General features: G+C 44.6%; 55 protein-coding genes, 1 tRNA gene and 1 pseudogene (1 of these 57 running past the window's edge). 28 read left to right on the top strand and 29 right to left on the bottom strand.

Features of this window, described 5'->3' with window-relative positions:
- The 4 genes from QQ041_RS01950 to ybaK form a co-directional block, all read left to right on the top strand.
- Positions 1 to 638 carry the 3' portion of a SirB1 family protein gene (locus QQ041_RS01950; RefSeq protein WP_285952997.1) on the top strand. 172 nt of this gene lie to the left of the window's left edge, so 638 of the gene's 810 nt are visible here — the last part of the coding sequence; its start codon lies off the left edge, out of view; the stop codon is at positions 636 to 638.
- 22 nt (positions 639 to 660) lie between these two features.
- On the top strand, positions 661 to 1,515 hold the full coding sequence (kdsA, locus tag QQ041_RS01945) for a 3-deoxy-8-phosphooctulonate synthase (protein WP_017069619.1): 855 nt from the start codon (positions 661 to 663) through the stop codon (positions 1,513 to 1,515).
- A 504-nt stretch (positions 1,516 to 2,019) separates the two neighbouring features.
- A complete protein-coding gene (gene ushA, locus QQ041_RS01940) occupies positions 2,020 to 3,681 on the top strand; it encodes a bifunctional UDP-sugar hydrolase/5'-nucleotidase UshA (protein WP_123322811.1) in 1,662 nt (553 codons plus the stop codon).
- A 118-nt stretch (positions 3,682 to 3,799) separates the two neighbouring features.
- On the top strand, positions 3,800 to 4,285 hold the full coding sequence (ybaK, locus tag QQ041_RS01935; protein ID WP_146492349.1) for a Cys-tRNA(Pro) deacylase: 486 nt from the start codon (positions 3,800 to 3,802) through the stop codon (positions 4,283 to 4,285).
- A 78-nt stretch (positions 4,286 to 4,363) separates the two neighbouring features.
- Here ybaK and rluF read toward each other — a convergent pair whose 3' ends face one another.
- The 3 genes from rluF to QQ041_RS01920 form a co-directional block, all read right to left on the bottom strand.
- A complete protein-coding gene (rluF, locus tag QQ041_RS01930) occupies positions 4,364 to 5,497 on the bottom strand; it encodes a 23S rRNA pseudouridine(2604) synthase RluF (protein ID WP_285952996.1) in 1,134 nt (377 codons plus the stop codon).
- A gap of 176 nt (positions 5,498 to 5,673) precedes the next feature.
- Positions 5,674 to 6,255: a DNA endonuclease SmrA gene (gene smrA, locus QQ041_RS01925; protein WP_285952995.1), complete on the bottom strand. Its 582-nt coding sequence runs from the start codon at positions 6,253 to 6,255 to the stop codon at positions 5,674 to 5,676.
- Between the two features lie 168 nt (positions 6,256 to 6,423).
- The gene (locus tag QQ041_RS01920) at positions 6,424 to 6,564 is read right to left on the bottom strand and encodes a DUF3149 domain-containing protein (protein ID WP_017062321.1); all 141 of its coding nucleotides are present in this window, start codon (positions 6,562 to 6,564) and stop codon (positions 6,424 to 6,426) included.
- A 255-nt stretch (positions 6,565 to 6,819) separates the two neighbouring features.
- On the opposite strand from QQ041_RS01920, the gene QQ041_RS01915 reads away from it, so the two are divergent.
- Positions 6,820 to 6,896 (top strand) — tRNA-Pro (locus tag QQ041_RS01915).
- A 277-nt stretch (positions 6,897 to 7,173) separates the two neighbouring features.
- On the opposite strand, the gene QQ041_RS01910 is transcribed toward QQ041_RS01915, so the two are convergent.
- Together QQ041_RS01910 and QQ041_RS01905 are read right to left on the bottom strand one after the other, a co-directional pair.
- The gene (locus tag QQ041_RS01910; protein WP_285952994.1) at positions 7,174 to 7,596 is read right to left on the bottom strand and encodes a hypothetical protein; all 423 of its coding nucleotides are present in this window, start codon (positions 7,594 to 7,596) and stop codon (positions 7,174 to 7,176) included.
- Between the two features lie 121 nt (positions 7,597 to 7,717).
- The gene (locus tag QQ041_RS01905) at positions 7,718 to 8,605 is read right to left on the bottom strand and encodes a TraB/GumN family protein (protein WP_285952993.1); all 888 of its coding nucleotides are present in this window, start codon (positions 8,603 to 8,605) and stop codon (positions 7,718 to 7,720) included.
- A gap of 405 nt (positions 8,606 to 9,010) precedes the next feature.
- Here QQ041_RS01905 and QQ041_RS01900 point away from each other — a divergent pair, with 405 nt between their 5' ends.
- Complete coding sequence (locus QQ041_RS01900) at positions 9,011 to 11,662, top strand: beta-N-acetylhexosaminidase (protein WP_285952992.1); 2,652 nt, start codon at positions 9,011 to 9,013, stop codon at positions 11,660 to 11,662.
- A 536-nt stretch (positions 11,663 to 12,198) separates the two neighbouring features.
- Positions 12,199 to 12,855, top strand: coding sequence for an oligogalacturonate-specific porin KdgM family protein (locus QQ041_RS01895; RefSeq protein ID WP_019824160.1), 657 nt, complete (start codon positions 12,199 to 12,201; stop codon positions 12,853 to 12,855).
- A gap of 247 nt (positions 12,856 to 13,102) precedes the next feature.
- On the opposite strand, the gene QQ041_RS01890 is transcribed toward QQ041_RS01895, so the two are convergent.
- Together QQ041_RS01890 and QQ041_RS01885 are read right to left on the bottom strand one after the other, a co-directional pair.
- Positions 13,103 to 13,543, bottom strand: coding sequence for a DUF411 domain-containing protein (locus QQ041_RS01890; protein WP_285952991.1), 441 nt, complete (start codon positions 13,541 to 13,543; stop codon positions 13,103 to 13,105).
- Complete coding sequence (locus QQ041_RS01885; protein WP_285952990.1) at positions 13,533 to 16,346, bottom strand: copper-translocating P-type ATPase; 2,814 nt, start codon at positions 16,344 to 16,346, stop codon at positions 13,533 to 13,535. Before QQ041_RS01885 ends, QQ041_RS01890 begins: the two co-directional genes overlap by 11 nt.
- A 302-nt stretch (positions 16,347 to 16,648) precedes the next feature.
- Between QQ041_RS01885 and gltX the strand changes: the two genes are divergently transcribed.
- Positions 16,649 to 18,076 carry a glutamate--tRNA ligase gene (gene gltX / locus QQ041_RS01880; protein WP_017069020.1) on the top strand — a complete coding sequence of 476 codons (1,428 nt, stop codon included), beginning with the start codon at positions 16,649 to 16,651 and terminating at the stop codon, positions 18,074 to 18,076.
- An 86-nt stretch (positions 18,077 to 18,162) separates the two neighbouring features.
- On the opposite strand, the gene QQ041_RS01875 is transcribed toward gltX, so the two are convergent.
- The 17 genes from QQ041_RS01875 to QQ041_RS01795 form a co-directional block, all read right to left on the bottom strand.
- Positions 18,163 to 19,386 carry a beta-ketoacyl-ACP synthase gene (locus tag QQ041_RS01875; RefSeq protein WP_048661920.1) on the bottom strand — a complete coding sequence of 408 codons (1,224 nt, stop codon included), beginning with the start codon at positions 19,384 to 19,386 and terminating at the stop codon, positions 18,163 to 18,165.
- Positions 19,383 to 20,108 (bottom strand): 3-ketoacyl-ACP reductase FabG2, encoded by a 726-nt coding sequence (locus tag QQ041_RS01870; RefSeq protein ID WP_048659793.1) that lies wholly within the window; start codon positions 20,106 to 20,108, stop codon positions 19,383 to 19,385. Before QQ041_RS01870 ends, QQ041_RS01875 begins: the two co-directional genes overlap by 4 nt.
- Positions 20,105 to 20,569: a hotdog family protein gene (locus QQ041_RS01865; RefSeq protein WP_146492341.1), complete on the bottom strand. Its 465-nt coding sequence runs from the start codon at positions 20,567 to 20,569 to the stop codon at positions 20,105 to 20,107. Before QQ041_RS01865 ends, QQ041_RS01870 begins: the two co-directional genes overlap by 4 nt.
- Positions 20,562 to 21,761 carry a beta-ketoacyl-[acyl-carrier-protein] synthase family protein gene (locus QQ041_RS01860; protein ID WP_285952989.1) on the bottom strand — a complete coding sequence of 400 codons (1,200 nt, stop codon included), beginning with the start codon at positions 21,759 to 21,761 and terminating at the stop codon, positions 20,562 to 20,564. The genes QQ041_RS01865 and QQ041_RS01860 overlap by 8 nt, the downstream gene beginning before the upstream one ends.
- Before the next feature lie 5 nt (positions 21,762 to 21,766).
- Positions 21,767 to 22,390 (bottom strand): DUF3261 domain-containing protein, encoded by a 624-nt coding sequence (locus QQ041_RS01855; RefSeq protein ID WP_285952988.1) that lies wholly within the window; start codon positions 22,388 to 22,390, stop codon positions 21,767 to 21,769.
- On the bottom strand, positions 22,387 to 24,759 hold the full coding sequence (locus QQ041_RS01850) for an MMPL family transporter (protein WP_285952987.1): 2,373 nt from the start codon (positions 24,757 to 24,759) through the stop codon (positions 22,387 to 22,389). Before QQ041_RS01850 ends, QQ041_RS01855 begins: the two co-directional genes overlap by 4 nt.
- Positions 24,731 to 25,429: an outer membrane lipoprotein carrier protein LolA gene (locus tag QQ041_RS01845; RefSeq protein WP_285952986.1), complete on the bottom strand. Its 699-nt coding sequence runs from the start codon at positions 25,427 to 25,429 to the stop codon at positions 24,731 to 24,733. The genes QQ041_RS01850 and QQ041_RS01845 overlap by 29 nt, the downstream gene beginning before the upstream one ends.
- Positions 25,416 to 25,919 (bottom strand): thioesterase family protein, encoded by a 504-nt coding sequence (locus tag QQ041_RS01840; protein WP_285952985.1) that lies wholly within the window; start codon positions 25,917 to 25,919, stop codon positions 25,416 to 25,418. Before QQ041_RS01840 ends, QQ041_RS01845 begins: the two co-directional genes overlap by 14 nt.
- Before the next feature lie 38 nt (positions 25,920 to 25,957).
- Positions 25,958 to 27,505, bottom strand: coding sequence for a histidine ammonia-lyase (gene hutH / locus QQ041_RS01835; RefSeq protein WP_285952984.1), 1,548 nt, complete (start codon positions 27,503 to 27,505; stop codon positions 25,958 to 25,960).
- Positions 27,483 to 29,288, bottom strand: a complete 1,806-nt coding sequence (locus QQ041_RS01830) for a glycosyltransferase (protein WP_285952983.1) — start codon at positions 29,286 to 29,288, stop codon at positions 27,483 to 27,485. The genes hutH and QQ041_RS01830 overlap by 23 nt, the downstream gene beginning before the upstream one ends.
- Positions 29,281 to 29,643 carry a 3-hydroxyacyl-ACP dehydratase gene (locus QQ041_RS01825; RefSeq protein ID WP_146492334.1) on the bottom strand — a complete coding sequence of 121 codons (363 nt, stop codon included), beginning with the start codon at positions 29,641 to 29,643 and terminating at the stop codon, positions 29,281 to 29,283. The genes QQ041_RS01830 and QQ041_RS01825 overlap by 8 nt, the downstream gene beginning before the upstream one ends.
- 88 nt (positions 29,644 to 29,731) lie before the next feature.
- On the bottom strand, positions 29,732 to 31,120 hold the full coding sequence (locus tag QQ041_RS01820) for an AMP-binding protein (protein WP_285952982.1): 1,389 nt from the start codon (positions 31,118 to 31,120) through the stop codon (positions 29,732 to 29,734).
- Positions 31,121 to 31,126: 6 nt separating this feature from the next.
- Entirely contained in the window at positions 31,127 to 31,684 is a 558-nt protein-coding gene (locus tag QQ041_RS01815) for a septation protein IspZ (RefSeq protein ID WP_146492332.1), read from the bottom strand.
- Complete coding sequence (locus QQ041_RS01810; protein ID WP_004739745.1) at positions 31,684 to 31,941, bottom strand: acyl carrier protein; 258 nt, start codon at positions 31,939 to 31,941, stop codon at positions 31,684 to 31,686. The genes QQ041_RS01815 and QQ041_RS01810 overlap by 1 nt, the downstream gene beginning before the upstream one ends.
- A 10-nt stretch (positions 31,942 to 31,951) precedes the next feature.
- Positions 31,952 to 32,212, bottom strand: a complete 261-nt coding sequence (locus tag QQ041_RS01805) for a phosphopantetheine-binding protein (protein ID WP_004736154.1) — start codon at positions 32,210 to 32,212, stop codon at positions 31,952 to 31,954.
- A 105-nt stretch (positions 32,213 to 32,317) separates the two neighbouring features.
- Positions 32,318 to 33,088 (bottom strand): 1-acyl-sn-glycerol-3-phosphate acyltransferase, encoded by a 771-nt coding sequence (locus tag QQ041_RS01800; RefSeq protein ID WP_146492331.1) that lies wholly within the window; start codon positions 33,086 to 33,088, stop codon positions 32,318 to 32,320.
- Positions 33,088 to 33,849, bottom strand: a complete 762-nt coding sequence (locus QQ041_RS01795; protein WP_285952981.1) for a beta-ketoacyl synthase chain length factor — start codon at positions 33,847 to 33,849, stop codon at positions 33,088 to 33,090. The genes QQ041_RS01800 and QQ041_RS01795 overlap by 1 nt, the downstream gene beginning before the upstream one ends.
- Positions 33,850 to 33,921: 72 nt before the next feature.
- On the opposite strand from QQ041_RS01795, the gene QQ041_RS01790 reads away from it, so the two are divergent.
- The 3 genes from QQ041_RS01790 to QQ041_RS01780 are packed head-to-tail and all read left to right on the top strand — an operon-like array spanning position 33,922 to position 36,680.
- Positions 33,922 to 34,311: a hypothetical protein gene (locus QQ041_RS01790; protein ID WP_019824137.1), complete on the top strand. Its 390-nt coding sequence runs from the start codon at positions 33,922 to 33,924 to the stop codon at positions 34,309 to 34,311.
- A gap of 29 nt (positions 34,312 to 34,340) precedes the next feature.
- Entirely contained in the window at positions 34,341 to 35,414 is a 1,074-nt protein-coding gene (locus QQ041_RS01785; protein ID WP_285952980.1) for a methyltransferase, read from the top strand.
- A gap of 24 nt (positions 35,415 to 35,438) precedes the next feature.
- Positions 35,439 to 36,680, top strand: coding sequence for an NAD(P)/FAD-dependent oxidoreductase (locus tag QQ041_RS01780; protein ID WP_285952979.1), 1,242 nt, complete (start codon positions 35,439 to 35,441; stop codon positions 36,678 to 36,680).
- Positions 36,681 to 36,808: 128 nt separating this feature from the next.
- Here QQ041_RS01780 and QQ041_RS01775 read toward each other — a convergent pair whose 3' ends face one another.
- Together QQ041_RS01775 and QQ041_RS01770 are read right to left on the bottom strand one after the other, a co-directional pair.
- Positions 36,809 to 37,315 (bottom strand): hypothetical protein, encoded by a 507-nt coding sequence (locus tag QQ041_RS01775; RefSeq protein WP_061019773.1) that lies wholly within the window; start codon positions 37,313 to 37,315, stop codon positions 36,809 to 36,811.
- Positions 37,316 to 37,454: 139 nt separating this feature from the next.
- Positions 37,455 to 38,588 (bottom strand): flagellar assembly protein FlgT, encoded by a 1,134-nt coding sequence (locus QQ041_RS01770; protein WP_146492327.1) that lies wholly within the window; start codon positions 38,586 to 38,588, stop codon positions 37,455 to 37,457.
- 192 nt (positions 38,589 to 38,780) lie between these two features.
- On the opposite strand from QQ041_RS01770, the gene QQ041_RS01765 reads away from it, so the two are divergent.
- Together QQ041_RS01765 and flgP are read left to right on the top strand one after the other, a co-directional pair.
- A complete protein-coding gene (locus QQ041_RS01765) occupies positions 38,781 to 39,416 on the top strand; it encodes a FlgO family outer membrane protein (RefSeq protein ID WP_004736167.1) in 636 nt (211 codons plus the stop codon).
- A gap of 9 nt (positions 39,417 to 39,425) precedes the next feature.
- Positions 39,426 to 39,857: a flagellar assembly lipoprotein FlgP gene (gene flgP / locus QQ041_RS01760; RefSeq protein ID WP_060983616.1), complete on the top strand. Its 432-nt coding sequence runs from the start codon at positions 39,426 to 39,428 to the stop codon at positions 39,855 to 39,857.
- A gap of 294 nt (positions 39,858 to 40,151) precedes the next feature.
- Here flgP and QQ041_RS01755 read toward each other — a convergent pair whose 3' ends face one another.
- The 3 genes from QQ041_RS01755 to flgA form a co-directional block, all read right to left on the bottom strand.
- Positions 40,152 to 40,577, bottom strand: a complete 426-nt coding sequence (locus QQ041_RS01755; protein WP_017064136.1) for a flagella synthesis protein FlgN — start codon at positions 40,575 to 40,577, stop codon at positions 40,152 to 40,154.
- Between the two features lie 62 nt (positions 40,578 to 40,639).
- The gene (gene flgM, locus QQ041_RS01750; RefSeq protein ID WP_285952978.1) at positions 40,640 to 40,957 is read right to left on the bottom strand and encodes a flagellar biosynthesis anti-sigma factor FlgM; all 318 of its coding nucleotides are present in this window, start codon (positions 40,955 to 40,957) and stop codon (positions 40,640 to 40,642) included.
- A 178-nt stretch (positions 40,958 to 41,135) separates the two neighbouring features.
- Positions 41,136 to 41,882, bottom strand: a complete 747-nt coding sequence (gene flgA / locus QQ041_RS01745; RefSeq protein WP_285952977.1) for a flagellar basal body P-ring formation chaperone FlgA — start codon at positions 41,880 to 41,882, stop codon at positions 41,136 to 41,138.
- A 77-nt stretch (positions 41,883 to 41,959) separates the two neighbouring features.
- On the opposite strand from flgA, the gene QQ041_RS01740 reads away from it, so the two are divergent.
- The 15 genes and pseudogenes from QQ041_RS01740 to QQ041_RS01670 all read left to right on the top strand — a co-directional run.
- On the top strand, positions 41,960 to 42,886 hold the full coding sequence (locus tag QQ041_RS01740) for a chemotaxis protein CheV (RefSeq protein WP_048609568.1): 927 nt from the start codon (positions 41,960 to 41,962) through the stop codon (positions 42,884 to 42,886).
- An 11-nt stretch (positions 42,887 to 42,897) separates the two neighbouring features.
- Positions 42,898 to 43,725, top strand: coding sequence for a protein-glutamate O-methyltransferase (locus QQ041_RS01735; protein ID WP_060983619.1), 828 nt, complete (start codon positions 42,898 to 42,900; stop codon positions 43,723 to 43,725).
- Positions 43,726 to 43,980: 255 nt separating this feature from the next.
- Positions 43,981 to 44,376: a flagellar basal body rod protein FlgB gene (gene flgB / locus QQ041_RS01730; RefSeq protein ID WP_285952976.1), complete on the top strand. Its 396-nt coding sequence runs from the start codon at positions 43,981 to 43,983 to the stop codon at positions 44,374 to 44,376.
- A gap of 4 nt (positions 44,377 to 44,380) precedes the next feature.
- Complete coding sequence (flgC, locus tag QQ041_RS01725; RefSeq protein ID WP_004736176.1) at positions 44,381 to 44,794, top strand: flagellar basal body rod protein FlgC; 414 nt, start codon at positions 44,381 to 44,383, stop codon at positions 44,792 to 44,794.
- A gap of 17 nt (positions 44,795 to 44,811) precedes the next feature.
- Complete coding sequence (gene flgD / locus QQ041_RS01720) at positions 44,812 to 45,525, top strand: flagellar hook assembly protein FlgD (protein WP_010439286.1); 714 nt, start codon at positions 44,812 to 44,814, stop codon at positions 45,523 to 45,525.
- Positions 45,526 to 45,574: 49 nt separating this feature from the next.
- On the top strand, positions 45,575 to 46,879 hold the full coding sequence (gene flgE / locus QQ041_RS01715; RefSeq protein ID WP_048609567.1) for a flagellar hook protein FlgE: 1,305 nt from the start codon (positions 45,575 to 45,577) through the stop codon (positions 46,877 to 46,879).
- A gap of 253 nt (positions 46,880 to 47,132) precedes the next feature.
- Positions 47,133 to 47,882, top strand: a complete 750-nt coding sequence (gene flgF, locus QQ041_RS01710; RefSeq protein WP_285952975.1) for a flagellar basal-body rod protein FlgF — start codon at positions 47,133 to 47,135, stop codon at positions 47,880 to 47,882.
- 21 nt (positions 47,883 to 47,903) lie between these two features.
- Complete coding sequence (flgG, locus tag QQ041_RS01705; RefSeq protein WP_004739713.1) at positions 47,904 to 48,692, top strand: flagellar basal-body rod protein FlgG; 789 nt, start codon at positions 47,904 to 47,906, stop codon at positions 48,690 to 48,692.
- An 88-nt stretch (positions 48,693 to 48,780) separates the two neighbouring features.
- A complete protein-coding gene (flgH, locus tag QQ041_RS01700; RefSeq protein ID WP_146492323.1) occupies positions 48,781 to 49,557 on the top strand; it encodes a flagellar basal body L-ring protein FlgH in 777 nt (258 codons plus the stop codon).
- Positions 49,558 to 49,651: 94 nt separating this feature from the next.
- Positions 49,652 to 50,743: a flagellar basal body P-ring protein FlgI gene (locus QQ041_RS01695; protein ID WP_285952974.1), complete on the top strand. Its 1,092-nt coding sequence runs from the start codon at positions 49,652 to 49,654 to the stop codon at positions 50,741 to 50,743.
- A 10-nt stretch (positions 50,744 to 50,753) separates the two neighbouring features.
- Positions 50,754 to 51,671: a flagellar assembly peptidoglycan hydrolase FlgJ gene (flgJ, locus tag QQ041_RS01690; RefSeq protein WP_061019775.1), complete on the top strand. Its 918-nt coding sequence runs from the start codon at positions 50,754 to 50,756 to the stop codon at positions 51,669 to 51,671.
- Between the two features lie 209 nt (positions 51,672 to 51,880).
- Entirely contained in the window at positions 51,881 to 53,761 is a 1,881-nt protein-coding gene (gene flgK / locus QQ041_RS01685; RefSeq protein ID WP_146492322.1) for a flagellar hook-associated protein FlgK, read from the top strand.
- 10 nt (positions 53,762 to 53,771) lie between these two features.
- Complete coding sequence (gene flgL, locus QQ041_RS01680; RefSeq protein ID WP_146492321.1) at positions 53,772 to 54,962, top strand: flagellar hook-associated protein FlgL; 1,191 nt, start codon at positions 53,772 to 53,774, stop codon at positions 54,960 to 54,962.
- 421 nt (positions 54,963 to 55,383) lie between these two features.
- Complete coding sequence (locus QQ041_RS01675) at positions 55,384 to 56,520, top strand: flagellin (protein ID WP_146492320.1); 1,137 nt, start codon at positions 55,384 to 55,386, stop codon at positions 56,518 to 56,520.
- 648 nt (positions 56,521 to 57,168) lie between these two features.
- Positions 57,169 to 57,671: pseudogene (locus QQ041_RS01670) on the top strand (flagellin B); the annotation flags it as partial.

The following is a 57,671-nucleotide window of genomic DNA, read 5'->3' as shown; positions in this document are numbered from 1 at the left end:
AGTTTGAATCTTTTATTCGACTATTCTTTTATGAATGGGGTTTTGCTGGTGATAAAGATGCGTATTTCTCTTCGGAAAACGCGTTCATCGATAAAGTGCTTGAGAGAAAGAAAGGCATTCCTGTGAGTCTGGGAGCGGTCTTTCTTTTTCTAGGTCGCAAGCTAGGCTTTCCTGTAGAGGGTGTATCTTTCCCTACTCAATTCTTACTTAAAGTAAGCTGGTACGGGCAAGCTGCGGCCTATATTAACCCTTATAACGGTGAGTACGTTGGTGAACAAACCTTGCGAGCATGGTTAATTGGACATGACGGTCCATTAGCTAAGGTGAAACCTGAACACTTAGAAGTTGCAGACCACCCAACGATTATTGGTAAGTGGTTAGCACTGCTTAAGAGTGCACTGCTGAGAGAAGAGCGCTATACGCTTGCATTGAAGTGTACTGATCTTGCTTTAACCTTTGTACCGGATGACCCATATGAAATCCGTGACCGCGGTTTTATCTACCAGCAGCTAGACTGTCATCAAGTTGCTGCAATGGATTATCAATACTTTATCGACCAATGCCCAGATGACCCGGCATCTGAGTTACTGAAATCTCAAGTGAATGTCATGAACGAAAAGACCGTGGTTGTTCACTAATTAATAATTATTTAGAGAGAATATGATGGAACAGAAAACAGTTCACATTGGCGATATGCCAATTGCTAACGACAAGCCATTTACGCTATTTGCAGGCATGAACGTTCTTGAATCTCGCGATCTCGCTATGCAGATCTGTGAGCACTATGTGAAAGTAACAGAGAAGCTGGGTATTCCTTACGTATTTAAGGCGTCTTTTGATAAGGCGAACCGCAGCTCAGTTCATTCATACCGTGGTCCAGGCATGGAAGAAGGTCTTAAAATCTTCCAAGAGCTGAAAGACACTTTCGGCGTGAAGATCATTACTGATATTCACACAGAAGCTCAAGCTCAACCTGTTGCAGATGTGGTTGATGTAATCCAACTACCTGCATTCCTAGCTCGTCAAACTGATCTTGTTGAAGCAATGGCTAAGACTGGCGCAGTAATCAACGTGAAGAAGCCTCAGTTCATGAGCCCGAACCAAGTTGGCAACATCGTTGATAAGTTCGCTGAGTGTGGTAACGACAACATCATCCTTTGTGAGCGTGGCGCTTGTATGGGTTACGACAACCTTGTCGTTGATATGCTTGGCTTTGGCGTAATGAAGAAGTCTTCAAACGGTAGCCCTATCATCTTCGACGTGACGCACTCTCTACAAATGCGTGACCCATCAGGTGCTGCATCTGGCGGTCGTCGTGAGCAAACGGTTGAACTAGCAAAAGCTGGTCTTGCAACAGGTATTGCTGGTCTATTTATTGAAGCGCACCCGAACCCAGACCAAGCTCGTTGTGATGGCCCTTCTGCGCTACCTCTAGACAAACTAGAGCCGTTCTTGAAGCAGATGAAAGCACTGGATGATCTTATCAAAGGCTTTGAGCACATCGATATTAAATAGCTGAAGCTGATGTTAAGTAACTCGCTAATATGAATTAGTTAAAGTGGTTATTTAACGGTACCAAATAAACGCCTAACTCTAAGAGTTGGGCGTTTTTGTTTATCTGGGCATCAGCTTGTATCGTTGGGGACGTCTCTGTTTGGTAGAGCGCTAATCAGAGGAGATGATTAAATCATTGTTAACAAAGCCTTTGATGACCTAAGAAATAGGCATGAGTGTGTGAGGTCTGTCCTGTTTTTGGTAAATTGCTGATGTGTATCACACTTTGTAAGTAAACGATTGCCTGTGATGCAGGGGAAGTTTGAGTGTAATCTCATAATTTTGTTACACTTAACTGTTGATCTATGCGTGACCAATTCGACATAAATATGAAATCGTCGTGTTACATCTAAAATGTTAATTTAAGATTAGTCATGTTGAAGTCTTATTGTTCGAACTCCAGGAAAGGGGTCGCAATAGATTAAAAAAGCAGTGGATTCCCCTAAAAAGTTCAAAGGTATGACAATGAAGCAACGCCTTATTCTAAAGACAGCACTAAGTGCTGCAATTCTAGCTACTCTAGCTGGGTGTGCGTCTCAATCAGCTCATGATTGGAACCAAGACGAAACTTATAAGCTAACGATTCTTCACACGAACGATAACCATGGTCGTTTCTGGCAGAACAAATACGGCGAATACGGCATGGCTGCACGTAAAACGCTTGTTGACCAACTTCGTGCAGAAGTTGAAGCTGAAGGCGGTAGCGTGTTGCTTCTATCTGGTGGTGACATCAACACGGGTGTGCCAGAGTCAGATCTTCAGGATGCAGAACCTGATTTCAAAGGTATGAACAAGATTGGTTACGATGCAATGGCACTGGGTAACCATGAGTTTGATAACTCACTAGACGTACTACAAAAGCAGATCGATTGGGCTAACTTCCCAATGCTGTCAGCAAACATCTACGATAAAGCTACGGGCGAACGTAAGTTCCAAGCTTACGAGATGTTTGAAAAGCAAGGTATCAAGATTGCAGTTATCGGTCTAACCACTGAAGATACAGCAAAAATTGGTAACCCAGAGTTTATCGCTGGCATCGACTTCCGTGACCCTAAAGAAGAAGCGAAAAAACTGATCGCTGAACTTAAAGAAACTGAGAAGCCAGATCTCATCTTCGCAGTGACTCACATGGGTCACTACGAGAATGGCCAACGCGGTGTCAACGCACCAGGTGATGTAGCACTAGCCCGTTACCTAAATGAAGGCGATCTAGATATGATCGTTGGTGGCCACTCTCAAGAGCCGGTATGTATGGAAGGCCCTAACGTTGCTAAGAAAAACTTCAAACCGGGTGATGAATGTAAACCAGACGTTCAAAATGGTACTTATATCGTTCAAGCTCACGAGTGGGGCAAGTATGTAGGCCGTGCTGATTACGAATTCCGTAATGGCGAACTAGAGATGGTTAGCTACGATCTAGTTCCTGTTAACCTTAAGAAGAAAGTTAAGATTGACGGCAAGAAGCAACGTGTTCTTATTCAAGACGAAATCGCACAAGATCCAGAGCTACTTGAATTCCTACGTCCATTCCAAGAGCAAGGTCAAGCTCAGTTAGAAGTTAAAATCGCTGATACAAATGGCAAGCTTGAAGGTGACCGTAACGTCGTTCGCTTCCAACAAACTAACCTAGGTCGTTTGATTGCAACCTCTCACATGGAGCGCGCAAAAGCAGATTTCGCTGTAATGAACTCTGGTGGTGTTCGTGACTCAATTGAAGCGGGTGAAGTGACTTACAAAGATGTACTAACAGTACAACCTTTTGCAAACATCCTGACTTACACTGATATGACGGGTAAAGAGGTTTTAGATTACCTAAATGTCGTGGCGACGAAACCAATCGATTCTGGTGCTTATGCTCAGTTTGCTGGTATCTCTATGACAGTAGCAAACGGTGAAGTATCGAATGTATTCATCGGTGGCAAACAGCTGCGTTTAGACGAAACATACCGCTTCACAGTACCAAGCTTTAACGCTGCTGGTGGTGACGGTTACCCTAAACTGTCTGACCACCCAGGTTACGTGAATACTGGTTTTGTTGATGCTGAAGTACTGAAAGAGTACCTAGAAGCGAATAGCCCGGTTGACGTGAATAAGTACGCGCCTTCTGGCCAAATGGTTTACAAGTAATTGAATCCAAGCAATTGTATCAATAGGTGCTAAATTAGATTGACTCTAGCACCATGATAAATTTAACTAAAGCGACGCCTCGGCGTCGTTTTTTGTTTATCTACCGTTTGGATTTGTTATGACCCCTGCAATCAATCTCGCCAAGAAAAAGAAAATCGCTCATAGTGTGCATCAGTATCATCATGATGCGAATAATACGAACTATGGATTAGAAGCCGTTGAAGCGCTTGGTCAAGATCCCAAACGTGTATTCAAAACGCTGTTGTTCTGCTTGAATGGTGTGGCGAAAGATTTGGCGGTTGCCGTTATTCCTGTCGACCAGAAGCTCAATCTAAAGCTGGCAGCAAAAGCGGCGGAAGGAAAAAAAGCAGAGATGGCTGATCCAGATATTGCTCAGAAAACCACGGGTTATGTTGTTGGTGGCATCAGCCCGCTTGGTCAGAAAAAAGCGCTGCCGACTTTTGTTCATTCTAGTGCGACAGAATTTGAAACAATATGTGTGAGTGCGGGAAAGCGAGGTTTAGAAATTGAACTTGCCCCTAAAGACTTAGCTCAACTGACTCGAGCTCAGTTTACTGATTTGTGCTTGCAAGTTGATGGTTAGTCGTTAAAAGCCATGACGTACCGAACAATAAACAAAAACGCCCACTCATTAGTGGGCGTTTCTGTATAAGGAGTCATTCTACTTTTTCAGACCTAAAGTGCCACTAACACGTTTCTGACCTGGTTTATTTGGTCTGTTTGAATCTTGGTTACGGTTTGCCGTTTTTCCGCTTCTACGATCGTTATTGTCGCGATCTGTACGATTGCGATCCGAACGGTTTCTATCTGAATTAGAACGCTCTGAACGAGAGTTCGACTTCCAATTCTCGGTATTACCACCGCTTTCACCGTTCGATGAATTGCGGCCACGCTTTGAGTTAGGCGCATGACGGAATTCATCCGCATTGTTACCACGGTAAGTGCGAGATCGGTTCTCGTTTTGATTACGGCGCGCTGTTGAGGTTTGGTTTTCTTCACGGCTGTCAAAAAGTTTTGCGTCAGTCGCTTTACGAATACGCTGACCTTTGGCGTTCATTTTTGACGCATCTTCTGTACTTACTGAGCCTTCACACATCGCTAATATTTCAGTGATCTCTTCGTCGCTTAGGTAGCGCCATTTTCCGTTAGGAATACCATCTAGTGAGATGTTCATAATACGAACACGGCGCAGTTTAAATACTTCGTAACCCAATGCTTCACACATACGGCGAATTTGGCGGTTAAGGCCTTGCGTTAATGTGATTCGGAACGAGAACTTGGTTTCTTTCTCGACCTTACATGGCAAGGTCACAGTATCGAGAATATGAACGCCAGCGCCCATTTGCTTCAAGAACTCAGTCGTAATCGGCTTGTCGACACGAACCACGTACTCTTTCTCGTGGTTGTTACCCGCACGAAGAATCTTGTTTACGATGTCGCCATCATTGGTCAGGAAGATAAGTCCATCAGAAGGCTTATCTAGACGACCAATTGGGAAAATTCGCTTGTGGTGGCCGATAAAGTCGACGATGTTGCCAGGAATATCACGCTCAGTCGTACAGGTAATGCCGGTCGGTTTATTGAGAGCAATATAGATAGGCTTTTCTTTTGAACGTACTGGCTTGTTGTCGATCTCAACATCATCACCTGGTAATACTTTCGTTCCCATCTCAGGGATCTTGCCATTAATAGTAACTCGGCCTGCATCGATCAATTTGTCTGCTTCACGACGTGAACAAAAACCAGTTTCACTGATGTATTTATTAAGGCGTTTAGCTTGGGATTCTTGTGACATGATATTCTCTTAGCGTTTCACAACGGAAATATAGATAAACAAAAAGCAACTTTTGGGTAGTTGCTTTGAGTTGGAATTCGTTAACTGAGGCAATTTTAGCACTTGGTGTGAGTCTAGGCACGAAATATCGGTCTTGATGCAAAATCGTTATTCGCCTATTTATCTAGCTCAACCTATCAACTGGTGCGCTTTTGATGGCGCTCTCTGTTCTCTAGTTTTTTCTCATTACTCTTTCTGAGCATGACATAGACTGCGCCAGTACCACCATGAAATTGCTGAGCAGAATGAACGCATTGAACATCGTTGATTTGCGTTAGCCAATTTGCAACGTAGCTTTTCATCATTGCTGGTGGACTCGAACGTTCGCCCTTACCATGAACAATGATGACGGTACGAACATCCATTCTTAAACACTGACGCAAAAATGAAAGCACTTCGTTACGTGCGTCTTTCAGTGTTTTCCTATGAAGGTCTAGCTTGGCTTGAATCGGGTATTTGCCTAGGCGCAGCTTTTTGTATACGCCTTCTTGTACACCGTCTTTTTTATAAGCAATAACATCGTCTGGCCTTATCATTGGTGAGTAGTCTAATGATAAGTAGTCTTTCTCGTCATCAGATAGCCACATAGCGGCTTCACGCTTGGCAAGGTGAGATTCTGTGACTCGGTGTACTTTCTGGTGTTCGGCGGTGTCATGGTCGATACGTTTAACGTCGCCCATCATTTCTTGGAATAGATCTAAGTCGTCATCATGAGACATAGTGTGTATCTCAAGTTGGGGAAGGATTGGGTAAGTATACCTAAGTTGGGACGGGGTTTAAAAATGAAAAAACCGGAGGTGACAAGAGAAATCAGCTCCGGTGCAAAGCGTTTTAATATTTACCCGCAAGTAATGATGCTTGAGGTAAATGATTTAGGCTGAGCGATTCTAGTGAGGAGATTTTTCAGTCATAACTTTGTAGATGAAGAAGCCTCCATAAAACATCATGAGACCCAGAGCCCCGAAGATTACTATCATTGAAGATAGTCCCACCGCATTACCAAATAGGAGATCTAGCCAAAAGTCCATGTGTATACCTCAAAGTTATATGACATGGCTTAGTGTATTAAGTAGCATTATCAATTTACTGATCTGGATCAATCCTGTTGCATAAGTTAAATACTTGTTGGCGACTGTGTGTTTTTCGTCACATTGAGCGAGTTGTTGTATGTCTTTTGTTCGAACGATTCGAATTCACAATAAATATGAGAAAAAGCGCTTGCGGATAAATTCAGAATCCGTATTATACGCTCCATCGACAGGCAATCAGCCAGTTAGATATTTCGGTGAATAGCGCAGCTTGGTAGCGCATCTGGTTTGGGACCAGAGGGTCGGGGGTTCGAATCCCTCTTCACCGACCACATTAAAGAAAGCCGTAGCAGAAATGCTACGGCTTTTTTGCATTTTAATCTGGTTTAGAACATGGGGATGGGGGCTGGAATGCCAGTCCAATCGAATTCCTCTTCACCGACCACATTAAGAAAGCCGTAGCATTCTCTGTAATAGAAGGGTCTACGGCTTTTTGTATTTTGGTATATGTGTAATTCCCTAGAGCGACGAAGGAGCGAGTCGGGAATCTCTTGTTGTTCTAAGCGTCCTGCATAGAGACAAGGATTGATCCAGTAGTCCCGAATCTATTTACTTAACATCACAGGTAATGTTCTTGATTGGCGTCTCTGAGGTAACAAAACAAACATAAGCGTCAACAGGGTGATTTGGACCAATTCGAATGTAACCCGCCTGTACTTCATCTTCGTTAAAAGTCACCGAGTGAGAATTACCCGTCTGACCATCGTAGAAGCTTGCTTCAAAATTACCATTCATTTGGCTTGCGATACGGTTGCGTGTCGTTGATGTCGTGAACGTAATATTCGCGCATCGCATTGGTGGCTTTTCAGTAATCAAGAACTGTCCGCTTTCTTTATCTAACACACCGCCTTTGGTGTCTGGCTGAATGTCTATCGGCTGGAATTGTTCGATCGTACAAGTTTCTTTGGCAGACGCTACCGTGGGCATCAGAATCGCTAGGGCTAAAGGGAAAGCAAAAAGTACTGGTTTCATGAGAACAACACCGTATGTAAAAAGAGCGAAAGATAATAGCACCGCTATGGGGCGATTAAATGTAATGATTCTGTTATTAGGTAATGGTTATATTAGGAGAAGGTCATGGCTTCGAATTGAGCTAGCTGTCGTCACTAAGCTCAAATTGACACTGAGCCTGTTGGCTTTGTGATTGTTGAGTGACATTTAAACCTTTCTCTTCTAATAACTGCAAAAGGTTACCTTCGCCAATCAGGTGTAAAGTACCGACGACCAGCACGTAGTGTCCCTTTGAATCGAGTTTCCAATCATTGGCGGAGAGCTTGTTTGCCCAATCGACGTTGCGATCGGTTAAAAATGCTTTCTCTAGTTCAGATGGCATTTCAGACAGCTTCGCAAACTCCTCAAGCTTCGCTACATCACCGGCTTTCCAACTGTCAATTAAGCAGTGAACCACCCCATCAGTTTGGTCAAATTCTTCAAGGCTACTGACTAACCATTCTTTACCGGAATCTTTTTGTCCTGCAATGAGATCTATCTGAAATTGTAGAGGCTCTAAACTGATCACCGGAACGTCTTGTATCGTCGCTTTATAGGCGAGTGTTGCGTCTACACCGCCCGCTGAGCCATAGCCAAGGTTCTTTAATTGCTGCATCTGTATTGAGAGAGATGTCGCCCAAGGTGGAGAGCTCAGTAGTTGTTGAGTCGGCATACCCAAAGACTTTGAAATACTGGCTAATAACTGTTTTTGTTCTTTGTTTAATACATCACTCGTGGTCACTGTGGTCGTGGGATACACAATGCCTTCTGACTTCCTGATGTCTGTCTCGACAATTAATCCGTCGCTCTCTTTTAGCGTGTCAGTGATCTGTACTGGAAGTGGGTACATGCTCTCGTCTCCTACGTGGACGGAACCCAAGATGGTGAGTGTCAGTTCATCCTTTTTGGCTTGCCAATAAAGAGGTTCGGCCGAAGCTTGTTTGGCTGAAAATGCGAGAACGAATAAAGTTACGTACCAAAATGTGCGCAAGGAAAGCTCCTATTAAAAGAGATGAACTCGTTAAAATTGATTTTGACGGCGTTTTTTAACGGTTTTTTTTGAGAACGATGTCACGTTGTTTGTACGAAAAGTATAACAACACGAACAAACTCTTAAACCTTTCTCTCTATCAACAACACGATTTTATGAAATCCGTTAAAAAGATTGTGATTCATTTCTCAATTTTTACGTCAAAATAAAACTGACGGAAGTGCCGTCGATTCTAACTTTATGATTTTTATGTAATTAATTTTATCGCAAATTTTGAGATTTGAAGCTGATCACTTTATTAACTTGATTTAATTCACGGTAAAAAATAAGCCCATATAGTTTATCTAACTTTCGAAGCGCTCCACTTTGCTTCTGACTCAATTTTTTAATTTATGGGTGAATACGATGTTGAAGAGAAACTTACTATCTGTAGCGGTACTGGCTGGTTTGACGGGTTGTGCTATTACACAAGCACCAGAACAAAAGGTGGTTAATGCACTGGCTGATAACCTTGATGTGCAATATGAAATCTTGACTAACCACGGTGCAAACGAAGGCATGGCTTGTCAGGATTTAGGCGCAGAGTGGGCATCATGTAATAAAGTAAACATGACGTTAACTAACGATGGTGAAGCAATTGACTCTAAAGATTGGACCATCTACTTCCACAGTATTCGCCTTATCTTAGATGTTGATAATGAGCAGTTTAAAATAACTCGCGTAACTGGCGACTTACATAAGTTAGAACCAACCGAAAAATTTGATGGTTTCGCTGCGGGTGAAGAAGTGATTCTTCCACTGACGAGTGAATACTGGCAGTTGTTTGAAACTGACTTTATGCCGGGTGCATTCGTAACGGCACCAAACGCAGAGCCAAAGATGATTGCTTCATTGAATACAGAAGATGTCGCGTCGTTCGTAACAGGTTTGGAAGGAAACAACCTGAAGCGTACACCTGATGACAACAACGTAATGGCGACAGCTGTTACGCGTTTCGAAAAGAATGCGGATCTAGCAACGCAAGATGTATCAACAACATTATTACCAACGCCAATGTCGGTAGAAGCGGGTGAAGGTTCAGTCAGCATTGCTGGTGGTATTGCCCTACCTAAAGACGCATTTGATGCTGAGCAATTCGCAGCAATTGAAGAACGTGCAGATGTGGTAAACGTAGATGTGAGTGGCGACCTACCTGTTAGCGTCGCTGTTGTTCCTACTCAGTTTACGGGTGATTTAGCGAAATCTGGTGCTTATGAACTAAGTATCTCGGAAGAGGGGATCGCGATTAAAGCGTTTGATAAAACAGGTGCTTTCTACGCAGTTCAGTCTATTTTTGGCCTAATAGACAGTCAGAACGCTGAATCATTACCACAACTGTCGATCCAAGATGCGCCACGCTTTGATTACCGTGGTGTGATGGTGGATGTTGCTCGAAACTTCCACTCAAAAGATGCCATCCTAGCAACGCTAGATCAAATGGCTGCATACAAGATGAATAAACTTCACCTCCACTTAACTGATGATGAAGGCTGGCGTTTAGAAATCCCAGGTTTACCAGAGCTAACGGATGTAGGGTCTAATCGTTGTTTTGATTTGGAAGAGCAAAGCTGTTTATTGCCTCAGCTAGGTTCAGGTCCAACAACAGACAACTTTGGCTCTGGTTTCTTTAGTAAGGCGGATTACGTCGAGATCTTAAGCTACGCAAAAGCGCGCAGTATCGAAGTAATTCCAGAGATTGATATGCCAGCACACGCTCGTTCTGCTGTGGTATCGATGGAAGCGCGTTACACTCGTCTAATGGCGGAAGGTAAAGAAGCAGAAGCGAATGAATATCGCTTGATGGATCCACAAGATAAATCGAACGTAACGACAGTTCAGTTCTACGATAAGCAAAGCTTCATTAATCCATGTATGGAATCATCAACTCACTTTGTCGATAAAGTGATCTCTGAAGTGGCGGCAATGCACCAAGAAGCGGGCGTTCCACTAACGACTTGGCACTTCGGCGGCGATGAAGCGAAAAACATCAAGTTAGGCGCTGGCTTACAAGATATTAATGCAGAAGATAAAGTGGCTTGGAAAGGCAACATCGACTTGTCTAAGCAAGATAAGCCATTCCAACAGTCTCCACAGTGTCAGTCTTTGATCGCTGATGGAACGGTAAGCGACTTCGGTCATTTGCCAAGTCACTTTGCCGAGCAGGTATCTAAGATTGTTGCTGACAAAGGCATTCCTCATTTCCAAGCATGGCAAGATGGTCTGAAATACAGCGAAGGTGAAGAAGCATTTGCAACAGAAAGTACGCGCGTTAACTTCTGGGATGTTCTTTACTGGGGCGGTACTTCATCAGTTTACGACTGGTCAGCGAAAGGTTATGACGTGATTGTTTCTAACCCAGACTACGTATACATGGATATGCCATACGAAGTTGATGCAGCAGAACGCGGTTACTACTGGGCAACGCGTGCAACCGATACTCGTAAGATGTTTGGCTTTGCTCCAGAGAACATGCCACAAAACGCAGAAACATCATTAGACCGTGACGGCAATGGTTTCTCTGGTAAAGGCGAGATTGAAGCAAAACCTTTTTACGGTTTATCAGCGCAACTTTGGTCTGAAACAGTTCGTACCGACGAGCAATATGAATACATGGTGTTCCCACGCGTTCTTGCAGCAGCTGAGCGTGCATGGCATCGAGCAGATTGGGAAAACGACTACAAAGTGGGCGTTGAATACTCTCAAGAAACTAACCTAGTGAATAAGCAAGCTCTAAACAGCGACTTTAATCGCTTCGCGAATATTGTTGGTCAACGTGAACTGGCTAAGCTTGAGAAAGCAGGCATTGATTATCGACTACCAGTTCCAGGTGCAAAAGTGGTTGATGGCAAGCTGGCGATGAACGTTCAATTCCCAGGCGTCGAGCTGCAATACTCTGCTGATGGCGAAAACTGGCTAACGTATGATGAGCAACAACGTCCATCGGTTTCTGGTGAAATTTACATCCGTTCTATTTCAGAAAGTGGTGAGAAAGTAAGTCGAGTAACGTCAGTTAAATAATCGATAAGCACTGTTATTAGTAGAAGAGCTCCCGAATTTTATCTTATCCAAGATAAAACGGGAGCTCTTTTTGTTTGCTGCGAATTAGGCTCTCATCCAAAACGGGAACATATAGAAACCGTCTTGGTCTATAACGTCAACAATAAACATAAAGTGAGGTTCATCGCAAAAGTGACGCGCTTCTCATTATTCTCTTCGAAAAATAAGTCCCTCATAAAAAACTCTAAATCAGGTGTGATTCAATTAACTGAATCTAATTTTGTACCGTAAAATAATGTGATCCCGATCTGTACGTTTTTCCATCTTGAGTTTTTTATCAATTTTTATATTTTTAAGTATTTGATTTTAATGCATTAAATAACTTGTTCTTTTTTGATAGTGAGAGAGATCACTCTGCCCACTCTTTTATTTTGAAACGCAAATTAATTCGAGCAACATAGATTTCATGCCAGGGAGGCGACCAACTACTCAAGCGGTGAAGGTGAATGATGTACCGAAGATATGCCGCTGAAAAAATCAAACTAAGGCAGTTTACTATGAAAAAAATTATCGCTCTAAGTGCTCTTTCTCTTGCTTTCGCTTCTAGTGCTTTTGCTGGTTCTTCTTACGTTACAGGTAACGTTCAATTTCACTCTGATTTCCAACCAAACGCGACGTCAACTCTAGAAGCGGGCCACACGTTTGATTCAGGCACAACACTACTAACAGAGTTCGATGGTATCTCTCTTGGTAAGTACGACAATGACGCAATCCAAGACAGCGGTCTAGGTAACTCTCCATACATCACTCTAGGTGTTGAGCAGATGTACAACATCAATGACAACCTATGGGTTGCTGCGGGTTACCACCACCTACTAAACAACGGTGAAACGGTTCAGTACCGTCCATTGGTTAAGATCGGTTACAACTTCGATAACGGTATCTCTATTAGCAACCGTACTCGTTACCACGCTATGGAAGATAGCAAAGCTGACGATCAAACTCGTTTTGACAACCGTATCGGTTACGCAGTAAACGCTGAGCTAGCTCTAAGCTACAACAACGTATACGTAATCAGCGATGCTGATAACACAATGGACCACGAGCTTCGTGCGACATGGACTCGTCAAGGCGTTCAACCTTACTTTGAGTACCGTAACCAAGCTGACAACGCTAACAACGCATTCGTATTCGGTGCTTCTTACGGTTTCTAAGCTGATTCACTTGGCTGTTTAGTCGATTAGATTATTGGCTAAGTGAGCTTCTTTGCTAATTGGCTTTTTTGTTAACTAGCGACGAAAACATAGCGGTACCAACAGCCCGGTTGGTGCCGCGACAAGATTTGCTTTACTGTCCAAAAGCAAAGAGCCTAGCAAGTAAACCACAGTCTTGGGTTTACTTAATGCTAGGCTCTATTTTTATAACTTCTTAAATATTGCTTTGTGCCGGTTTCTTTACGCTCTAATTACCATCGTAATGACGGTATTCAAACACCTGACCTTTCTCATTAAACGCATACACAGAATACTCGTCTTTCTTATCGCCATACTCCATGCCCGGTGAGCCCATTGGCATACCTGGAACTGCTAAGCCAATTGCATTGCGTGGCGGGTTTTCTAAAAAGGCTTTAACATCATCAGCCGGAATGTGTCCTTCAAATACGTAACCATCGATCTCTGCAGTGTGGCAAGAGGCTAGTTTTTGCGTTACCCCTAACTTCTGCTTTATTGGATTCATATCATCGTGGAGCTTCTCTGTAACATCGAACCCAGCATCTCGCATATGTTCTGTCCATTCTGTGCAGCAGCCACAGTATGGAGACTTATGGTTTAGAACATCAGTCGCGAGAGCTTGTCCTGAAATTGCAGCGAGTGCAGTAAGAGTCATAATTTTACGAATCATGGTTAACCTCATGAATATGGTTTTTGTTGATATTAGAATGAGTGGGTTTGAATAATCTCAGCCTGTTGGCATTGCTTACTACTGTGATTGATGACATAGCCATCGCAGCGCCTGCAACGACAGGGCTAAGCAGAAATCCGAAAAATGGGTAGAGCACACCCGCGGCGATAGGAATGCCAAGCGAGTTATAGATGAAGGCGCCAAATAGGTTCTGCTTCATATTTTTCACTGTTGCTTGAGACAGCTCTATTGCATTACTCACGGATAGTGGTGACGAGTTGAGGAGGGTCATTTGCGCACTCTCGATGGCGACATCACTGCCACTGCCCATCGCGATACCGATATCGGCTTGAGCGAGTGCTGGAGCATCGTTAATGCCATCTCCAACCATGGCAACACTCTTATATTGCTGTTGAAGCTGAACAATATGCTGAGCTTTCTGCTCTGGAAGCACTTCCGAGATAACCTCGTCGATACCGACTCTTTTACCTATTGCTTGAGCCACAGAGTCGTTGTCACCAGTGAGTAGCACAGTGTGAATTCCGGCGGATTTTAGTTGAGCTATCGCCTGTTTGCTATCTATTTTTAACGCGTCTGAAATGCCCAATATGCCTTCTAGTTTTTGGTCAATCACGATGAAAATAGGCGTCCAGGCTTGCGAGCGGCAAAGCTCGATGAAATCTTCGCCAATCTCTGTATTGATGCCTAATTGGGTGAGGAACTTAAGCGAGCCGACTTGCACGTTCTTGCCGTTAATTGTTGCTTGAACCCCAAGCCCTCGTTGGTTTTCAAATTCGCTGTGTGGGAGAGCTGACACTTCCAAGCTCTCTGCATATTGGCAAACGGCTTTGGCGAGTGGGTGCTCAGATCCTACTTCTACTGAATAAGCGTAAGCCAGTAATTCTTGTTCTGATAGGTTGTGATGAAACGCTTGTTGCACGCTTGGTTTCCCTTGGGTTAGGGTGCCCGTTTTATCAAACACGACTGCATCGATTTTGCTGGCTGATTGCAACACATCGGCGTCTTTGATCAGAACGCCAAACTCAGCGGCTTTACCTACGCCGACAGTAATAGAGAGTGGAGTCGCTAGGCCTAAGGCACACGGACAAGCGATGATCAGCACAGTGGTCGATACAACAAGCATGTAACTGGCACTTGGTTGTGGGCCAACAAAAAACCAAACTAGGGCGGCAACAGCTGCGATTGCGACCACAACGGGCACGAACACGGCAGAAATAGAGTCGGCAAGTTTCGCTATCGCAGGTTTGCTGCTTTGTGCCTGGCGAACCATCTGAATGATTCGAGCTAACATGGTGCTTGAGCCAATCCCAGTCGCTTCAATAATTAAGCTACCATCGCCATTAATGGTGCCCGCAGAAACGCCATCACTCACCGATTTAACGTTGGGAAGTGGTTCACCGGTCAGCATCGATTCATCGATGTAAGACTCACCAGATACCACAACACCATCAACTGGCACTTTTTCTCCCGGTTTGACGCGTACTTGCATGCCGACTTGGATAGCTTCTACAGCAATGGTTTGTTCTTTGCCATCGACGATGACCACCGCTTTTTGAGGTTGTAAGTTAATCAGTGCCTGTAGCGATTTCGTGGTGCGAGCTTTGGCTTTGGCTTCAATGTAGTGACCCAAAGAAATAAGGCCAACGATCATCGCACTCGCCTCAAAGTAAACATGGCGAGAGGCTTCTGGGAACCATGATGGAATCAGCACAACCAACATTGAATAGAACCATGCTGCGCCTGTACCTAGAGCGACGAGTGTGTCCATGGTAGCGCGTTTGTGCATCAGTGATTGCCACGCGTTAGTGAAGAAGCTCCGCCCAGAGGTGGCTAGTAGCACTAGGCAGATCACACCAATGAAGCCCCAAGCCAGTTGGTCACTAAGTGTAGCAATGGTCATGCTGCCACCGAATATGCCCCATACCATCAGCGGAGCCCCAAGCAGTAGTGCGCTCACTGAGTTTTTCAGGAAGGCCTTTTGAGTGCGAAGTTGCTGTTCTTGCTGTTTTTGCTGTTGAGTCGCTGCATCGTCGACAAACTCGGCGCCATAACCTGCTGCTTTCACCGATTTGATTAGAGCGTTTTCAATGATGTCTCTTGTTTGAGAGGTGAAAACCAAGGCAGTCTGCTCTGCAAGGTTAATCTGTGCTTGGTCGACGAACTCATTCTTTTTCAATGCTTTTTCGACCGAAGAAACGCAACTCGCACACGTCATTCCCTCAAGAACAAGGTGATAGGTATATTGGCTGGCAACGGGTTCAGTTAAAGTTGCTTCTGTAGGCGCCAGTTTTTTATCTTCTTCTAAATTTGAACTCGATGAAAGGTCATTCGTTTCAGAGTAGGGAGCTGCGTGATAACCCACGCTTTCGACCAGCTCAATAACCTCGGATTCAGAAAGCAGAGTAACCAGTGATAGCTCCTGTTTGCTGACTTCTAGGTTTGAGGTTTGCTCGGTTTGTTCAAGCGCTTGAGTCAGTTTGCTCACACACTTTCCGCAGCTGAGGCCGGATAGCGAAAGGTGCAGCTGATTACCCATAGAATAGCCAAGCGTTGCTAACTGTTCGTTGAGCTGAATGTAACTAGAAGGAGTCGAAATATCGATGTAGGTTGGCGATATGTCATTGATCGTCGTGTTGTTGAGATCGCCAAACAGTGTGCGGACTTTCTTTGCACAACCCATGCAATTTAGGCCGTTGAGCGCGGTTGCGTAGTGATTCATATCGATACTCCAATTCTCATCTACGCCTAACATAAACCTTCCCGTAAGGGTAAGGTCAAACATAAATTCAAGAATTTGATCTTAGTAGAATATGAATGAGTGAGTTACGTTTGTGGATACGCAGGGAACTAAAGTAAAGCGTGGTTTTTATTTATTGGTTACAGGCTGTAGATTTTCGACTTCGAAGCTGGATTTAGCCTTTCTACAATCGCTTTCGCACAAGATCAGCACATTAATCATTCACTACTGATTGTAGATTTAAGCGGTGGTGATAAAATAGCGCCCAAAATTTAGTGATATTTGTCTGCTGCAGGCTTTGTAATAGCGATCACTAAAAGAATCACCTACATAATCAAGGTATTTAAATGACGGTTAAAACTCGTTTTGCTCCTAGCCCAACTGGCTATCTTCACGTTGGTGGTGCACGTACTGCACTTTACTCTTGGCTATTCGCTAAGAATCAAGGTGGTGAATTCGTTCTACGTATCGAAGACACGGACCTTGAGCGTAACTCTCAAGAAGCGGTTGATGCAATTCTAGAAGGCATGCAATGGATGGGTATGGAATGGGACGAAGGTCCTTACTACCAATCTAAGCGTTTTGACCGTTACAACGAAATGGTTGATAAGCTACTTGCTGAAGACAAAGCATTCAAATGCTACGCGTCTAAAGAACTGCTTGATGAAATTCGTGCAGAGCAAGAAGAAAACAAAGAAATGGCTCGTTACGATGCGAACCACCCTAAAATTGTTGCAGCAAACGAAGCAGCAAAAGAAGGTGATGCATGTGTTATCCGTTTCCGTAACCCAAAAGAAGGCAGCGTAGTATTTGATGACCAAATCCGTGGTCGCATTGAAATCGCGAACAGCCAACTTGATGACCTAATCATTCGTCGTACAGACGGTGCACCAACATACAACTTCGTAGTGGTTGTGGATGACTGGGATATGGGGATTACACACGTTGTTCGTGGTGAAGATCACATCAACAACACACCTCGTCAAATCAACATCTATGAAGCACTAGGCGCGCCAGTTCCAACTTTCGCTCACTGTGCAATGATTCTTGGTGATGACGGTGCAAAACTTTCTAAGCGTCACGGTGCTGTTTCTGTAATGCAATACCGCGACGAAGGTTACCTACCAAATGCACTAAACAACTACCTAGTTCGTTTAGGTTGGTCTCACGGTGACCAAGAGATCTTCTCTCAAGAAGAGATGATTGAATTCTTCAGCCTGAACGCTATCAGCAAGTCTGCTTCTGCATTCAACACTGATAAGCTACTTTGGTTGAACAACCACTACATCAAGACTTCTGAGCCTGAGTACGTTGCTAAATACCTGCAATGGCACCTAGACGCACAGAAGATCGATACAACAAACGGCCCAGCTATCACTGAAGTGATCAAGCTAGTTGGCGAGCGTTGTAACACGCTTATCGAACTTGCTGAGCAATCTCGTTACTTCTATGAAGATTTCTCTGAGTTTGAAGCTGGCGCAGCGAAGAAGCACCTACGTGGTGTTGCTAAAGGCCCACTAGAGCTTGCTCTTGCTAAGGTTGAAGCACTTGAAGATTTCACTACTGCAAACATCAAAGATGGTGTGATTGCAGCAGTATGTGAAGAACTAGAGATTGGCATGGGTAAAATCGGCATGCCACTTCGCGTAGCAGTAACAGGCGGTGGTCAGTCTCCTTCTGTTGATGCAGTGATGGAGCTTGTTGGTAAAGAGCGCGTAATCGCTCGTATCAAGATGGCTCTTGAGTTCATCGCTGAGCGTGAAGCTAACGCTTAATTGAGCGATTGCTAGAATCAAAAAAGGGTCAGTAACTTGGTTACTGACCCTTTTTATTTGTCTTGAGTTTTGTCTAATAAATAAACTTAAATCTTTTTGAAGATAATAGATGTGTTAATGCCACCAAAGGCAAAGTTATTGCTCATCAGATATTCAATATCCAATTCGCGACCAGAACCTGTAATGTAATCGAGTTTGCCGCAGCGTTCGTCGATGTTCTCAAGGTTTAAGGTTGGGCTGAACCAGCCGGAATGCATCATCTCCAAGCTTAACCAAGCTTCAATTGCACCACATGCGCCAAGCGTATGGCCGAAGTAGCTTTTCAATGAACTGATTGGCACTTCTCCGAAAATATTCGCCGTCGCATTACTCTCTGCAATATCACCTTTTTCAGTCGCCGTTCCGTGCGCAGAAACATAGCCAATTTTCTCAGCAGGAAGCTGTGCATCTCTTAGTGCTTTCTCCATACAGATTTGCATGGTTTCCATCTGAGGTTGGGTCACATGAGCTGCATCGCAGTTGCTGGCAAAACCGATGATCTCAGCGTAGATTTTTGCACCACGAGCGATTGCATGTTCGTACTCTTCGAGAATAAGCGTACCGGCACCTTCACCGATAACCAAGCCATCGCGCTCGCTGTCGTATGGGCTAGGGGATTTTTTGGGCGTGTCGTTTTTTAAACTGGTAGCAAAAAGGGTATCGAAAACGGCAGACTCAGTTGGACATAGTTCTTCACCACCACCGGCAACCATCACGGTTTGGTAGCCGTGCTTAATTGCTTCATAGGCGTAACCAATAGCTTGGCTTCCTGAAGTGCATGCACTGCTGGTGGGAATCACGCGGCCGCGCAGTCCAAAGAACAGACCTACGTTTACCGCAGCAGTGTGTGGCATCATTTGTACGTAGGTTGTCGCCGTGATCGCTCGTGTCGATTTCTCGTTCAGCATCACGCCAAACGCACCAACGGCGTCGGTACTGCCGGTTGAAGAACCGTAAGCGATTCCGGTTTCGCCATTGGTTAATACATCGTGACCAATTAAGCCAGCTTGTCCTAAAGCATTTTCTGTCGCAACGGTGGCTAGGCGCGATACACGACCCATGCCACGCACTTGCTTACGCTTATAGTGTTTTGGCAGTTGAAAGTCATCAATTGGTGCGGCAAGCTTAGTATTGAGTCCATCATATTGCTCAAAACTTGGCATATATTGAGTCGCATTTTCACACGCTTTCAGCTTTGGCTCGATTTGTTGCCAGTCGTTACCAAAGGCAGTAACACCTGACATACCAGTTACAACAACGCGGCGGGTCATACTAAGCCTCCATTGACTGAAATCACTTGGCGAGTAACGTAGCCTGCAATATCAGACATTAGGTAACTCACTAGTCCTGCTACTTCTTCTGGCTCACCCATTCGGCGCAGTGGTACTTGAGGAAGTGCATGATCTTTCACGTGCTCGTCAACCATACCGGTATCGATTAAGCCTGGAGCGACACAGTTTACTGTGATTTTGCGTTTTGCGAGCTCTAGAGCAAGGGACTTAGTTGCCCCAATCACACCAGCTTTCGCTGCAGCATAGTTAGTTTGTCCGCGGTTACCCATGATGCCTGATACAGACGCTAGAGTGACGATACGGCCGCCTTTGCGCTTTTGGACCATAGGCATTACACAAGGGTGAAGTACGTTGTAGAAGCTGTCTAGGTTGGTATGGATCACGCCATCCCACTCTTCTTCTGTCATAGCAGGGAATGCAGTGTCGCGAGTAATGCCTGCGTTGTTTACCACACCATAGTAAGCGCCATGTTCAGCAATATCAGACTCAAGCGTTTTGCGACATTCGCTGCGGTTGCTGATATCAAATTGGATAAGACGCCCAGCACCACCCAGTTCGGTGATCGACTGCAATGTCTCTTCAGCGCCTTGCTTGTCACCCATGTAATGAACGGCGATTTCAAATCCGTCTTTCGCGAGTTGAATAGCGATCGCTTTACCAATGCCTTTGCTGGCACCGGTGACTAAAACCTGACGGGTCATGATGGGCTCCTAGTTTTCATTTCTTGTAATTTTTGTTCGGTCGGCACGTAGACGTTGAGCTGGCATTGAGCCACCAACTCGCCTTGGTCTTCCACTCTGGCAGTAAACACGGCCATGCCACTGTCTTCCATAAGCTGTTCGGCATAGACGTCAAGGGTCTGACCTTGAGTAAACTCATCACACAGTGATTTGTAGCGACGAGAACCGAGCAGGAAGCCGATAGGGGGAGTGGTGCCGTTTTTGATTGCATGGTATCCAGACCACGCCGCTACAGACTGCGCCATAAACTCGATGCCAACATAAGCTGGGACCGTTTGAGATTCGGCATTAAAGAACAGATTATGGTCACCAATATCGACCTGACAGTGGATCGACAACGCCTCTACGCTGATAGCACGATCGATTAATATCATCGGATCATCGTGAGGAAGAAGTTGGTCTACAGAAGGGATATCAGTCATTTACTACACCAAAAATCAGGCTAATGTTGTTACCACCAAAAGCAAACGAGTTGCTTAAGATATTCTTTACTTTAAGTTTCTGGGAACAGTTTACCAAATCAATCTCAATATCTTCAGCTTTATCCTGACATTTTTGTAAGGGAAGCGGTAAGTCGTATTTCAAAATATGCCATGCAATTGCAGCCTCTATCGCACTTGCGGCTCCAAGAGTATGCCCTGTGAGCGGCTTGGTTGAGCTAACGGGAACCTTGTTTGCAAAAATACGATGAATGGCTTTGCTTTCCATTGAATCATTGAGTGGCGTTGCGGTGCCATGGGCATTGATATAACCGATCTCTTCTGCTTGTAATTGAGCAGAATCTAACGCTTTTCTCATCGCTTGTTCCGCGCCATTTCCTTCTGGGTGGGGCGCTGAAATATGGTGTGCGTCGGAGCTGTCACCACAGCCTAATAGGGCAATTTGAGGTGTGTTTTGAGTAGAATGAACACGCTTGATCTTGGTTTTACTGAGCAACATAAATGCTGCTGCTTCACCAATATTGATGCCATCTCGAGATTCGCTAAATGGCTTACAATGTTTGGTTGAAAGGGCTTCAAGACCATGGAAACCATTGAGTGTCAGCTTACACAAGGTATCCACACCACCTACTAATACGGCATCAGCCATGCCTGAATCTAACAAGCGCTGGGCGGTCAGAAACACGCGACCGCTGGATGAGCAAGCCGTAGAGATGACATAGTTTGGCCCCGTTAACGCGCAGTATTGGCTAATGAACTCAGAAGTGTCACCAAGCTCTTGTTTTGAGTAATGGTAATCTTCTGGAAACTCACCGTTTGTCAGTTTTTGTTTGAAGGCCGCTTCACCATCGGAGATACCAGAGGTGCTGGTGCCTATAACAACAGCAATACGGTCTGCGCCAAACTGTGCCTTGGTAAGTTCAATAGAATCTTTGATTTGGTTGAGAGCTGATAACGCCAGCTGATTGTTGCGAGTGGCATACTTCACGAGGGTGGATGGAACCTCTGGTAGCTCACCTGCGATTTTTCCAACGACAGTGTGTTTGCCGTCGTTCAGCATATCGCTCACTTCAACCATGTTTGGTTCACGTTCGTCTTTTAGGCAGGCATGAATGTCAGTAATACTTGAGCCTAGCGCTGAGTGGAAACCACAGTCTTGGATATAAATAGGCATAGTGTTTAGCTCTTACTTGGGTTATCGACAATCGTTGAATTCAACGTTTGTATAGTAATGGTGTAGCCTTGGATCAGATGCTTGAAAACAATCTCTCTAGAGATCTTTGGTTCGCCGACTTTTACTTGATATTCAATACGAATGATGGCTTGTTGGTTGTCGTCAAAAACGGTTCTTGTTTTGTCGGTATCGACTAGGTGCCAATCTATGCTTTGTAAAGGCTGAGCCCAGGCTTCAGCTGGCCATAGGGTCAACATTAAATTGAATAGCACCTGTTCGGGCTGTGGCAAAGTTGCGCCAAGCCCAGACAAAACCTGCGTATCAATCACTTGATTTTGGTATTGCAGTGATAAGATGCGAGTACCCCAAGAAGAAAAACCCGCCAAAACCACTTTATCCGCTGTCACTTCGACTTGAACAGGAAGTTGCTGCGTATCGTTTTGCCATGTTGCGCTGATTAGCTGACTGGCCGTGAGGGAGTATCCCAGTTCAGCTGGTAATGGTAGTGCTAGCTCGGTGTCATTGTTGATAGACACACTCGCGCCTGTAGGTTGCTGAGAAACCATCGAGCAGGCACTGAGCAGAATACCGACTAGCGTGACGAAGGTTACCTTTAATGTCTTGATCATCTAAAAGCCTCTCGAGAGGTTGGTCGTTCTACGCTTTTGCCACTGTTGATCGCGAGTGGAGAAAGTAGCCAAGCGACAAAAATCCCTGTCAGAACCGTCACCCCGAAGCTATGAATGGCGTGAGTCTGACTCAGCGACAGTAAGCCAAACGAAAGCAGCGTCGTGAGGCCGGATAAGCTAATAGCGAGCAAGGTACTGAGCGATTTTTTCTGTTCGGCAAAGAATAAGGTGTAGTCGATGCCAATCCCTAAAATCAGAATCAAGCCTAGTAGATTAAACAGGTTCAACGTTGAACCTAAAATGCCAGTGACCGCTAAACCTGCTACGCCTGCAATTAATGAAGGCAACAGCATTACTAGGCTTTGCTTCACACCATAACGCCAGCCTAAAACCATCCCAATAGCCGCCAACGCTATCAATAATAACTCTGTGATCTTGACTCTGTATTCCGTAAAGAGAGCAGATATTTCATCGGCTTTATTGAGGTATTTAACACCTTGTTGCTGAGCAAAGCTTGAATCGAGCCATTGAGAGAACAGCTCTGAGTTTGTGACGTCTTTGATCAAAATGACCGATGCTGCTTGGCCGTCGATTGGGTTTAACCAAAGTGGTCGAACAGGCTCTGAGACTGGAGACCCCAAAAATCCAGATACCGTAATTGCTTCGAACTTCGGTAATTCTGGAAAGCTAGGCCAACCTAAAGTGTTTTGTAAGATATGGCTTTGTTGGTTATAGAGTTGTTCAACCAATTGGTAGTTATCATGTTGTTCTTGCTTGCTTAACAAGTGCTGATTGATGCTACGATATCCGGAGATACCTTGTCGATCGACTAGGGAATCTAAGCTCGTGGTAACTTCTGCCAGTTTTTTGAGTAGCTTTTGATCACTCTTTGCGGTCACCAGGAGCATATTTTGACCATTGCCTAGCCCTGATATCTCAGTGATGGCTTGCTCTTGCTGTTTTAGTTGCTCTGGCATCGCCTGAAGTTGGCGGATATCGTCGTCGTAACGAACTTGACTGAGTGATATCAAGCTAACGACAGTTACCGTTAATGGTAAGCCAATTCTAAATTTTTGGTTGTTCCAGATACTTAACCAAGCATGCCAAAGCTTCGACAGGGGAAGTGGGCGCTCTTGGCTTGGTTTTGCCGCTAAAACCGGATACCAACACACCACACTGGCGTAAGCTGCGATAAGTCCAATCGACGAAAAAAGAGCAAGTTGCTGTAAGCCTGGGAAAGGCGCCACCAACAGACCTAGGTAGCCAATCAAGCTGGTGATCAGACCCAAGGTGATCGCAACGAGAATATGTTTCAACCCTTTGTCGCTTTGCCATTGATTACCAGCCGCCAAACGATCGGTTAGGTAATGGAAAGAGTAGTCGATGGATACGCCAATCAAGCTGGCACCGAACACCAAACTAAATAGGTGAACTTTGCCGAAGATAGCGACGGTGCTTGCCAGCGCGACCAATAAGCCGGTACTGATTGAAAGTAAGGATAAGGCAAGTGGTATGGCACTACGAAACGTCAACCACACCAATAAAATAACACCGGCTAATGAGCCCAAACCAATAGTACTGATTTCTGATTTCGCGCTTTCGGTACCGTAATTGGCGTAGAACACCACACCGGTATGCTGCACTTTGATGTCAAATTGTTTTTCGACTTCGCGCTCAATTGAATCAAGATCGGGAAGTTGCTCTTGAATCGCCAAGCTATAAGGCGAGCCAGCCAGTGTAGCCGTCACCAAAATATGAGTTTGCTCATTAGATTGAGCGGTGAGGTATCCCTCTTTCAGAACAAAGTTACTTGATTGAACGCCAACAGCACTGATGTAGTCGCGAAATAGTAGAAATGGATCCATCGACAGTTCGGCTGCAGTCACGCCTGAGAACGGATTGTACAGAGACTGAATGACGTATTGAGCTCGCGAATCCGGCGAGTGTGTCAGCGTCTCTTTTTGTTGCTGGGTCAGAAGTTGAGCTCGGTGACGAAAATAGAAATCGCTCCACTGGCTTTGAGTGCTGGCGTTGATTTTCCCTTGAACTTGCTTAAACAGAGTTGGCTGGCTTGAGAAGGTTCTTTGATTGAGTTTTTTTTCAAAAGCGTCAGTCGCTGTCATGGCTTTTTCGATGTCGGGGGCGCTGATGATAAACACTACTTGCTCGCTCATCGAGCTGGATATCTGCTGAAAGGCTTGCTCTACCATTGGGTCTTGCTGGTTTTCTGGTAGTAACTTTAGAATGTTGCTTTCAATCGGTACCGACGAAGAAAAAGCGAATTGTTTTATTAACAATCCGCTAAATAGCACTACGATAACAAGCCAAACAAAGGCCAGACTAGAGTTGGAATTGTTGCGCTTCAGCATCTGATAATACTTCCGGTAGATGGCTTAATTGGCTAAATTCGATCACCGTGCTGTCTCCACGAATCTCTCTCAACTCAATACGTTCAATATCATTTTTACCTTGCAGCGTAATGGCTTCAAACACCGCGTTCATCGGAGCACTTTTCGGCTTTAGTGTGAGTGTCCATCGTGTGTCTTGTGAACTTGCGTTTGCACTTTCATCAGTGTTTGTAGTGGTTTCGGGCTCAAAATCGAGTGCGAACTGTTCTTGAAGTTTTTGCGTATCACCATGGAATACCGACAAGAAGATATGGCTAAAATAAAACGCCATTGGGTTTTCTTTGTCAGTAATAATCTTAGCGGGTTGATCTGCAAACCTTTGGCTCAGCTTATTATCGGTTAGTACTAGGCTCACAGGAAAGGGGGTTGCTTGCGTCCACAGCAAACCACTCGACTTATCTAATAAAAACGTGCCTTGTGACGTCAGAGGTTGGGCGAACATTTCCATGTTACGTGTTTGAGTAAACTTACCACGGACAATGCTATTGGCGCTCAATACGGCTTGCAGCTCTGAAACTGAACCGACGGCAACCGTGCTTTCACTAGCACCTGCAAAGCTACTCGCCATCATAGAAGCAAGCCCCAGTAGCGCGATACTGATGTGTTTGCGACTGCTTTTAAACAGACTCATGTTTCACCTGCTGTGGATTAGAGGCTTGAGATTGATGTTCAGCAGCTAGAGGTAAGCAACCGAATTGGTGCCAGTGCTCGACTTTGTCGGTAAACACTTTCGGTGAAGCGAAGCACATCTCTTGTTCTTCGATGGTCACTGCAACCTGCATAGTGTGGGCGCGTGTCATGCGAGCGCCCGTGTTAGCATCATGAATCTCGTAGTCAACACGCAGGCGGTTTTCCCATTCAGTCAACTTAGCCGATACCTTGATCTGATGATTGAACGGTATCGCCTTAATGTACTTTACACGCGTGTCGATGATCGGCCACATGTAGCCTGAGTCCTTCATCTCATGGTAGTTGTACTCAATCTTATCCATCATGATGCGCCTTACTTCTTCAAAAAATCGGAAGTAATTACCGTGATAGATCACGCCCATCGGGTCGGCATCTTGGAATGAGGTAATCAGAGTCACCTCAGATTGTAATGGATGAAGGATTTCAGACATAAATCGCTCTCAACATATTGCGTAAAGGGTTAGCTACTCTATGAGTAAAGTGACCAGTGCTGACTTTGAATACGAGCAATGAAGTGGCGTAGATCGCCTTCAAGTGGTCGGTCTTCAACGATAAATTCAAACTCTTTAAGCACTTCGTCGCGAATATGCTTTAGGTTCTCACTCATGTGGTGCTCATCAAGCTCATTGTGGCGTTTACGAAGCTCAAGCGCTTGTGTACCCGCCAGAAGTGACGCTGCCGCTACTTGTTCAGTCAGTTCAAGAACGCGTAAGCAGTCACGAGCCGCAATGGTGCCCATGCTGACTTTGTCTTGGTTGTGACACTCGGTTGAACGAGAGAACACGCTTGCTGGCATGGTGTGTTTCAATGCTTCTGCTGTCCAAGCTGAAACGCCAATCTGTACCGCTTTGAAACCGTGGTTGATTGGTTTACGTTCGCCTTCAGCACCTGTTAGGTTAAATGGTAAGCCGTTGTTGAACTTGTAATCCATCAACTGCGCCATTTGGCGATCAAGTAGGTCTGCAAGGTTGGCTACCGCTGTTTTTAGGGTATCCATTGCCATTGCGATATGACCACCGTAGAAGTGTCCACCGTGCAATACGCGCTCGTTGTCACCGTCGATAATCGGGTTGTCGTTAGCACTGTTTAGTTCGTTCTCGATCATTTGGCGTAGCCAAGGTAGAGAGTCTTGAACCACACCAATCACATGCGGAGCACAACGCAGAGAGTAACGATCTTGTAGGCGGTCACTGTTACGTGGTGGACGGTCGGCTTGCAGGTCATCACGTAGCCATGTCGCAACTTGTTGCTGGCCTGGATGTGGTTTAACAGCAAATAGCGCTTCATCGAAGTGGAAGTCGTTGCCATGCATGCCGACAGATACCATTGCGGTGATCTTAGTTGATAGCTGAGCTAGGTATTCTGCGCGTTTGTAGGCGATACAAGCCAGTGCAGTCATCACTGATGTACCATTCATCAATGCTAAGCCTTCTTTTGGCTTGAGTTTGATAGGGCTAATGCCTAGCTCTTTGTAGACATCACTGGTTGGGCGAACTTCACCCTTGTAGATAACATCGCGCTCGCCGATCAGGGCTGCAGCTAAGTAAGAGAGAGGCGTCAAGTCGCCACTAGCACCAACAGAACCTTCTTGCGGAATACGCGGTGAAATATCTTGGTTGATCAGGGTAACGATTTGATTGAGCAGATCGTGAGTCACACCGGAGACACCTTGCGACAACGAACAAAGACGCGTTGCTAATACTGCACGAGCTTGCTCATGAGACAGTATTTCACCTAAGCCACAACCGTGGAAGCGCGTTAGATGCAATGGCAATTCATCAACAAGGTTTGGTGGAATTGCTACGGTACATGAATCTCCGTAACCCGTTGTCACGCCATAAATCACGCCTTCTTCTTTCAACAGGCGTTCTAAGAAAGCGACACCTCGGTCAATCTTAGATGTGAACTCGTTACTTGAGTTCATCGAGGCTTTTGCGCCCTGTGAAATAGCGACAACATCCTCAATCGTGAGGCATTCGGCACCAAAAGTGATGCTATTTGGATTCTTTTTCGTCATGGTGCTTGCTCAGTGTCCAAAAATTAAAAAAGTTGTACCACTGAAGCGGTGCTTGCAGTGTGTAGTGCTGAAGTCGGTTTGCGTATTTCTGCACGACTTGCTGTAAAGATTGTTCGCGAGTCTTTCTAGGTAATTCTATTTTGTCGCTAAAATGCTCGAAATAGACATTAAAGTGCGGCTTAGTTCGTGAGTCATCACGTAGGCCAAACAGTAAAAATACGGGTGCTTTTAGCACAGAGGCTAACATAAATGGACCTTGAGGGAAGGGTGCTTCCTTACCTAAGAACTCTGCCCATACCGAGCGGCTCTCTTTGCTGGTGGAGGTTCGATCGCCAACAATTACGATCCATTCTCCTTGCTCCAACTTCTGTTGTAATAAGATAGCCGTATCTGGTCCCATCGATGTCACTTGAATCAGGTTTAAATCAGACTGCGGGTTAACTGCTTTCATTACTGAATTAAAACGCTCAGCGTGCTCAGTGAAAACCAGAGCGTTGATTTTAATGTTCGAGTGTCGGCGGCCTAAAGCGCGACACAATTCGATGTTGCCTAGGTGAGAACCTAAAATCAGCACACCTTGCTTATTTTCCACCATGCTCTCAAATTGCTCTTGACCATGAATGGTCAGGTTATCGACCGAAAAGTCTCCTTTCCATGCCGCCAGCTTGTCTAACATAGTATGACCAAACGAGAGCAGATGGTTATAACTGTTTAATTCAGCGGGTAACTCGATATTCTGTTGCTCTGCGTATGCCTTTAGCTGGAACAAGTATTGCTCAGAAGCGTTTCGCGCGCGTTTGCCTGTTAAGTGGTAGTAACGCATCACACCACGCAAAATCAGGTTAAATACACCACGACCTAATAGGGTATAAACCGCCAACAGCAGTTTGATGCCGATTACGGTGCCGCGTTCTTGAGTGCGAGACCAATGGGGTTGTTCTGACTCGTTGTTGTTTGATCCAGTCGATGAATCTTGTTTTTGACCATCTTCAGCAGACGTTGATTTGAAATGGCGAGCAATCAGCTTGGGTGCTCTTGGCAGCATGCCGAAGAACAGTCGCGTGTGCATCCAACTGATTTTGACGTTATCCCACAACGCATCGAAATGAGAGATGCCGTTTTCAGGATAGATAACCCGAGTTTCAACGAAGTCGATGTCACAACCTTCCCAATACAGGCGAACCAAAACCTCGATATCGAAGTCCATTCTCGAACCAACATCGTACTTATTCAACACTGTTTGAGTTTGGTGGATGGGATACGCTCTAAAGCCACACATGCTGTCTTTAATTGATAAAGAAAGGGTTTCTATCCATACCCAAATGTGTGTCGCGTAGCGCCCATAGAGCCTTGCCTTGGGCACGCTGTCATCGTAGATAGGCTGACCTGATATCAAGCGCTGAGGTTTGTCTTGCGAAGTTTGGATTAATGCGGGTAGTGCTTCTAGGTCGTGTTGCCCATCAGCATCAATCTGGATGGCATGACTAAAGCCGAGCTCTTGCGCTCGCTTGATGCCAGCCTTTACTGCGCCGCCTTTGCCTTGATTCTGTTCAAGCGTCACCAAAGTCACGCGTGAGTTTTCCGCTAGAGGAGTCAGAAACTGTTTGGTCGCGAGCTCACTGCCATCGTCAACGATGATGATCGGCAACTCAAAATGATGGAGTGACGACACCACTTCAGGCATGGTTACGCCATGGTTAAAGCACGGGATAAGGAAGCAAGCATTATAGCTGCTTTCTTTTGTTTGGTGCTGAGAAGTAGCCTCGACGGGAGTGCTATTCACTTTTCTCTCCCAGCTTCATTTTGCCTGAAGAGTGGGTCTGTTCACCGCTGTTTGAGGTGTAACTGAAGCTCAGCTTATTTTTGTCAGCATCCCATTTGAGTGATAGCTGAATTGTAGCGTCAGGCAGGATAGGCTCTTGGAACTTGATGACTTCCATGCCTTTAAAGAAACCAGGGACGTTTAGCTCTTGGACAGCGTAATGAAGTGCCCAATCAATTTGCGTGACGCCCGGTAGAATTGGGAAGCTCTTGAAGTGTCCCTTAAAATCGGTGATATCTCCGCTAACATTAAGTGTCAGGGTCGATTCATTTTCTACAGTGTCTACCGCAATGACGGTTGGTTTTCTATTATCCATAGGGCGTGCTTAGAATCCTTGGGCAAATATTGGTTCTTTGACAAAAATATAAAAAGATAATCTCAGTGTAAAATACGATCAGCGGTTTCTATGATTTTATTAGCTGTTCTATGTGAGATGTTAATCGCTTACCTTGGCTGTTGAGGGGAATCTCATCGACAACACGGTACTTTCTTGGGATAGCGATTGGCTCTAACCACTTTCTTAGCTCTGTGCGCAGCATCAGCCAGAATTTACCTTTACTCATAGTTGATAGAGTGGCTTGGCCTTCATCTGATAATACCAAAACCGACGCCAAGATTAAGCGCTCCGGCTCTTCAAATGGAATCACCACGCATTCACTTATCCAAGGTAGTTGTTCAAGTCGCTTTTCGACTTCAACCAGTGATACTCGTTTTTCTTCTATCTTGATCACTCGGTCGGTTCGGCCTTTCAATATAAATTGATTCTCCGAGACCATTTCGCACTCATCGGCGGTTTGATACCAGTTATTGTTATCGATGTAGGGCGACAATAACTTAATGCAATTCTCACTGTTGAGATTTGCCTCAATACAGTCAAAAAGTTGCCAAGGTGTTTGAGCGCTTTCTTGCTGGCGAAATGCGATGCCACCAGTTTCTGTGCTGCCAAAAACCTCGATAGGTAAATGACCCAGCAGATTTTGTGATTGATGAGCCGATTCAGTGGGTAACGGTCCACCTGAAGAGAACACACCAGCAAGCTGCGCGGTATTGGTCTCATGCTTTAATCGTTTGAGTAGAGCAGGGCTGCTGATCAGCACACAGTTTTTATTGGCGTGAGATAGAATCTGTTCAGGGTACTCAAGATTGTTTTTCGCAAATGGAACGCCAGAACAGAGCGGCCAAAAGATTCGAAACAGCAAACCATAGATATGTTGATGTGAAACCGTGCTGTGAACTCGATTACCCTTGAGTAATTCGCCCCAGTTCTTATCTAGCTGAGCAGTTTCTATATCTAGATGTTCTAGTGTTTTATTGATTGCCTTCGGCGTGCCGCTTGAACCTGAAGTAAACAGGGTCAATTGGATTGCTGCCAAATCAATGTCTGGAAGATTATCAGTTAGAGGTTTTTGCGCTTCGGCGTCTGAATCCAATAAGGTTTGGAGATTGCGAACGTCACTCACTTCAACTTCGCCAATTGAGTCATCAACTAACAGACAGTCAAAATGTTCACTCAGCTCGGCAAGCGCACAAGGTTGATAGTTACCTGGCAAGATGATGTGTTTGTGACTGACTGCGCACGCTAAAAAGGCCACCGAAAATAGGTAGCTGTCTTGGGTACAAATCGCGACTCGTTGAAAAGGGGATAAAGACAAAAGTTGTACGAGTTGAGATAAGTTGTCGTTAAATGTTTGCCACGTAATCTCGCTGTTGTCGTCAAAGCAAACAATAGATTCAGGGGCTCTGTCCTGGCTGAGAAGCTCAGACAACGAGGTGTAAGATACGGTTTGGGTCATAACAATTTAACTCTGACGAATGCGCTGTCTTACTACCCACTCTCCTGCAAAGAGTAACCCTGCGAATAAATAGCTGAGTAAGCCATTGTATAGGGTCCATACTTCTAGCGGTTGGAAGCAGGTGTAAAGAGCAATAGAGCCATTGATAACAAAGAACAAACACCAAGCTTTGGTGACTTTTCGTGTGTAATCAACGCCACTTTGTGGAAGTTCAGGCTCTTGAAGGCGAGCAAGACGCTCGATAATCGTTTGTGGTTGCCAAAGGCTCGAAGCGAATACCACCAGCATACAAACGTTAACGATCACGGGGTAATAGGTTAGCCAGCCATGCTGCTTGAAGGTTAATCCTAATGCCAGCAGAACAATACCGGCACTTCCACTGATCCAAGCTAAGTGTTTTAGCTCTTTGATTTTAGCCTGACCGCCGGTGAAAATGCGGACAGCAAAGATAGCGGCCAAGGCAATTCCAACGGTTTGTAAGCCAAACTTGTTGAGCCCAAAGTAAACCGCTATTGGATAAGTAAAAAGTATGATTGCCGACAGTAAAGTCAGCAGAGGGCGCATTAGGCGTCCTTCAATAGTTCAACCACAGATTCGACAACGTCATTCACGGTGCGTACTGCTTTGAACTCTTCAGGTTTGATCTTCTTACCTGTTACGTTCTGTAGGTGAACGACCAAATCAACCGCATCAATGCTGTCTAGGTCTAGATCGAGATAAAGGTGTGCTTCAGGAGTAATATCTTCCGCATCAAGCTCGAACAGCTCAATAAGCGCATCTTTAACTTGGTTGTATACTTCTTGTTGGTTCGCTTGTGTCATAAAGATTTGTCTAGTTGTTCGTTTGAGAAGAGATGTAGTTCGCTAGATTTTCAACTGACGCAAAGTGCTGTCGAGTATTTGAATCGTCGGCATCAATAACAATATTGTACTTTTTCTTGATAGCAAGGCCAAGCTCAAGGGCATCGATAGAATCTAGTCCAAGTCCATCACCAAATAGTGGAGCTTCCGTTTCAATCTCATCAATACTCATATCTTCAAGGTTCAATGCGTCGATGATTAGTTGTTTCAGTTCGTTGTGTAATGTTTCCACTTTGGCCTACTTAATGCTTTATTTGAATGCTGCTTTAAGGGGGCGATTCTACATTATATGAGGTATTTTCGAAATGCCGATATCGCCTGTTATGTTATTGATACGCTAAATGTTTTCTTCGGAAGGGAAAATTGTTTGTGCAAGATGATGATTAAGGCGCCTTGCTGCCGAAGTTAAATTATTTGAGCCTTCAATAAATGGTTCGACTTCTATTTTACCTTTCACCGCGACATGAAAAAAGGGCTTCGTCGCAGGAACTTGATACCATTTTTTCTCTTTCGTTAAGAATGTCGGAGAAACAGTAATATGGATCACGCGTAAATCGGTTTGTGTTCGAGTCGCGATTTGTGCCGCCCCACGCTGTAAGGATGGTTCAATTCCTGGCGTTGTGCGAGTTCCTTCGGGAAAAACAAGCAAGACATTACCGCGTGAGAAGCGCTCTTCACAGCGATCTAAAAGATCGTCAGGGGCTTGGTTGGGTATATAACCTGCTGCTTTGACAATCCTTTTCATAAAAGGGTTTTCCCAAATAGCGGCCTTAACGAGGCAATCACATTGAGGAAGTTGAGAGGCGATCAATACATAGTCAATCAAGCTAGGGTGATTGGCGACGATGATGCAGTTACGATCTTCACGTAATAGATCCGCACCATCAATTCGGTAATCAATTGCCCCGGTAAATTTCATGATCTGGCAAAAGGCGTTGAATGAGAAACGGATTAATCGCTGTGCTTTAAGCTCTCTTTTAATAGTATTGGGAGTCGTTAAAGCGATAGTCGGTAAGATTAAGAAGCTTAATATTAAGCCTCCGAGACCAAAGATGGTAAAGCAGAGCCCTGTCGCAAATACTCGCCAATATTGGTCGACTTTACTCATTATAGTGCCTCAGATCTTACGTTGTTTACCCACGACCATTGTTGCTGCTTGCCCGCAATAGTCCAGTTTGGTGTCTTCTGAAGAATATTATGCAGTGCTTTCAGAGCTTGTGGTAAGTCAGCAAGTGAGTCCTCAGCGTTCAACATTTTGGCATCTGTTACTCTAGATATAGAGTACTCACAACCAGCAGTAAGCACTATGCCCAGCGCATAATCAGCAAAGTTCTGTGTTTCGTACTCTTGGTAGAGTTCAGGCAGAGGTTGGTCGAAATCAACCACCAATACACGGTGTGACGGGTGCTGGTGAAGGTAAAGATAGGCTTCAATCAGTGCGTTATGGAAAGTGTCTTGTCCTGCGGCAATTGAGGTCAGTGGAATAGGTGCTTTTGCGGCAATTGTTGTTAACCCCGCAGCTGTATTGTGTACTGACTGAGAAAAAGCCATTGGAGAGGCGTCGTCACCTTCTAATATTGATTGAATTAAAGTCGCGGTTCGGTGTAGCTCACCATGTCGGCTGGCAAACACTAGATAATCAATAGAGGTGTCTTTCAAAAGGGTTAATGCGGTTTGGACGGCCAATTTGCTTTGCATACTCATTCGGCGGCGCATCATTGGAGGGATGGCTTTAAATTCAGTTGAGCCATCTTGAGGCCAGTCTAAATTAGTGCTCCACGTTTGCCATTCTGCAACGGAATTGAGACCGGCCGAATTTGCAGACCATTTCTCAATATTAAACGACATTAATTGGGATTGATTTGACATAGAGTATTGATTTGCTTTGGCTCTAACTAAATACTATGCGTGCTTATAAACAAACACAGATAAGGAATTTAAATGAAATTACTAAAAATAGCCGTTTCAATGTTATTCATATTCGTTCTTGCTGGATGTGGACGTGTCCAACCTGTAATGAATGTTGAGGATACTCCAGTTGCACTGAATCTTCAAAGTAAACAGGTGAAATCAGCTATTTATGAGTCTGCTGAGAACCGAGGCTGGTTGGTTTCAGAAATAAAGCCTGGTTTGATCCGCGCTGAATTGTATGTTCGTTCGCACCATGCTGTGGTTGAAATTCCTTATAGTGATAAGTTTTACTCTATTCTTTACGTTGAGTCAGAGAATTTGAAGTACGACGATGGTGAAATACACCGTAATTACAATCGTTGGGTTAATAACTTAAACGTTGATATTAAACGTAAGCTTGCACAAATGGCAGCTGAGTAACCCTCTATTATTTAAAAGTTAGGTTTTTCGTGTCGGAATATAAATTAGATCCATTCAATGCATTAGAAGCAAAAACAGAAGCGCAAAAGCTGTCTTTCGCTCCTATTGTTTTTCATACTGCTCGTACACTTCGTGATTTAGGTATTTTAAAAGCCTTAGATGATGCAGATAACGATGGTTTGCCAGCAGAGACGCTCTCTGAAATAACCGGTGTATCCGAGTACGGCGTGAAAGTTCTGCTCGATATGGCGTTAAGTGCCCATATTGTTACTTGGGAAAAACCTAACTATAAAATGGCCAACCTTGGCTTTTACCTTCTGCACGATGGCATGACCAACGCGAACATGGATTTCACTGCTGATGTTTGCTACGCCGCGATGATGCATTTAACGGAAGCGATTGAAGAAGGTACACCTGCCGGCTTGAAAGAGTTGGGTGACTGGGAAACCATTTACCAAGGTTTGTCTCAATTGCCAGAAAAAGCAAAAGAGAGCTGGTTCAAGTTTGATCACTTCTATTCCGATCGTTCGTTCCCTGTTTTGCTTGAGAAAGTCTTTAGCAAGAAACCTAAATCACTAGTGGATATTGGCGGTAACACGGGTAAGTGGGCAATGCAGTGCTGCAACCACGACTCAGATGTTGAGATAACGATTGTCGACTTGCCACAGCAACTAGAAATGGCAATGACAAACGCGACACAACATGGCCATCAAGACCGAGTGACGCCATTCCCAGCCAACATGCTCGACAAACAACAAGCGTTGCCGACGGGTGCAGATGTGTGGTGGATGAGCCAGTTCCTTGATTGCTTCTCGCCAATGGAGATTCTGAGCATATTAAAGCGTGTTCGCTCTCATATGTCAGAAGAGGCAACAGTCTATATCCTTGAACTGTTTTGGGATGCACAGAAATACGATGCGGCTTCTTATAGCTTAAACGCGACTTCTCTTTACTTCACTTGTTTGGCCAACGGCAACAGTCGTTTTTACCGCAGTGAAGATTTCTTAGAGATCGTTGAAGAAGCTGGCTTTGAAGTGGTGGCCCGTACCGACGATATCGGTCTTGGTCATACACTGCTTGAATTGAAAGCTGGCGCGCAATAAAAATAACAAACATGGCTTAAATTAATGAAAAAACTGTCAACTCAAGTAGTGATCATCGGAGCTGGGCCATCTGGGTCTATTGCCGCGTCTTTGCTTCATAAAAAAGGCATCGATGTTCGAGTGATTGAAAAGAGCCTTTTCCCGCGCTTTTCTATTGGTGAAAGCCTATTACCCGCTTGTATGGAAGTGATTGAACAGGCAGGGATGACTGATGCAGTAATCAACGCCAACTTCCAATACAAAGATGGCGCAGCCTTTCGTAAGAATGGTGTGTACACCGCGTTCAATTTTGAGGATAAGTTCTCTGCCGGGCCAGGAACCACCTTTCAGGTTCAGCGCGGTGCCTTTGATAAGGTGTTAGCAGACACTGCCGAGGCGCAAGGTGTTGCCATTGATTATCAACATGAGTTGACGGGCATTAACTTCACTGAAGACAGTACCATTTTAGACGTACAAGTGCTTGATGGAGAACGCTATCAGCTAGAAGCTCAATATGTGCTGGATGGCAGTGGCTTTGGTCGCGTGTTACCGAAGATGCTTGATTTGGAAGAGCCATCATCGCTTCCCCCACGCAAAGCTATTTTTACGCACATCAACGATCATATTTCAGCGACGGAGACAGACCTTGAGTATGACCGCAACAAAATCCTGATCTCGGTGCACCCAACCAACCCTGACGTTTGGTATTGGTTGATCCCGTTTAGCAATGGTGTCTCTTCGTTTGGTGTCGTAGGAGAGCCGAAGTTCTTTGAATCATACCCACAAGACAAGATTGCTGCTCTTAAACAACTGGCAATGGAAGAGCCGGGTTTAGCTGAGACTCTGGTTAATGCAGAATACCCTAACCCTGCGGGTGAAATCGGTGGTTATTCAGCTAACGTGAAGCACCTTGCGACAGACAAATACGCATTGCTTGGTAATGCGGGTGAGTTCCTTGATCCTGTATTCTCATCGGGCGTGACGATTGCGATGAAGTCGGCTCAGTTTGCGGTTGAGTGTGTGGAAAAACAGCTTAACGGCGAAGAGGTCGATTGGGAGCGCGATTATGCCGATCCGTTGATGGTTGGCGTAAACACCTTTAGAACATATGTTGAGGGGTGGTACTCTGGTACGCTGCAGGATGTGATTTTTTATCAAAATCCAAACCCGAAGATTAAGCAGATGGTGTGCTCAATTTTGGCTGGCTACGCATGGGATCAAACCAACCCTTATGTGAAAGAGTCAAAGCGTCGATTGGCGACACTGGCTGAGATATGCCGAAACTAGGTAATCGACTTTGTATGTAGCAATACTCTAAATTGTCACGATGGTTCGTCATAAACTAAAAACAGCCGCAATGTGCGGCTGTTTTTGTATCTGAAAAATATGGGTGGTCAACTTAATCGGATTTAAGCCTACTTCAGGTCGATGCTGTTCAATCGTCCCATAAATATAAGTAGTTCAATTACGTCTTTGTGAGCATCAAGCAGTGCACGTTTGGTTTGGCTATAAGCGGCAAGTCGGCCGTGCTTTCTGATTGAACATACCTTGGTTTTGTACTTGTAGTCACCATTCTCAGAGAAGACGCGCCACTTAGCTATGTAGCACTCGTCGCGGTGCTCAGGATCACTCTGAGTTGGGTTAGGCTTAAATACAATCTTAGGCTCTAAACTGTGAGGCAGACGCGTCATAAGATAGGGCTCTCTGAGAACCTTAGGCCAAAATTTGCCCCAAAGCTGTCTACCCAGTTCGTCTCTTAATTTGATGGTTTTCTTTAGTGCCTTGTCTTCACCCATACGAACAAAGCCGACCGAACGGTGTAGCACCTTATCTTCGGGAGTATGAATGTGGATTTTAAAAGCGGTTTTGCCTTTCGAGATAAAGCGGTAACCGGTAGCACCAATTAGATTATTCTGACTCATAGCTTGCTAAGTGATGATTATATTATTAATAAGATTACGACAAATACCGCGAAACCGAAACAAATCCCCATGAAAAAAATAAAGCCTTAGTACTTTTGCTAAGGCTTTATTAGAAACTATGAGACGAGAGTGTCGCTAACTACATGATTTTTTGCATTACATCACCAATTTGAATGCTTCCTGCAAGGCTTGGTTGGTCGATCGTAAGTTCTGCTTCGTTCTCGTAAACACGAGAAACCGTCAGCGTGATGTCGCTTTGCGACACTTTATTGCGCGGCAAGCCTCGTTGGTCGATAAACGAACCTGTGTGCCATAGCTGTAGTTTGTCACCCTGTTGTACACCGTGCATTCGACCTAAATCAATGGTCACCGTGTTACCAAATACCGCTGCAACCTCTGGAAGCGTGATCTTACATGACACTTCCGATTCCAAGTCCAACATAATATTGCGGCTAACACGCAGCATCATACTGCCGTAGGTTGATGCCCAGAAACGGGCACTGCGGGTGTCGACTTCACTAGTCTTAGCAAATGGCCACTTTGCCACTTCACGATAGCTACGGTTGTAAACCTGATGTCCTGTTTTGCCATCGAAGACTTGCATCTCTAAAGCAAACTGACGATTGATGATGTCGTCTTTCAAAAGTTTGGACTCGATGGTCGCGGTTAAATCGGTAATATCGCCACCAATGATGTACTGCGCGCCAGTGTCTTGGGCGATCATTTTGATCACCTCAGGTCGACGTTTGTCGATGTCGTAATTGGTCGTGCCAACGGAAACAAAGCTGCGAGACTCTTGTGCTAGCTGTCGATCCACGACATGGCCAAAATCATCGCCAATATTATAAATTCTGCCCATTACCGCTTGTTGTGGGGAGGTCACATCAATGTTGCCGACCAAAAATGTCTTTTTATATTGGCTCTCATGGCAAGCATTTGCCGAAGGATAGATATCGATCCTTGCAGTGATCATTATATTGCCACTACGCTTTTTCTCTTTTTCTACCAAGATGTAGCGCACTTCGTGGTTGGTAAATTGATATTCCTTTTTCTTCCCATCTAGATACGGCGTGAGGTTGGCAATGCTTCCGATGTCGGCTCCTGAGAACTGAATAGCCTTGTATACTGCGTCTTCTAGTGCATGGATTCTTGCCGTCTCTTCTGACGACACTATGGTTGCAGTACCGGTAACTTCATACCAGGAGGCATGAGCACTGAAGCTTATTGTTATCAGTGAACTTATTGAAAATAAGTAAGAAATTATTTTTTTCATCTATTCGTTACCAGTTGGGTATAAATATTGCTTAACAAATAACTATAAGCTTGAAGCTGACTTAAGTGCGATTTTCTTAATCTGAACCATTAATGAAAAGCAAAGACTGTTCCAACATTGTAATCCATTGAAAAGAATAATGGTGAGAACATATTGGAACAGGTAGCACTAAATATATCTGGAGATTAGAGAATGAAAAAATGGCTCGTAGTAATGAGTGTCATGTTACTGACATCATGCGCTTATTCGCCGATCTATAACGGCAAGTCTGAATATTCAGGCAGTCAGTTTATGTTGATGGACAGCCCTCGTCATACTATGGATTTTTTCGTGGAAAGTATGACTGAAGATTTGATCATTTCGAATACAAGTATTTCAGCTAGAACGCCGATAGCGATCACTTCGTTTGTTGATTTGCAACATATGGATACAACGAATTGGCTAGGAAACTCGGTATCAGAAGGCTTCATTCATCAGTTTCAGCGTCGTGGCTTCAAGGTTGTTGACTTCAAAACAACCGGTTCTATTCAAGTGACTCACCAAGGTGACTTTGCGTTAAGCCGCGATTGGAAAGACTTAGCTCAAGAGCAAGACGTTCAATACGTACTAACAGGCACCATGCTTCGACAAGAAGGCGGTGTGTTAGTAAATGCCCGTGTTGTTGGCATGCAAACTCGTATTGTTGTGGCGTCTGCACAGGGCTTCTTACCTGCGGATCGTATTGGCCGTGACCTAGATACTCTGAATAGTATTCGAACTCAAGATGGTGTAATTATTCGCTCTGATCCAACGATGACCCAGCCTTATACTGTCATTCTTCGCCCTTAGGAGTTCGAGATGAAGAAGTTAATATTTGTTGTTGCCGCTTTACTGCTTGTTGGCTGTCAACCACTGCAAAACATGAGGCCAGACGATTTCTTGGTTGCCGTTGGTTATGCCAGTATCAGTGAACAAAAAGGGCGCAACGACGAAGAGAAGCGCATCCGCGCAATGAGAGCTTCAAAAATTGATGCTTACCGTGAACTTGCTGAGCAAGTCTATGGTATGCGAGTGAGTGGTCGAGCAGAGCTTGAAGATCAACGCCTTGGTACAGAACGTACTTCTGGTGCGGTTGATGGTGTAATTCGTGGCGCAGAAGTAGTACGCAGTTACCCTGTAGGTGATAGTTATGTCACTGAGCTTCAGCTCGATATTCGTAAGATGGAACAACTACGTAATTACGGCGAAGTTCAGCCAGTACCTGAAAAGAGACAACAAACGCTGTTCTAGTTTCGGTGTTTGAATCGAATATTCAAAGATATTGGCTGTCACTCGCTTTCCAGATGGCGTATCGGCAACCAATAACTAATATCAATGTAAAAGCGGCAAGTATGAAAATACTTGCCGCTTTTTTGTTTATCGATTTTGTAGAGCGTTCAAAGGCTGATTAGGTGTTTTGATAAAAGATAATGATGGGAATAGTCTGAGATACAGATACAGATACAGATACAGATACAGATACAGATACAGATACAGATACAGGCAGAAGGTTAATAATGGGTATTACTGAAGAGGGAGGCTTAACTAGGCTTTTACATTGGTTCCCAGCGTAGAAATGGTATGTGTTTGGCCACCTGCATTGTAGGTCATGCCAATTTTACCGTGGCTTTGTTGCATCATATTGCTGAGCTTTTTGAAGCTAAGGTGCGCTCGATTCAAGGCTTCCCCATTAACAAGGTTCGCTTGCTGGCAGTCGTGCACTATGGACTGGATCTTTGTGACTAACTGAGCAAGTTCAGGATTCTCGGTCAGTTCTGAGATATTGGTATGGGCAGCGATTCGTTGATCGGTTGATCTTAGCTGTTCAACAAGAACCACTTTTTCTTTGGCGATTCGCTCAATATCATTGGATTGTCGGCTCGTGATCGCGGTTTTCTCTGAACTTAATAATTCAGATAAGGCTTTGGCATTTTGAAGTTGAAAATTAACTAAATCTGCTAGTGCCGCCATAACGTAAACCTATCAATAACCTCGTGTGCTTTAAGTTAACCACTTAATCTAAGGGTTAGTGCTTAAAGACCTTTTAATTCGTTTTCGAACTTGATCATGTTGTCAGCCAGTTTTTCTGGATCAACCGTGTATGAACCGTTCGCAATTGCTTCTTTGATCGCTGCCACTTTCACAGAATCAAAGCTTGGCTGTGCTGCCATGTCTTGATGGAGTTGACCAATCGCTTTGCCTTGTTGGCTTAGAGAAACCGCATCCTTGCTTGTTGGTGATTTAGTTGATACATCAGAGCGTGATGCCTCAGAACTAGAATCAGAGCGTACTGCTGATCGGTTAGTGGTCGTTAGGGATTGCCCTGAACGAATATTATCAATGCCTGCCATAGTTAAGCCTTTTTCTTCAAAAATGGGAACCTGTACAGTCAATATCGACCAAGGGTTCGAATACTTTAGCAATTTTTAGCTCAATAGTCGAAAAGGGACAAAACACCGCCGCCGTTATATTTGGCGTTAGAGTTGAGAGCAAAATAGCTAACGATACCGTCAATTTAGAAGTAGATAGTTAAAAGTAAACTGTGACTTCAGACATGCTGGTAACAATCCCCTCAATTATACGCTGTGATTTATCATTTTTCACTCTTACTTGATCGCCCATAGAGCCATCGGTAAGTGCTGTGCCTTTGGTGGTAATGGTCATGCCACCTTTTACTGCCTGTATGATAACCTTCTCGTTTCGGCATACGACACAGATATCGCCTCTTTCAACTACATCACCGGGTCTCAGGTTCTTTTTTACCTTAGCGCCGATGACTTGTTGTGGAGCGGTGAAACCTTGGCGACGAAATTTGTTAAGAGAAATCATAGCGGTGGTGACATCGTATTGACCGACGATTTCGCCTCTCGCGAGTGAGCGAGTGGTGGTAACAAGGGGCACTGACATCGAAAGACGCACGGGTACATAAACGCGCCATTCATCAGGAATACATTGCACTAAAACCGTAATGCTGCTGCGGGTATTGGTGGTGGTTGAGGCGCTGGTCTCTAAAGGTGCTGGACAGTCTGTCGCTTTGATTCTTGAGTCAACATTTGCTGAATTTACAAAGAGTTCACCGCCTTGTGTCTGCTCAACCGTATCAAGGATGTGTTGCTCTGCTGCTGACTGAATCATCTCAATTTGTTTTGGGGTCGCAGCTTGTACAAAAAAACTAAACAATATTGATAAAATGCCGATAAACTTAGCGACAGTTTTAAAAGTAGCTCTACACATTGCTATGGAAAGAGGTGGCAAATTTGTTTTATAATACGTCATTCCGTTTCTCTGGTGGTTCGTAGCCTGCAGTAGACTAACACTTTTTATACAAAAAAGTTTGATATGGAGATGAGCTCATGACGGGTATTCTTGATTCGGTGAATCAGCGTACGCAACTCGTCGGTCAAAACCGATTAGAATTACTAACCTTTCGCCTAATGGGGCGTCAGCGTTACGGCATTAATGTCTTTAAAGTAAAAGAAGTGCTTCAATGCCCTAAGCTGACAAAGATGCCAAACTTGAACCCACTGGTTAAAGGTGTAGCACATATTCGTGGCCAAACGATCTCTGTGATTGACTTGAGCTTAGCGATTGGTGGCCGTCCTACAACGGATGTTGAAAAGTGTTTTGTGGTTATCTCTGAATTTAACCGAACCATTCAAGGTTTCTTGGTAAGTTCAGTAGAGCGCATTATTAACATGCACTGGGAATCGATTCTTCCGCCGCCAGATGGCGCAGGTAGAGCGAACTACCTGACAGCGGTAACCAACATTGATAATGAATTGGTAGAAATTCTAGATGTTGAGAAGATTCTTGCAGAAATTTCTCCTGTTGATGAAACAATGGACAGCAAGATTGCTGAAGATATTGCGAAAGTCGAACAAGAGAAAGAACTGGTTCGCCGCATCTTGATTGCTGATGACTCGACTGTTGCTCGTAAGCAGGTTCAACGTGCTATTGAGTCGATTGGTTTTGAAGTTATTTCTGTGAAAGATGGTAAAGAGGCCTATGAGAAGCTGGTGCAGATGTCATCAGAAGGCAGTATTTACGATCAGATTTCATTAGTGATTTCAGATATCGAAATGCCAGAAATGGATGGATATACGTTAACTGCTGAGATTCGTCGTCACGCCGAACTTAAAGATCTATACGTAATTTTACACTCATCGTTGAGTGGTGTATTTAACCAAGCCATGGTTGAACGCGTAGGAGCTAACTCCTTCATCGCGAAATTCAACCCTGATGAGCTTGGTGCAGCGGTAAAAGCTGCGTTAACTAACTAAAAGAGACATTAATGACTGCTATAACAATAAGTGATCAAGAGTATCGCGATTTCAGCCGTTTCTTAGAATCTCAATGTGGCATTGTATTAGGTGACAGCAAACAGTACTTGGTGCGCAGTCGTCTAAGCCCATTAGTGGCGAAGTTTAATTTAGCTTCTCTATCTGATCTATTGAGAGACGTAGTAACAGGTCGAAACCGTGAGCTGCGTGTGGCTGCTGTCGATGCCATGACGACGAACGAGACACTTTGGTTCCGAGATACTTACCCGTTTGCTGTGCTTGCGGATAAACTTCTACCGGAAATAGCGGCAAATAAGCGTCCTATTAAGATTTGGTCTGCGGCAAGTTCCTCAGGCCAAGAAGCATACTCAATGGCAATGACGATTCTTGAAACTCAAGCTCGTAAGCCGGGTATGTTGCCAAATGTATCGATTACTGCAACCGACATCTCAGCAAGTATGTTGGATATGTGCCGTACAGGCGCGTACGACAACCTTGCATTGGGACGTGGACTTTCTCCTGAGCGTCGTCGTACCTTCTTTGAAGATGCGGGCGATGGTCGTATGAAAGTGAAAGATAACGTTAAGCGCATGGTGAACTTCCGCCCTCAGAACTTGATGGACAGCTATGCCTTGTTAGGCAAGTTCGATATTATTTTCTGTCGTAATGTGCTGATTTACTTCTCACCTGATATGAAGTCAAAAGTACTTAACCAGATGGCAAATAGCCTGAACCCTGGTGGTTACCTATTATTGGGTGCGTCTGAATCATTAACAGGTTTAACGGATCGTTTTGAAATGGTTCGCTGTAATCCAGGCATCATCTACAAATTAAAGTAATGAGTAGCACCAGTATAAGGTGCGACGTTACTGTTTAAATTCAAAACCCAGCCAAGTGCTGGGTTTTCTTTTACCCGCTTAAGCTATATCTTTAAGTTAGAGTGACATTCCAATTTACTCTATTTTTTGGCTTGTATATTGCAAGTTTACCCACGAGTAACCTGTAAAAGTATAGATAGACCGCTTTGTTTTAAAAGTTGGTATATATATTGCTTTGGTTATTTCATAACAGTCAGTTCTTGAGTTGAGGTTTACATGGCTATTTCTTTTGACAATGCTTTGGGTATTCACCAGCACACAGTTGGTGTACGTGAGCGTAACGCTGAGGTGCTTTCCACCAATATCGCGCAAGCAAACACGCCTGGGTATAAAGCAAAGGGATTAGACTTTAAGCAATCACTGCAAGCGGCAAGTTCTGGGGCAAGCATTGGTCTTAGCCGTACAGATGGTCGGCACATTTCTGCCTCAACAACGGTGCACGGGGAAACGAAGTATCGAATTCCTACACAACCTGATACAGGAGATGGCAACACGGTTGATTTGGATTTGGAAAGAAACCTTTTCATGCAAAACCAAATTAGGCATCAAGCCTCTCTCGACTTCCTAGGAAGTAAGTTCAAGAATTTAACTAAAGCGATTAAAGGGGAATAATTAGATGAGCTTATTTAATGTATTCAATGTGACTGGTTCTGCGATGAGTGCTGAATCTGTTCGTCTAAATACGACCTCGAGTAACCTTGCGAACGCGGACAGTGTAAGTAGTTCAGCTGAAGAAACTTACAAGGCTCGTCACGCAGTGTTCGGCGCTGAGTTAAATAAAGCACGCAACAGTGGTCACACTGTGCCTGTGAAAGTTTTAGGTATTGTAGAAAGCGATAAGCCGCTAAGCGCGGAGTACAACCCGGATCACCCATTAGCGAACAACGAAGGCTACATATACAAGCCTAACGTGAACGTTATGGAAGAGATGGCAAACATGATTTCGGCATCACGTGCGTATCAAACGAACGTACAGGTTGCTGACTCGAGTAAACAAATGCTGCTGCGTACGCTGCAGATGGGTCAATAAGGATAAGGAGGTAGCACATGGCTGGAATCAACAACAATGTTGGTCAAAGCGGCTTGTCCTATGTTGACCAGCTGAAGAGTCTTCAAGATGGCGCTAAGAAGCCCGACGAAACAACAGGTAAGCAGGATCTTAAACAAGAAGACTTCTTATCTTTGTTGACTAAGCAACTAGCACAACAAGACCCTTTCAAGCCGGTTAGCAATGACCAGATGATTGCGCAAATGGCTTCATTTGCGACCGTAGATGGCATTGGCAAAATGAATACACAGTTTGAAAGCTTGAATTCATCAATGACCTCTAACCAAGCACTTCAGGCATCCTCTTTGGTTGGTCGTGACGTATTGGTTCCTGGTGCGGCAGGTGTAAAACCTGGTGATGGCGGTATGGCGGCAATGGTTAAGCTTCCTCAGGCAATGGACAATGTAATGGTCCGTGTTGAGAACGAAGTTGGCCAATTGGTTCGCACATTTGATATCGGCTCTAAACCATCTGGTGATACACGTGTTGAATGGGACGGAAAAGACGAAGACGGTAACCCATTGCCGGCCGGTAAATATAACGTGAAAGCGTCGGGTTTACTGGATGGCGAGAACACAGAGTTTCAAGTTTCCAGTTATGCGAACGTGAACAGTGTGCTTCTTGGTAAGGGTGATGGCAACGTACTACTCAATCTGGCTGGTTTCACATCGCCAGTACGACTTGCTGAAGTACTAGAAGTTGGTAAAGCGTAGCTCTTTATTGAGTGACTATGCTAGCTAGATAGATTAGGAGAATATTGGAATGTCATATGTAGCTTTAAGCGGCCTATCCGCTGCACAATTAGACCTGAATACAACCAGTAACAATATTGCGAACGCAAACACGTTTGGCTTTAAAGAGTCTCGTGCAGAGTTCGGTGATGTTTACTCAAACTCGTTGTTTACTAACGCAAAAACGACGTCAGGTGGTGGTGCGCAAGCTAGCCAGGTGGCGCAACAGTTCCACGAAGGTTCAAGTATTTATACGAACAACCCAATGGATTTGCGTGTAAGTGGTACAGGTTTCTTTGCAGTATCGAAAGATCGCATGGTGCCAGAGATTAACGAACTAACGCGTAATGGTGCATTTCACCTAAACAAAGACAACTACATGGTTACGGCTAATGATGAGTTTCTTTTAGGTTACGATGTTGATCCAAACTCGGGTGAAGTTCTTTCTTACGCGCCAAAGCCTCTCGACATTCCTGCTGAGTTTGGTAAGCCAAAACAGACAGAAAACATTGAAGTAGGGGTCAACCTTCCTGCAAATGGTGATCTTAAAGACCCGGCTGCATTTAACTACCAAGATGCTGATACTTATAACCGTGCAACGTCTTCGACGGTATACGATTCTATGGGTCAGTCTTACAAGTTAACGACTTACTACCTCAAAGATCAGACTCAACCAAACACTTGGCAAACGTACTACACTATGTCAGATGAGAATGGTGAGAAGCCATTGAACATTACTGGCGGTGATGCGACGAATGCAACTGGTCATGTTGGTCACACAATGAAGTTCAACAATGACGGTACGTTAGCAAGCCTAAACAGTGGTCAGCCAATTAACTCTGATCCTCTAGGTGCAGGTGCGAACCCAATTGACTTGAACGGTGCCGATCCAACACAGGTGCTTAAGTTTGGTCTGGATTCTTCAACTCAGTTTGCTGCTCCGTTTGAATTGACTAAGTTTGATGAAGATGGTGCGACAACAGGTTTCTTAACCAAAATCGATTTCGATGAGTACGGCAGTGTTCTGGGTACTTACTCAAATGGTGAAAACGTGATGCTTGGCCGTGTAGGCTTAGTTCGTGTACCAAACGAGCAAGGCCTAGATAAGAAAGGCGGTACTCAGTGGGATTCTACTAACGACTCTGGTGATAAAATCTGGGGTGAATCGAACAAAGGTTCATTTGGTAGCATCAACAACGGCTCACTAGAGCAATCGAACATCGATATGACTCAAGAGTTGGTTGATTTGATTTCTGCTCAACGTAACTTCCAAGCGAACTCTCGTTCTCTAGAAGTACACAACCAACTGCAACAGAATATTCTTCAGATTCGTTAATCGTTTCAAACGTTTGAATCATCTGCGAATACCCAATTCAATGTCATTGAATTGGGTATTGTTGTTTGTCTTCTTATTTGCCGCCCCTATTGCCGCACGGTAATGCCACTGGCAACAATTCTTCCTGAATGATCCTTTAATGATCACCCCTCCTTGTTCATTTTCTATTTAAATTACTGATAAATAACATTTAAAAATATTGGCACAGTGTTTGCTTTATTAGCCCCAGAAGATGATTTTTTGGAGCAAAATTATGGATCGCGCACTGTTTCTTGCCATGAGTGGCGCTAAGCAAAATATGCAAGCTTTGCAGCTACGTGCAAACAACCTTGCCAACGTGAGTACAACGGGTTTCCGTGCTGATTTGGCACAAGCGCGTTCAATGCAAGCGTATGGTGAAGGCATGCCTACTCGTGTTTTCAGTATGACAGAGCGTCCGGGCCATAATTTCTCGCAAGGTAGTGTGGTTACCACTGGCCGAGATCTCGATGTTACCGTTCAAGGTGATGGTTGGATTTCAGTTATGGATAACACCGGCCGCGAAGGTTTAACACGTAACGGCAACCTTAAGGTTGACCAAAACGGTTTGCTAACTAATGCAAGTGGCTATTTGGTGCTAGGTGAAAACGATGCGCCAATCACACTGCCCATCCCAATCAGTAAAGTAGAAATTGGTACTGACGGTACGATTTCGGTGATTCCTCAAGGCGCTCCAGCTGAAGAATTGGCCGTAGTTGATCGTATTAAGCTTGTACGTCCAGACAATCAAACTTTGTTTAAAGATACGAATGGTCTGTTCCGTTCGAAAAACCCAGATCAGGCATACGAAGCAGATGCAGCAGTAACGTTGCTAAAAGGTGCTATCGAAGGCAGTAACGTAAATGCCGTAGGTGAAATGACCAGCTTAATTGACTTACAACGTCAGTTTGAAATGCAGGTCAAGATGATGAGCACAGCAGAGGAAATGGACAAGTCGTCTGATTCACTGCTTCGTATGAGCTAATAGAATTTAAAGGAAATTGCTATGCATCCAGCATTATGGGTAAGTAAAACAGGTTTAGACGCCCAACAAACCAATATCTCAACGATTTCGAACAACCTTGCCAACGCCTCGACCATTGGTTTTAAAAAGAGCCGCGCGGTATTTGAAGATCTGTTCTACCAGAACATCAACCAACCGGGTGGTCAATCGTCTCAGAACACTGAGCTGCCAAGTGGTTTGATGTTGGGTGCTGGTTCTAAGGTGGTCGCAACTCAAAAAGTGCACACTCACGGTAACGCACAAACGACATCTAACAGCTTAGACATGATGATTGAAGGTGACGGTTTCTTCCAAGTTGAGATGCCAGACGGCGAAACAGGTTACAGCCGCAATGGTCAGTTCACGTTGAACGGTGACGGCGCGATCGTAACGTCGGGTCAAGGTTACCCTCTACAACCAGAAATCGTGATTCCTGAAGACGCGATCTCGGTAACAGTAGGTAACGATGGTGAAGTGTCGGTTCGTCTACGTGGTGAGCAAAACAACGTCGTGGTTGGCCAAATCACTATTACTGACTTTGTAAACCCAGGTGGTTTAGAGCCAGTAGGTCAAAACCTTTACTTGCCAACTGGCGCGAGTGGTGACCCACAAGAGGGTGTTCCGGGCTTTGATGGCTTAGGTAATATCCGTCAGTCGATGCTAGAAACATCGAACGTGAACGTAACCGAAGAGCTGGTAAACATGATTGAAGCTCAGCGTGTATACGAAATGAATTCGAAAGTTATCTCGTCGGTAGACAAGATGATGAGCTTTGTTAACCAACAGCTGTAATTGGTTTTTTAGCCGTTTACTTTTTTAATTAATAGATCTATTTCTGCTGATTAATCCATTGACCACTGCCTGCTGAGAGTATATCGCCATGAAACGTATTTTTTGTTTAGCTCTATTTATGTCTATGACGGGTTGTGCTGTACTGGACCCGATTGAGACTCCGGCAGAAGAAAATGCAACCACAGTGGTTGATGCTGTGGAAGGTGATAAGTCGGCGCAAGAGAGCTCAGGCATTATCGACACGCTTCGTGGTCGCACCGATCCAATTGCTGGTGACCCTGCATGGGCGCCAATCAATCCCAAGCAGAAACCAGAGCATTACGCAGCGGCAACGGGCTCACTGTTCAATGTGAACCACATTGGCAGCATGTATGACGATTCAAAACCTCGCGGCATTGGTGACATCATTACTGTAGCCCTAGATGAGAATACTCGTGCGACCAAAAAAGCCAACGCGGACATGTCTAAGTCGAATGATGCATCGATGGAGCCATTGGCCGTTGGTGGTCAAGAGCTGACTATCGATAAGTACAACTTTTCTTACGATCTGAGCAACACCAATACCTTTGCTGGTGACGCATCAGCCAACCAAAGTAACAGTATCAGCGGCTACATTACCGTTGAAGTTATTGAAGTTTTAGCCAACGGCAACCTAGTGGTTCGTGGTGAAAAATGGATGACATTGAACACAGGCGATGAGTATATCCGCCTAAGTGGCACTATCCGTCCAGACGACATTGATTTCGAAAATACCATCGCTTCAAACCGTGTTTCTAACGCACGAATTCAGTACTCGGGCACGGGCGTGCAGAAAGATATGCAAGAGCCTGGATTCTTGGCACGATTCTTTAATGTATCTCTGTAGAGCTTGTGAGGGCGACGACATACTGACAGCCTCTATCACTCAGCCATATTTAGCTAAGCTATTATAAATTAAAGCAATACAGACAGGTTACTCAATGAAAAAACTAACACTCGTACTATTCGGCATGCTATTTCTTGCCACAAGTGCCCATGCTGCGCGTATCAAAGACGTGGCAAAAGTGGCGGGTGTTCGTAGTAACCAACTTGTTGGCTACGGTTTGGTGACCGGCTTGCCGGGTACTGGTGAGACAACTCCCTTTACCGATCAAACGTTTAACGCGATGCTGCAAAATTTTGGCATTCAATTGCCGCCCGGCACTAAGCCAAAAACGAAAAACGTAGCAGCGGTAATTGTTACCGCTGAACTTCCAGCCTTCTCTAAGCAAGGTCAGGAAGTTGACGTAACCGTTTCTTCTATCGGTTCAGCAAAAAGCCTTCGTGGTGGTACCTTGCTACAGACCTTCCTGAAAGGTCTAGACGGTCAGGTGTATGCTGTGGCGCAAGGTAACTTGGTAGTAAGTGGCTTTAGTGCTCAAGGTAATGACGGTTCGAAGATCGTTGGCAACAACCCAAACGTAGGTATCATCTCTAGCGGCGCGACGGTTGAACAAGAGATCCCAACCCCATTTGGTCGTGGTGACTACATCACCTTTAACCTAATCCAATCCGACTTCACAACGGCTCAGCGTTTGGCTGACGCAGTTAATGATTTCCTAGGCCCACAAATGGCGTCTGCGGTAGACGCGACGTCAGTAAAAGTTCGTGCTCCTCGAGAAATCAGCCAACGTGTCGCGTTCTTATCGGCTATCGAAAATATTGAATTCGACCCTGCAGAGGGTTCAGCAAAAATCATTGTTAATTCTCGTACCGGCACCATTGTGGTTGGTAAGCACGTACGCTTAAAAGCGGCGGCAGTAACACATGGTGGTATGACGGTTGCAATCAAAGAAAATCTAAATGTAAGCCAACCGAATGCATTCTCTGGTGGCCAAACGGTAGTGGTTCCTGATTCTGATATCGAAATCACGGAAGGTGATGGCAAGATGTTCAAGTTTGAACCTGGCCTAACGCTGGACGATTTGGTCCGCGCAGTTAACGAAGTGGGCGCGGCGCCTTCAGATTTAATGGCAATCCTTCAAGCACTGAAACAAGCGGGTGCGATTGAAGGCCAATTGATCATTATCTAGGGAATAAAGCATGATTAAGAATAATAATGATATTGGTTTTATCCACGACATCGGTAGCTTGGATCGTCTTCGTCAACAAGCAGTAAACGGTGAAGAAGGTAGCGAGAAAGAAGCATTAACCGCTGCTGCGAAACAGTTTGAATCGATTTTCACCTCGATGTTGTTTAAGTCGATGCGTGATGCGAATTCGAGCTTTAAGTCGGATATGCTGAATAGCCAGAACGAGCAGTTCTACCGTCAGATGCAAGATGACCAAATGGCGAGTGAGTTAAGTGCTTCAGGTTCGTTAGGTCTTGCGGATATGATTGTGGCTCAGCTAAGCGCTGGTCAAGCAAGCGATGCGTCTGAAGAGAAGGTTCGCAGTGAAGGCTTTGATGCTTCATTGCAAAGGCCGCAATACTCAGGCCGTTCGGAAGAGCGTGCGTCAGACGTTCAATCTGCGCAAGCAGCAAAACAGCCAGTATCCTTTGATTCTCCAGAATCGTTTGTGACCTCAATGAAGCCTTACGCTGAAAAAGCGGCAAGTGCGCTTGGTGTTGATTCATCACTCCTATTGGCACAAGCTGCGCTTGAAACAGGTTGGGGTTCTAAAATGATTAAGAACTCATTAGGTAACAGTAATAACCTATTCAACATCAAAGCCGATAGAAGTTGGAAGGGCGATAAGGTTGCAACTCAAACTCTCGAGTTTCACGGTAAAACTGCCGTTAAAGAGTCGGCTTCATTCCGTTCTTACTCAAACTTCGAAGACAGCTTTAACGACTATGTGAAGTTTTTGAATGAAAACCCAAGATACGAAACGGCATTGCAGCATCAAGGTAACTCAGAGAATTTCATCAAAGGTATTCACCAAGCTGGTTACGCAACTGACCCTAACTATGCAGACAAGGTTTTGCGAGTGAAAGCTAAGATTGACGAGATGAACTAGCGTTATTGAATGTACACGGGAGCTTGCCATTGGCAGGCTCTTTTCTTATCTATCACCTCAAATTTTGCTGCGAAGTCTGTAGTTATCTCTTTACACTTCAATAAATTATTGTCTTTTAGTTCTTCGCTGTGTCTATTGGCACATATATTGCTTTTTAAACTGGTAGTTAATCAGTTTATCCTGATTTTGTTAAGTTTTTTGGGGGCATTATGGCGTCGGATCTTCTGAATGTAGGGGCACAAAGTGTTCTTACTGCTCAGAGACAGCTAAACACCACAGGTCATAACATTTCTAACGCCAACACAGAGGGCTATAGCCGCCAATCTGTGATTCAAGGTGTGAATGACCCGCGTCAGTACGGTGGCCAAAGCTATGGTATGGGCGTGCATGTGGAAAATGTTCGCCGCTCTTGGGACCAATTTGCCGTCAACGAACTTAACTTATCGACAACCAATGCCGCCAATAAAGGCGACACCGAAGCTAACCTCGATATGCTGTCGAGTATGCTGTCATCTGTTGCTTCGAAGAAGATTCCAGAAAACCTTAATGAATGGTTTGATTCGGTTAAAACATTAGCCGATACACCGAATGATGTCGGTGCTCGAAAAGTTGTATTAGAAAAGGCTGGGCTACTTAGTAAAACGTTAAATGAATTCCATGAAACGGTTCGCCAACAGTCTGACTCTACCAATAAAAAATTAGATATGGGTATCGAGCGAGTTAATCAGCTTGCGTACGAGATCCGTGATGTTCAACGTTTAATGATGCGGACTCCTGGGCCTCATAATGACCTACGAGATCAGCACGAAAAGTTGATTAATGAGCTTTCTGGTTACACCAAAGTAACGGTGACACCACGCTCAAATGCCGAAGGGTTTAATGTCCATATTGGCAATGGCCATACCTTAGTCTCTGGTAGTGAAGCAAGCCAATTAAAAATGGTTGATGGCTTACCCGATGCACATCAGCGTCGCCTAGCGATTGTTGAAGGTAAGTCTTTAAAACCGATCACCAGCAGTGATATCGACGGAAAAATCGGCGCCATGCTAGATATGCGTGACGAACACATCCCGGCAATCATGGATGAACTTGGTCGTTTAGCGACCGCGTTTTCATACGAGGTAAATGGTCTTCAAGAACAAGGTTTGGATCTCAACGGCAACGTAGGTAAGAACCTGTTTACTGATGTTAACTCTGAGCTGGTGGCTAAATCTCGTGTCACGGCTAGCGGGCAATCGAAAGCAGATGTTGCGGTATATATTGATGATACCTCTGCCTTAAAAGGCGGTGAGTATGGTCTGAAATACGATGGCAGCGATTACGTGGTGACTAAGCCGAACGGTGAGACCGTGAAGATGGCGACCGACTCTAGCGGCAACGCTTTTTATCTTGATGGCATGCGAGTGGAAATTCGTAACCCTCCTGAGCTAGGAGAGAAACTGTTACTGCGTCCAACGCGTAATTTTGCTGCTCAAATGCAGATGGAAACCAAAGATCCGAAAGACATTGCCGCGCAAAGCTATGAGGCATCGACCACTTTTGCCAAGGGCACTGCTGGGTTCAAAATTCTAGCGGCCGGTCAATTGCGTGAGTTTGAAGTGGTTGTATCACCAAAGGGGGAGCAATTTGCGGTTACCGATCCTAAGGGCAACATCTTGATGCAGCCTCAACCGTATCCGCCCGAAGGCCCTGTGACTATCAATGGAACAACGTTTGAGCTAACACCAGGCGCTGTGGCAAATGATAAATTTACGGCAAACCTTGTCCCATCAGAAGGTGACAACGGTAACCTGCGTAAGCTGCAAGATCTTCAAACAGGAAAGCTTTTGAATGATGGTGAGTCTACGATTTTAGACCTTTACCACAACTTGAATACCAATACGGGCTTGAAATCTTCAACGGCAAATCGTTTGAGTGATATTGCGACGTTAGAAAAACAGTCGGCTCAAGAGCGTATTGCTTCTATCTCGGGAGTAAACCTCGATGAAGAAGCGGCAAATATGATGAAGTTTCAGCAAGCGTATATGGCTTCTTCACGCATCATGCAAGCAGCCAACGATACGTTTAACACTATTTTGGCTCTGAGATAGGAAGGTATAAATGTTGAATCGTATCTCTAGCTTCCATAATTATCAGTCAGTACAAAATGACTTGCGCCGCCAAGAGAACAAGGTGCATCACAACCAAGCGCAACTTGCTTCAGGTAAGAAGTTACAGTCGCCAAGTGATGATCCATTAGCGACGCACTATTTGCAGAACATAGGTCAGCAGTCAGAACAACTTAAACAGTATGTAGATGCGATTACTCTAGTAAGAAATCGTCTTGAACATCATGAAGTATTAGTTTCTAACACTGAAGGCTTTGCTGATGAAGCAAAACGAACCGTGATGGAAATGATCAACGGTGCGCTTTCTCCAGAAGACCGTTTAGCCAAGAAGCGTGAAATTCAAGAACTGGCGAATAACTTCCTTCATTTAGCCAACTCTCAAGATGAGTCGGGTAACTACACATTTGCGGGTACTAAACCAAAGAATCAGCCTTTCTTTCGAGACAATCAAGGAAACGTGACTTATCAAGGTGATGACTACCAACGCAAGATGCGTGTGGCAAGTAGCTTTGAAATGGCAATGAATGATCCAGGCAGCAAGATGTTTATGGAAATAGACAACCCATTTGGTGATTTTGAGCCTCAGTATGACCTTGAGCCCGCTTCAGAGCTATTGTTAGAGCGCGCAACGAACACAACTAAAGATTCATCAACGTACAAGGTGACGTTCGTTGATATGCAGACCGGAAACTATGCCTACCAACTTGAAAAAGATGGGACCGTCGTCGCCGCGGAAGATTTTGATCCTTCGACAGGTATTGTCTACGAAGGGCTGAATATCCAACTTAAAGGCCAGATCACGAAAGGTGATTCGATCACCTTAGAGCCGAGAAAGACATTCTCTATCTTTGATACGTTTAAAGAAGCCGCTGAACAGGCTGAAAACCCAGTATCGGATGCATCAGCTACGGCGAAATTGCACCAAGTAACCGAAGAGTTTCATGCCGCGTTTATTCATTTAACCAAGGCAAGAACCGATGTTGGTGCACGTTTAAGTACGCTGGATATTCAAGAGCAGCAACATGAAGATTTTAAGTTGTCTTTAGCGAAAGCAAAAAGCAATTTTGAAGACTTGGATTACTCGAAAGCGATCATTGAGTTCAATGAAAACTCTCGAGCACTACAAGCTTCTCAACAAGCGTTTGGCAAAACCAAAGACCTGACCTTGTTTAACTATATTTAATGATCAATCGGCATTTAATGGTGACTTGTCGATCACCATGGCGTTGATTCCTTGCCGTATGTGCTATGCCATACGTGCGAATGACGCCATAGTTTGCCGCTTTTTTGTACGAAGCATGATGTTTCTAGATAGAATAGCGGCAAAAAACGGCAATAAGGAAGGTGACTGTTTTTACCTTCTAATAGTAGAAAATCATAATTGCGCAGTGTTGTTTGTAAGTTTTTGATTTTTAGATAATTAAAAAATTATTTATATGAGATTAAACTTGGCATACAACTTGTATCTGTGTTGGTTATAAATGATTAATACAGATCTTAAACCTTGTATAGGGTTTATCGAGTAATACACGGTCAGTGCTTATCCATATGAGAGTAAAGCTGGCCGCTTCGCAGAAAGCTTGCGAACTCATAAGGAGAGCAAAATGGCTATTAATGTAAGTACTAACGTATCTGCTATGACAGCACAGCGTTACCTGAATAAAGCGTCGAATGACTTAGCGACTTCAATGGAGCGTTTGTCATCGGGTCACAAGATCAACAGCGCAAAAGATGATGCTGCAGGTTTGCAAATTTCGAACCGCTTAACAGCTCAATCTCGTGGTCTTGATGTAGCAATGCGTAATGCCAATGACGGTATCTCAATTGCTCAAACCGCTGAAGGCGCGATGAACGAATCAACCAACGTATTACAACGTATGCGTGATCTAGCGATTCAATCATCAAACGGTACTAACTCTCCAGCAGAGCGTACGGCACTGAATGAAGAGTCTATGGCACTTCAAGATGAGCTTAACCGTATCGCAGAGACAACGTCTTTTGGTGGCCGTCGTCTATTGAATGGTTCATTTGGTGAAGCATCGTTCCAGATCGGTTCTAACTCTGGTGAAGCGATGATCATGGCTCTGACGAGCATTCGTGCCGATGATTTCCGCATGGGTGGTACAACGTTTGATTCTGAAAACGGCAAAGATAAGAGCTGGGAAGTGCCTGCACAAGCTCGTGATCTTAAGTTCGAATTCAAAACCAAAGCGGGTGAAGATATCGTTTTAGATATCAATACCAAAGCGGGTGACGATATCGAAGAGCTTGCTACTTACATCAATGGTCAATCTGATCTTGTGAACGCATCGGTTACTGATGATGGTCGCATCCAGCTATTCGTTGCTGAACCAGACCTTGACGGTGCAATGTCTATCTCTGGTGGCCTAGCGTCTGAGCTAGGTATTAAGAGTGAAGGCCGTGCTACCTCTGTTCAAGACGTTAGCTTAACCAGCGTTGCGGGTTCACAGAACGCAATTAGCGTGATTGATTCTGCAATGAAGTACGTGGATTCACAACGTGCTGATTTGGGTGCAAAACAGAACCGTCTAAGCCACAGTATTAATAACTTGGCAAACGTACAAGAGAACGTAGACGCTTCAAACAGCCGAATCAAAGATACGGACTTTGCGAAAGAGACGACGCAAATGACCAAATCACAAATTCTGCAACAAGCAGGTACTTCAATACTTGCTCAAGCAAAACAGTTGCCTAACTCTGCGATGTCATTATTGCAATAGTTATTGGTTGAACTTGCTGCTCGTGTTCAGACGTGAGCCATGCAGCAAGGGAAACTGGCAAGCATACTTACTATTGAGTGTTTAGCTCTCTCATCTCTCACCTGCTATCCATTTTTACAGTAAGAATGCAACGGCAAGTCGGAAATGTGTTCATTTCTCGATGATCTCCACACAGGCTCTGACGCGCCAACTAGCCCCGGTTCTCTCAAAGGAAAAGGGGCTTTTTCCTTTCTGTATTTCTTGTTTTTGCTATTTATTTTCCTACGAATTTTCTCGCTCTATCTTTCTTAGAGCTCTATTTGACTGTTCTTGTTCACGAAAAATAATTTCGCCTATTGCACAAGATTTGTCTACCCCAGAGATCTTTGGCGATTGATCATTTCTCCACCTTGAGCAATTTAGACGGAGATTCGTACGTTTTTCAAACAGGTTAAGATCTTTTCTCAATTGAAATCTATCGCTGTATTAGAAAATGAGATAAATTAAGTCATTGATAAATATTAAATTAATAAATTTTTTGTGGTTTTTTGAAAGTTTTTCTAAAGCTTCTGATTTTCGCGCCGTTATTAAAAGTAACTTTGAGAGAACTACTTGGTTTTCCGAGACGTCGGAAACCGCTATACCGGAAAATCAATTGGAGAAATCACCATGGCAGTGAATGTAAATACAAACGTTTCAGCGATGACAGCGCAACGTTACCTAAACAACGCAAACAGCGCACAACAAACATCAATGGAGCGTCTAGCTTCAGGCTCAAAAATCAACAGCGCAAAAGATGACGCTGCGGGCCTACAAATCTCTAACCGTTTGAACGTTCAGAGCCGCGGCCTTGATGTTGCAGTACGTAACGCGAACGACGGTATCTCGATTGCACAAACTGCTGAAGGTGCAATGAACGAGACGACTAACATCCTGCAACGTATGCGTGATTTGTCTCTACAATCTTCAAACGGCTCAAACTCAAAATCTGAGCGTGTAGCGATTCAAGAAGAAGTAACAGCACTGAACGACGAACTAAACCGTATCGCGGAAACCACGTCTTTTGGTGGTAACAAGCTGCTTAACGGTACTCACGGCACTAAATCATTCCAAATCGGTGCGGATAACGGTGAAGCGGTAATGCTTCAACTGAAAGACATGCGCTCTGATAA

It is taken from the genome of Vibrio sp. TMPB1044, assembly GCF_030442075.1.
Taxonomy (GTDB): Bacteria; Pseudomonadota; Gammaproteobacteria; order Enterobacterales; family Vibrionaceae; genus Vibrio; species Vibrio satsumensis.
The sequence above is the reverse complement of the archived record's forward strand: the minus strand, read 5'-3'. Positions and strand labels throughout refer to the sequence as shown.

Excerpts from the sequence above, each read along its gene's own strand:
- kdsA (WP_017069619.1), top strand. The coding sequence starts at position 661 with ATGATGGAACAGAAAACAGTTCACATTGGCGATATGCCAATTGCTAAC.
- ushA (WP_123322811.1), top strand. The coding sequence starts at position 2,020 with ATGAAGCAACGCCTTATTCTAAAGACAGCACTAAGTGCTGCAATTCTA.
- ybaK (WP_146492349.1), top strand. The coding sequence starts at position 3,800 with ATGACCCCTGCAATCAATCTCGCCAAGAAAAAGAAAATCGCTCATAGT.
- rluF (WP_285952996.1), bottom strand. The coding sequence starts at position 5,497 with ATGTCACAAGAATCCCAAGCTAAACGCCTTAATAAATACATCAGTGAA.
- smrA (WP_285952995.1), bottom strand. The coding sequence starts at position 6,255 with ATGTCTCATGATGACGACTTAGATCTATTCCAAGAAATGATGGGCGAC.
- QQ041_RS01920 (WP_017062321.1), bottom strand. The coding sequence starts at position 6,564 with ATGGACTTTTGGCTAGATCTCCTATTTGGTAATGCGGTGGGACTATCT.
- QQ041_RS01910 (WP_285952994.1), bottom strand. The coding sequence starts at position 7,596 with ATGAAACCAGTACTTTTTGCTTTCCCTTTAGCCCTAGCGATTCTGATG.
- QQ041_RS01900 (WP_285952992.1), top strand. The coding sequence starts at position 9,011 with ATGTTGAAGAGAAACTTACTATCTGTAGCGGTACTGGCTGGTTTGACG.
- QQ041_RS01895 (WP_019824160.1), top strand. The coding sequence starts at position 12,199 with ATGAAAAAAATTATCGCTCTAAGTGCTCTTTCTCTTGCTTTCGCTTCT.
- QQ041_RS01890 (WP_285952991.1), bottom strand. The coding sequence starts at position 13,543 with ATGATTCGTAAAATTATGACTCTTACTGCACTCGCTGCAATTTCAGGA.
- QQ041_RS01885 (WP_285952990.1), bottom strand. The coding sequence starts at position 16,346 with ATGTTTGACCTTACCCTTACGGGAAGGTTTATGTTAGGCGTAGATGAG.
- gltX (WP_017069020.1), top strand. The coding sequence starts at position 16,649 with ATGACGGTTAAAACTCGTTTTGCTCCTAGCCCAACTGGCTATCTTCAC.
- QQ041_RS01875 (WP_048661920.1), bottom strand. The coding sequence starts at position 19,386 with ATGACCCGCCGCGTTGTTGTAACTGGTATGTCAGGTGTTACTGCCTTT.
- QQ041_RS01870 (WP_048659793.1), bottom strand. The coding sequence starts at position 20,108 with ATGACCCGTCAGGTTTTAGTCACCGGTGCCAGCAAAGGCATTGGTAAA.
- QQ041_RS01865 (WP_146492341.1), bottom strand. The coding sequence starts at position 20,569 with ATGACTGATATCCCTTCTGTAGACCAACTTCTTCCTCACGATGATCCG.
- QQ041_RS01860 (WP_285952989.1), bottom strand. The coding sequence starts at position 21,761 with ATGCCTATTTATATCCAAGACTGTGGTTTCCACTCAGCGCTAGGCTCA.
- QQ041_RS01855 (WP_285952988.1), bottom strand. The coding sequence starts at position 22,390 with ATGATCAAGACATTAAAGGTAACCTTCGTCACGCTAGTCGGTATTCTG.
- QQ041_RS01850 (WP_285952987.1), bottom strand. The coding sequence starts at position 24,759 with ATGCTGAAGCGCAACAATTCCAACTCTAGTCTGGCCTTTGTTTGGCTT.
- QQ041_RS01845 (WP_285952986.1), bottom strand. The coding sequence starts at position 25,429 with ATGAGTCTGTTTAAAAGCAGTCGCAAACACATCAGTATCGCGCTACTG.
- QQ041_RS01840 (WP_285952985.1), bottom strand. The coding sequence starts at position 25,919 with ATGTCTGAAATCCTTCATCCATTACAATCTGAGGTGACTCTGATTACC.
- hutH (WP_285952984.1), bottom strand. The coding sequence starts at position 27,505 with ATGACGAAAAAGAATCCAAATAGCATCACTTTTGGTGCCGAATGCCTC.
- QQ041_RS01825 (WP_146492334.1), bottom strand. The coding sequence starts at position 29,643 with ATGGATAATAGAAAACCAACCGTCATTGCGGTAGACACTGTAGAAAAT.
- QQ041_RS01820 (WP_285952982.1), bottom strand. The coding sequence starts at position 31,120 with ATGACCCAAACCGTATCTTACACCTCGTTGTCTGAGCTTCTCAGCCAG.
- QQ041_RS01815 (WP_146492332.1), bottom strand. The coding sequence starts at position 31,684 with ATGCGCCCTCTGCTGACTTTACTGTCGGCAATCATACTTTTTACTTAT.
- QQ041_RS01810 (WP_004739745.1), bottom strand. The coding sequence starts at position 31,941 with ATGACACAAGCGAACCAACAAGAAGTATACAACCAAGTTAAAGATGCG.
- QQ041_RS01800 (WP_146492331.1), bottom strand. The coding sequence starts at position 33,088 with ATGAGTAAAGTCGACCAATATTGGCGAGTATTTGCGACAGGGCTCTGC.
- QQ041_RS01795 (WP_285952981.1), bottom strand. The coding sequence starts at position 33,849 with ATGTCAAATCAATCCCAATTAATGTCGTTTAATATTGAGAAATGGTCT.
- QQ041_RS01790 (WP_019824137.1), top strand. The coding sequence starts at position 33,922 with ATGAAATTACTAAAAATAGCCGTTTCAATGTTATTCATATTCGTTCTT.
- QQ041_RS01780 (WP_285952979.1), top strand. The coding sequence starts at position 35,439 with ATGAAAAAACTGTCAACTCAAGTAGTGATCATCGGAGCTGGGCCATCT.
- QQ041_RS01775 (WP_061019773.1), bottom strand. The coding sequence starts at position 37,315 with ATGAGTCAGAATAATCTAATTGGTGCTACCGGTTACCGCTTTATCTCG.
- QQ041_RS01770 (WP_146492327.1), bottom strand. The coding sequence starts at position 38,588 with ATGAAAAAAATAATTTCTTACTTATTTTCAATAAGTTCACTGATAACA.
- QQ041_RS01765 (WP_004736167.1), top strand. The coding sequence starts at position 38,781 with ATGAAAAAATGGCTCGTAGTAATGAGTGTCATGTTACTGACATCATGC.
- flgP (WP_060983616.1), top strand. The coding sequence starts at position 39,426 with ATGAAGAAGTTAATATTTGTTGTTGCCGCTTTACTGCTTGTTGGCTGT.
- QQ041_RS01755 (WP_017064136.1), bottom strand. The coding sequence starts at position 40,577 with ATGGCGGCACTAGCAGATTTAGTTAATTTTCAACTTCAAAATGCCAAA.
- flgM (WP_285952978.1), bottom strand. The coding sequence starts at position 40,957 with ATGGCAGGCATTGATAATATTCGTTCAGGGCAATCCCTAACGACCACT.
- flgA (WP_285952977.1), bottom strand. The coding sequence starts at position 41,882 with ATGACGTATTATAAAACAAATTTGCCACCTCTTTCCATAGCAATGTGT.
- QQ041_RS01740 (WP_048609568.1), top strand. The coding sequence starts at position 41,960 with ATGACGGGTATTCTTGATTCGGTGAATCAGCGTACGCAACTCGTCGGT.
- QQ041_RS01735 (WP_060983619.1), top strand. The coding sequence starts at position 42,898 with ATGACTGCTATAACAATAAGTGATCAAGAGTATCGCGATTTCAGCCGT.
- flgB (WP_285952976.1), top strand. The coding sequence starts at position 43,981 with ATGGCTATTTCTTTTGACAATGCTTTGGGTATTCACCAGCACACAGTT.
- flgC (WP_004736176.1), top strand. The coding sequence starts at position 44,381 with ATGAGCTTATTTAATGTATTCAATGTGACTGGTTCTGCGATGAGTGCT.
- flgD (WP_010439286.1), top strand. The coding sequence starts at position 44,812 with ATGGCTGGAATCAACAACAATGTTGGTCAAAGCGGCTTGTCCTATGTT.
- flgE (WP_048609567.1), top strand. The coding sequence starts at position 45,575 with ATGTCATATGTAGCTTTAAGCGGCCTATCCGCTGCACAATTAGACCTG.
- flgF (WP_285952975.1), top strand. The coding sequence starts at position 47,133 with ATGGATCGCGCACTGTTTCTTGCCATGAGTGGCGCTAAGCAAAATATG.
- flgG (WP_004739713.1), top strand. The coding sequence starts at position 47,904 with ATGCATCCAGCATTATGGGTAAGTAAAACAGGTTTAGACGCCCAACAA.
- flgH (WP_146492323.1), top strand. The coding sequence starts at position 48,781 with ATGAAACGTATTTTTTGTTTAGCTCTATTTATGTCTATGACGGGTTGT.
- QQ041_RS01695 (WP_285952974.1), top strand. The coding sequence starts at position 49,652 with ATGAAAAAACTAACACTCGTACTATTCGGCATGCTATTTCTTGCCACA.
- flgJ (WP_061019775.1), top strand. The coding sequence starts at position 50,754 with ATGATTAAGAATAATAATGATATTGGTTTTATCCACGACATCGGTAGC.
- flgK (WP_146492322.1), top strand. The coding sequence starts at position 51,881 with ATGGCGTCGGATCTTCTGAATGTAGGGGCACAAAGTGTTCTTACTGCT.
- flgL (WP_146492321.1), top strand. The coding sequence starts at position 53,772 with ATGTTGAATCGTATCTCTAGCTTCCATAATTATCAGTCAGTACAAAAT.
- QQ041_RS01675 (WP_146492320.1), top strand. The coding sequence starts at position 55,384 with ATGGCTATTAATGTAAGTACTAACGTATCTGCTATGACAGCACAGCGT.